Source organism: Clostridium sp. MCC353 (assembly GCF_018785315.1).
Lineage (GTDB): Bacteria > Bacillota > Clostridia > Lachnospirales > Lachnospiraceae > CHH4-2.
On sequence record NZ_WQPN01000022.1, the window covers coordinates 1 to 57,671 of the forward strand.

At 45.7% G+C, this 57,671-nt stretch carries 49 protein-coding genes and 1 riboswitch (1 of these 50 running past the window's edge); of the genes, 44 read left to right on the plus strand and 5 right to left on the minus strand.

The window, feature by feature from the left end; translation table 11 throughout:
• Window positions 1–162: 162 nt before the first annotated feature.
• Window positions 163–1,023, minus strand: a complete 861-nt coding sequence (locus GPL15_RS05390) for an AraC family transcriptional regulator (protein WP_215696741.1) — start codon at window positions 1,021–1,023, stop codon at window positions 163–165.
• A gap of 222 nt (window positions 1,024–1,245) precedes the next feature.
• Here GPL15_RS05390 and GPL15_RS05395 point away from each other — a divergent pair, with 222 nt between their 5' ends.
• The 16 genes from GPL15_RS05395 (at window position 1,246) to GPL15_RS05475 (ending at window position 20,723) form a co-directional block, all read left to right on the plus strand.
• A complete protein-coding gene (locus tag GPL15_RS05395; RefSeq protein WP_215696742.1) occupies window positions 1,246–2,535 on the plus strand; it encodes a sugar ABC transporter substrate-binding protein in 1,290 nt (429 codons plus the stop codon).
• 65 nt (window positions 2,536–2,600) lie between these two features.
• Complete coding sequence (locus GPL15_RS05400; RefSeq protein WP_215696744.1) at window positions 2,601–3,482, plus strand: sugar ABC transporter permease; 882 nt, start codon at window positions 2,601–2,603, stop codon at window positions 3,480–3,482.
• A 15-nt stretch (window positions 3,483–3,497) separates the two neighbouring features.
• Window positions 3,498–4,331: a carbohydrate ABC transporter permease gene (locus tag GPL15_RS05405; protein WP_215696746.1), complete on the plus strand. Its 834-nt coding sequence runs from the start codon at window positions 3,498–3,500 to the stop codon at window positions 4,329–4,331.
• An 80-nt stretch (window positions 4,332–4,411) separates the two neighbouring features.
• Window positions 4,412–6,604 carry an alpha-galactosidase gene (locus GPL15_RS05410; protein WP_215696748.1) on the plus strand — a complete coding sequence of 731 codons (2,193 nt, stop codon included), beginning with the start codon at window positions 4,412–4,414 and terminating at the stop codon, window positions 6,602–6,604.
• A 401-nt stretch (window positions 6,605–7,005) separates the two neighbouring features.
• A complete protein-coding gene (locus GPL15_RS05415) occupies window positions 7,006–7,899 on the plus strand; it encodes a 3-isopropylmalate dehydrogenase (protein ID WP_215696750.1) in 894 nt (297 codons plus the stop codon).
• Between the two features lie 19 nt (window positions 7,900–7,918).
• Window positions 7,919–8,806 (plus strand): DMT family transporter, encoded by an 888-nt coding sequence (locus tag GPL15_RS05420; RefSeq protein WP_215696752.1) that lies wholly within the window; start codon window positions 7,919–7,921, stop codon window positions 8,804–8,806.
• A gap of 90 nt (window positions 8,807–8,896) precedes the next feature.
• On the plus strand, window positions 8,897–10,348 hold the full coding sequence (gltX, locus tag GPL15_RS05425) for a glutamate--tRNA ligase (protein WP_215696755.1): 1,452 nt from the start codon (window positions 8,897–8,899) through the stop codon (window positions 10,346–10,348).
• Between the two features lie 91 nt (window positions 10,349–10,439).
• Complete coding sequence (locus GPL15_RS05430) at window positions 10,440–12,254, plus strand: ATP-dependent helicase (protein ID WP_215696757.1); 1,815 nt, start codon at window positions 10,440–10,442, stop codon at window positions 12,252–12,254.
• A 3-nt stretch (window positions 12,255–12,257) separates the two neighbouring features.
• Complete coding sequence (locus tag GPL15_RS05435) at window positions 12,258–12,782, plus strand: cob(I)yrinic acid a,c-diamide adenosyltransferase (RefSeq protein WP_215696760.1); 525 nt, start codon at window positions 12,258–12,260, stop codon at window positions 12,780–12,782.
• Window positions 12,783–12,876: 94 nt separating this feature from the next.
• Window positions 12,877–13,200, plus strand: a complete 324-nt coding sequence (locus GPL15_RS05440; RefSeq protein WP_215696766.1) for a DUF1292 domain-containing protein — start codon at window positions 12,877–12,879, stop codon at window positions 13,198–13,200.
• Between the two features lie 161 nt (window positions 13,201–13,361).
• On the plus strand, window positions 13,362–14,111 hold the full coding sequence (locus GPL15_RS05445; RefSeq protein ID WP_215696768.1) for an AAA family ATPase: 750 nt from the start codon (window positions 13,362–13,364) through the stop codon (window positions 14,109–14,111).
• Between the two features lie 129 nt (window positions 14,112–14,240).
• Window positions 14,241–15,419, plus strand: coding sequence for an ROK family transcriptional regulator (locus GPL15_RS05450; RefSeq protein ID WP_252198113.1), 1,179 nt, complete (start codon window positions 14,241–14,243; stop codon window positions 15,417–15,419).
• Between the two features lie 210 nt (window positions 15,420–15,629).
• On the plus strand, window positions 15,630–17,264 hold the full coding sequence (locus GPL15_RS27905; RefSeq protein ID WP_346344899.1) for a PTS system mannose/fructose/sorbose family transporter subunit IID: 1,635 nt from the start codon (window positions 15,630–15,632) through the stop codon (window positions 17,262–17,264).
• Between the two features lie 286 nt (window positions 17,265–17,550).
• On the plus strand, window positions 17,551–18,654 hold the full coding sequence (locus GPL15_RS05465; RefSeq protein ID WP_215696770.1) for a phosphoribosyltransferase domain-containing protein: 1,104 nt from the start codon (window positions 17,551–17,553) through the stop codon (window positions 18,652–18,654).
• Window position 18,655: 1 nt separating this feature from the next.
• The gene (locus GPL15_RS05470; RefSeq protein ID WP_215696772.1) at window positions 18,656–19,705 is read left to right on the plus strand and encodes a cysteine protease StiP family protein; all 1,050 of its coding nucleotides are present in this window, start codon (window positions 18,656–18,658) and stop codon (window positions 19,703–19,705) included.
• Window positions 19,706–19,718: 13 nt separating this feature from the next.
• Complete coding sequence (locus tag GPL15_RS05475) at window positions 19,719–20,723, plus strand: ATP-grasp domain-containing protein (protein ID WP_215696773.1); 1,005 nt, start codon at window positions 19,719–19,721, stop codon at window positions 20,721–20,723.
• A gap of 129 nt (window positions 20,724–20,852) precedes the next feature.
• Here GPL15_RS05475 and GPL15_RS05480 read toward each other — a convergent pair whose 3' ends face one another.
• Window positions 20,853–21,815 carry an HpcH/HpaI aldolase/citrate lyase family protein gene (locus GPL15_RS05480; RefSeq protein ID WP_215696775.1) on the minus strand — a complete coding sequence of 321 codons (963 nt, stop codon included), beginning with the start codon at window positions 21,813–21,815 and terminating at the stop codon, window positions 20,853–20,855.
• Window positions 21,816–21,961: 146 nt separating this feature from the next.
• On the opposite strand from GPL15_RS05480, the gene GPL15_RS05485 reads away from it, so the two are divergent.
• The 12 genes from GPL15_RS05485 (at window position 21,962) to GPL15_RS05540 (ending at window position 34,542) form a co-directional block, all read left to right on the plus strand.
• The gene (locus tag GPL15_RS05485; RefSeq protein ID WP_215696777.1) at window positions 21,962–23,401 is read left to right on the plus strand and encodes a trypsin-like peptidase domain-containing protein; all 1,440 of its coding nucleotides are present in this window, start codon (window positions 21,962–21,964) and stop codon (window positions 23,399–23,401) included.
• Window positions 23,402–23,436: 35 nt separating this feature from the next.
• A complete protein-coding gene (locus tag GPL15_RS05490) occupies window positions 23,437–24,027 on the plus strand; it encodes a rhomboid family intramembrane serine protease (RefSeq protein ID WP_215696786.1) in 591 nt (196 codons plus the stop codon).
• Between the two features lie 15 nt (window positions 24,028–24,042).
• Window positions 24,043–26,319 (plus strand): YceG family protein, encoded by a 2,277-nt coding sequence (locus GPL15_RS05495; RefSeq protein WP_346344900.1) that lies wholly within the window; start codon window positions 24,043–24,045, stop codon window positions 26,317–26,319.
• A 2-nt stretch (window positions 26,320–26,321) separates the two neighbouring features.
• Window positions 26,322–27,461: a toxic anion resistance protein gene (locus GPL15_RS05500; protein WP_215696788.1), complete on the plus strand. Its 1,140-nt coding sequence runs from the start codon at window positions 26,322–26,324 to the stop codon at window positions 27,459–27,461.
• 20 nt (window positions 27,462–27,481) lie between these two features.
• Window positions 27,482–28,063 carry a TerD family protein gene (locus GPL15_RS05505; protein WP_215696789.1) on the plus strand — a complete coding sequence of 194 codons (582 nt, stop codon included), beginning with the start codon at window positions 27,482–27,484 and terminating at the stop codon, window positions 28,061–28,063.
• Between the two features lie 9 nt (window positions 28,064–28,072).
• A complete protein-coding gene (locus GPL15_RS05510; RefSeq protein WP_215696792.1) occupies window positions 28,073–28,654 on the plus strand; it encodes a TerD family protein in 582 nt (193 codons plus the stop codon).
• A gap of 9 nt (window positions 28,655–28,663) precedes the next feature.
• A complete protein-coding gene (locus GPL15_RS05515; protein WP_215696794.1) occupies window positions 28,664–29,269 on the plus strand; it encodes a TerD family protein in 606 nt (201 codons plus the stop codon).
• A 12-nt stretch (window positions 29,270–29,281) separates the two neighbouring features.
• Window positions 29,282–29,872 carry a TerD family protein gene (locus tag GPL15_RS05520; protein WP_215696796.1) on the plus strand — a complete coding sequence of 197 codons (591 nt, stop codon included), beginning with the start codon at window positions 29,282–29,284 and terminating at the stop codon, window positions 29,870–29,872.
• An 82-nt stretch (window positions 29,873–29,954) separates the two neighbouring features.
• The gene (locus GPL15_RS05525) at window positions 29,955–32,612 is read left to right on the plus strand and encodes a calcium-translocating P-type ATPase, PMCA-type (protein ID WP_215696798.1); all 2,658 of its coding nucleotides are present in this window, start codon (window positions 29,955–29,957) and stop codon (window positions 32,610–32,612) included.
• A 69-nt stretch (window positions 32,613–32,681) separates the two neighbouring features.
• On the plus strand, window positions 32,682–33,437 hold the full coding sequence (locus GPL15_RS05530) for an HAD hydrolase family protein (RefSeq protein WP_252198114.1): 756 nt from the start codon (window positions 32,682–32,684) through the stop codon (window positions 33,435–33,437).
• Window positions 33,438–33,749: 312 nt separating this feature from the next.
• Window positions 33,750–34,064, plus strand: coding sequence for a hypothetical protein (locus GPL15_RS05535; protein WP_215696802.1), 315 nt, complete (start codon window positions 33,750–33,752; stop codon window positions 34,062–34,064).
• A gap of 211 nt (window positions 34,065–34,275) precedes the next feature.
• The gene (locus GPL15_RS05540) at window positions 34,276–34,542 is read left to right on the plus strand and encodes a hypothetical protein (protein WP_215696804.1); all 267 of its coding nucleotides are present in this window, start codon (window positions 34,276–34,278) and stop codon (window positions 34,540–34,542) included.
• 233 nt (window positions 34,543–34,775) lie between these two features.
• On the opposite strand, the gene GPL15_RS05545 is transcribed toward GPL15_RS05540, so the two are convergent.
• Window positions 34,776–35,657 carry an aldose 1-epimerase family protein gene (locus GPL15_RS05545; protein ID WP_215696806.1) on the minus strand — a complete coding sequence of 294 codons (882 nt, stop codon included), beginning with the start codon at window positions 35,655–35,657 and terminating at the stop codon, window positions 34,776–34,778.
• A gap of 17 nt (window positions 35,658–35,674) precedes the next feature.
• Window positions 35,675–36,703 carry a LacI family DNA-binding transcriptional regulator gene (locus GPL15_RS05550; RefSeq protein ID WP_215696808.1) on the minus strand — a complete coding sequence of 343 codons (1,029 nt, stop codon included), beginning with the start codon at window positions 36,701–36,703 and terminating at the stop codon, window positions 35,675–35,677.
• 277 nt (window positions 36,704–36,980) lie between these two features.
• Here GPL15_RS05550 and GPL15_RS05555 point away from each other — a divergent pair, with 277 nt between their 5' ends.
• The 16 genes from GPL15_RS05555 to GPL15_RS05630 all read left to right on the plus strand — a co-directional run bounded on the left by GPL15_RS05555 (window position 36,981) and on the right by GPL15_RS05630 (window position 56,365).
• The gene (locus tag GPL15_RS05555; RefSeq protein WP_215696810.1) at window positions 36,981–38,069 is read left to right on the plus strand and encodes a class I mannose-6-phosphate isomerase; all 1,089 of its coding nucleotides are present in this window, start codon (window positions 36,981–36,983) and stop codon (window positions 38,067–38,069) included.
• A gap of 101 nt (window positions 38,070–38,170) precedes the next feature.
• Entirely contained in the window at window positions 38,171–39,349 is a 1,179-nt protein-coding gene (locus GPL15_RS05560) for a diphosphate--fructose-6-phosphate 1-phosphotransferase (protein WP_215696812.1), read from the plus strand.
• A gap of 31 nt (window positions 39,350–39,380) precedes the next feature.
• Window positions 39,381–40,214 (plus strand): triose-phosphate isomerase family protein, encoded by an 834-nt coding sequence (locus GPL15_RS05565; protein WP_215696814.1) that lies wholly within the window; start codon window positions 39,381–39,383, stop codon window positions 40,212–40,214.
• A gap of 134 nt (window positions 40,215–40,348) precedes the next feature.
• Window positions 40,349–41,848 (plus strand): lactate racemase domain-containing protein, encoded by a 1,500-nt coding sequence (locus GPL15_RS05570; RefSeq protein WP_215696816.1) that lies wholly within the window; start codon window positions 40,349–40,351, stop codon window positions 41,846–41,848.
• A gap of 13 nt (window positions 41,849–41,861) precedes the next feature.
• Window positions 41,862–42,683 (plus strand): glucosamine-6-phosphate isomerase, encoded by an 822-nt coding sequence (locus GPL15_RS05575; RefSeq protein ID WP_215696818.1) that lies wholly within the window; start codon window positions 41,862–41,864, stop codon window positions 42,681–42,683.
• Between the two features lie 16 nt (window positions 42,684–42,699).
• Window positions 42,700–43,857 (plus strand): class II fructose-bisphosphate aldolase, encoded by a 1,158-nt coding sequence (locus GPL15_RS05580; RefSeq protein ID WP_215696820.1) that lies wholly within the window; start codon window positions 42,700–42,702, stop codon window positions 43,855–43,857.
• A gap of 269 nt (window positions 43,858–44,126) precedes the next feature.
• A complete protein-coding gene (locus tag GPL15_RS05585; protein WP_215696822.1) occupies window positions 44,127–45,275 on the plus strand; it encodes a DUF262 domain-containing protein in 1,149 nt (382 codons plus the stop codon).
• Between the two features lies 1 nt (window position 45,276).
• The gene (locus GPL15_RS05590; protein WP_215696824.1) at window positions 45,277–46,371 is read left to right on the plus strand and encodes an AAA family ATPase; all 1,095 of its coding nucleotides are present in this window, start codon (window positions 45,277–45,279) and stop codon (window positions 46,369–46,371) included.
• Window positions 46,352–47,227, plus strand: coding sequence for a type II toxin-antitoxin system RelE/ParE family toxin (locus tag GPL15_RS05595; protein WP_215696826.1), 876 nt, complete (start codon window positions 46,352–46,354; stop codon window positions 47,225–47,227). Before GPL15_RS05590 ends, GPL15_RS05595 begins: the two co-directional genes overlap by 20 nt.
• A gap of 195 nt (window positions 47,228–47,422) precedes the next feature.
• Window positions 47,423–49,321: a hypothetical protein gene (locus GPL15_RS05600; protein WP_215696828.1), complete on the plus strand. Its 1,899-nt coding sequence runs from the start codon at window positions 47,423–47,425 to the stop codon at window positions 49,319–49,321.
• A 401-nt stretch (window positions 49,322–49,722) separates the two neighbouring features.
• Window positions 49,723–50,793 (plus strand): GntR family transcriptional regulator, encoded by a 1,071-nt coding sequence (locus tag GPL15_RS05605; RefSeq protein WP_215696830.1) that lies wholly within the window; start codon window positions 49,723–49,725, stop codon window positions 50,791–50,793.
• A gap of 52 nt (window positions 50,794–50,845) precedes the next feature.
• Complete coding sequence (locus GPL15_RS05610; RefSeq protein ID WP_215696832.1) at window positions 50,846–51,712, plus strand: N-acetylneuraminate lyase; 867 nt, start codon at window positions 50,846–50,848, stop codon at window positions 51,710–51,712.
• 18 nt (window positions 51,713–51,730) lie between these two features.
• Window positions 51,731–52,795 carry a sialidase family protein gene (locus GPL15_RS05615; protein ID WP_215696834.1) on the plus strand — a complete coding sequence of 355 codons (1,065 nt, stop codon included), beginning with the start codon at window positions 51,731–51,733 and terminating at the stop codon, window positions 52,793–52,795.
• Between the two features lie 30 nt (window positions 52,796–52,825).
• The gene (locus GPL15_RS05620; RefSeq protein WP_215696836.1) at window positions 52,826–54,484 is read left to right on the plus strand and encodes an extracellular solute-binding protein; all 1,659 of its coding nucleotides are present in this window, start codon (window positions 52,826–52,828) and stop codon (window positions 54,482–54,484) included.
• Window positions 54,485–54,507: 23 nt separating this feature from the next.
• Window positions 54,508–55,467, plus strand: a complete 960-nt coding sequence (locus tag GPL15_RS05625; protein ID WP_215696838.1) for an ABC transporter permease subunit — start codon at window positions 54,508–54,510, stop codon at window positions 55,465–55,467.
• Window position 55,468: 1 nt separating this feature from the next.
• Window positions 55,469–56,365 (plus strand): carbohydrate ABC transporter permease, encoded by an 897-nt coding sequence (locus tag GPL15_RS05630; protein WP_215696840.1) that lies wholly within the window; start codon window positions 55,469–55,471, stop codon window positions 56,363–56,365.
• Window positions 56,366–56,415: 50 nt separating this feature from the next.
• Here GPL15_RS05630 and GPL15_RS05635 read toward each other — a convergent pair whose 3' ends face one another.
• On the minus strand, window positions 56,416–57,588 hold the full coding sequence (locus tag GPL15_RS05635) for a cation:proton antiporter (RefSeq protein ID WP_215696842.1): 1,173 nt from the start codon (window positions 57,586–57,588) through the stop codon (window positions 56,416–56,418).
• 60 nt (window positions 57,589–57,648) lie between these two features.
• Window positions 57,649–57,671, minus strand: a riboswitch (Fluoride riboswitch); it runs 52 nt beyond the window's last position.

The following is a 57,671-nucleotide window of genomic DNA, read 5'->3' on the forward strand; positions in this document are numbered from 1 at the left end:
GTCTTTTTTGATGCCTGCGGGCTTTAGTTCCACTTACGGTTGGAAGCCGATTTCCCACACCGTCAGAGCACGGCCCGCCCCGCAGGTTTCAAGCCCCGGCCCGGCCACCGTCCCCTCGTCCCGCTTTTCTGCGTAACTTCCTCAACTAAATCCCAATTCCCCTCATTTCTTTTCCGCGATTTTATTCTCATCCCGCCACTGTCTGGGAGAAACCCCATACGTTTTTTTGAACGCCCTGGAAAAATGCAATTGGCTGGGGTAGCCCACCGCATTGCCGATGTCTCCGATGGAAAGGCCTGTGAGTTTTAAGAGTTCAGCTGCTTTTGTCATACGGTAGCTGATTAAGAATTCCTGAGGGCTTTTCCCTACGGCGTCACGGAAGATTTTCCCAAAGTAGCTGCGGTTTAAGTTGCAGAACGCCGCGATATCCTCGATGGTGATGTCATTTTGAAAATGCTGTTCAATAAAGGACACGGCTTCTCTGATATAAAAGTCCCGGATTTTGCCGCCCTGCAGCATTTTGCGGGAGGAAGAGGAACGGGTTAAATAGTCTAAAAATAAGTACAGGTGTCCGATCAGATGAAATGGAGACTGGCCGGAGTGCTGGGCAATGTAGAGCATTTCATTTTTTAATTCCAGGCTCAAATCTTTGGCATTAGAGCGGTAGATGGGCGAATCCATGGTGAGGCCGGCCAGTTCCAGGGCCTCTTTCACCCGAAGACCGTCGAATTCCACCCATGTATATTCCCAAGGGCGTTCTTTATCTGCAAAATAGGTGTTGATCTGTTTGGGAAATATCATGAATCCCTGGCCGCTTTTGATCTGAAAGGTTCTGGTATTTCCAGAGGAATCGTTGGAAAGAAGGGTTCCTGTGCCGGAGATGACATAGTGAAAGAGATAATGGTTTCTGGCATAGGGCCCGTAGGAGTGGAGAGGGTCACACTGTTCCCAGCCATATTGGTACAGGCCCAGATCTACGAAGTTTTCATTGGGGAAAATGGAAAATAACAGGTTCTCACTCATAAAAATCCTCCTTCGTGATTATTTTTCACACGAAATACCTCTTTAAAATGTATTATATACCCAAATGCTGGGTGACTTCAACAGAAAAGAAGAAAAATAGCATTTGGGTATATATCTGCCAATATCCATGCATTTACTATGTGAAATAGTAATGTTATGATTATTTCAACAACAGGGAAATTAAAAAAACAGGGATAAAAAGAGAAGATCGGGAGGGATAATATGCAAAAACTTATCAAAAAGATTGCTGCCGCTGGTTTGGGGATCATGATGATGGCTGCGTCTCTGACCGGCTGCGGCTCGCCGGAAGGGAAGGACGGAAAAACAAAGCTTACATTTCAAATCTGGGATACGGCGCAGAGGGAGGGAATGCAGGCGGTTATAGACGCTTATGCGGCAGATAATCCAAATGTGAACATCCAGCTTCAGGTAACGAGCTGGGACGAATATTGGACGAAATTAGAGGCGGCAGCGGAATCCGGCCAGCTTCCGGATATTTTCTGGATGCATACCAATGAAATTTTAAAATATGCGGATTATGGGATGCTGGAGGATTTAACTGAGCTGTATGCCGATGAAAATCCAAACTATTATACGGATCATTTTTCAGATATCGCTCTGAATAATTCAAGAGGAAGCGACGGAAGGATTTACGGAGTTCCCAAGGATAAAGATACCGTATGTCTGGTATATAACAAGGAGATGTTTGATGCGGCCGGCGTGCCTTATCCGGATGACAGCTGGACATGGGATGATCTGGTGTCCGCCTCGGAAAATATCTATGAAAAGACCGGAAAATACGGATACATGGCTTATTCAGATGAGCAGCTTGGATATTGGAATTTCGTGTATCAGGCCGGCGGGCAGATTCTGACAGAGGATAAGACAAAGGGGGATTTCCTGAATCCGGCAACAAAAAAGGGAATGGAATTTTACATAGGGTTACAGGATTACGATTGGTGTCCGGATCAGAATTATTTTGCGGAAACCAATCCGGGAACCGCATTTTTCTCAGAACAGGGAGCCATGTATCTGGAAGGAAACTGGAATCTGATGTCGTCCTTAGAAAATAACAAGGACATGACCGGAAAATGGGATGTTGCTGTGCTTCCTAAATGTCCTGATCCGCTGGAAGGGGACGGAAGAGCCACAATTTCCAATAACCTCTGTTATGCGACGGGAGCCCGGGGAAAGAATTTAGAAGAAGCCAAAAAGTTTCTCAAATTCCTTGGATCGGAAAAGGGACAGAGGGTTCAGGGAGAATCCGGCGCGGCGATACCGGCTTATGAGGGATTAGAATATACCTGGATCAACGTGTTTGATGGAAAACTAAGTGTCCAGAATTGTGTGGATATGTTTGAATATGGAGTGCAGAGTGTGAATAACGCCTCCAGGCCCAATTGGAAATCCAGGGTGAACGATTTGATTCTCAAAATTTATTCAAAAGAAGTGACCTTGGAACAAGGGCTGGAAGCGATGCAGAAAGCTGTGGACGAGGCCAGCGCTCCGTAAATGGAATGGCAGATGTGGCAATGTTAGAGGCCGCCGGCAGCGGCAGTATGAGAGGAAGAGTGAAGATGGGAAAAAAGAAAGGTTTTACAGAAGATATGAAATGGGGCTATTTACTGATTGCGCCTACAATTATCGGGTTGATTATACTGAATGTGTATCCGTTTATTAAGACTTTGATCCTCAGTTTTTCGACGACTCATCCATTTGGCATCTATGAACTGAGCGGAGTGGGAAATTATGTGAAAATGTTTCAGAGCGGGGAATTTTGGAAAGCTACATGGAACTCCATCTATTTCTGTATCTTAACCGTTCCCCTTGGGGTGTTCACCGCCCTGATAACAGCGGTGCTTCTCAATGCTAAGATAAAGGGGAAAACCATGTTCAGGGCCATTTATTTCCTGCCCATGGTAGTGGCGCCGGCAGCAATCGCGATGGTGTGGAAATGGATTTTCAACTCCGAATATGGAATCATTAACCAGATCCTGGGAGTTCATGTGAATTGGACCACCAATCCCAATATTGTATTGATTTCCTGCGCAGTTGTGGCAATCTGGAGCGCGGTAGGATATGACGCGGTTCTCCTGCTTTCCGGTATCCAGAATATATCAAAAAGTTATTATGAAGCGGCCGGACTGGACGGAGCTTCCAAAGTACAGCAGTTCATGCACATCACCCTGCCAATGATTTCACCCACTTTATTTGTAGTTCTCATCATGAGGCTGATGGCATCTTTAAAGGTATATGATCTGATCTACATGATGGTGGATCAATCCAATCCCGCGCTGACAAGCGCCCAGTCACTGATGTACCTGTTCTACCGGGAATCATTTGTGGCCGGCAACAGAGGTTATGCATCCGCAATTGTTGTGTGGACCGTATTGTTAATCGGTATCGTAACGGCCCTTCAGTTCTGGGGACAGAAGAAATGGGTTAATTACGAGGTATAGAAGGGAGAAAATCGGATGGGTTCTTTGAATACAAATAAAAAAGTTACGACCACATTGGTCTATGCAGCGCTGGCCGCAGGCGCGGTGCTGATGATATTTCCTTTCATATGGATGTTCCTCACCAGCTTTAAGACCACAGGGGAGAGCATGAGGATTCCTCCCACTATTTTACCGGAAAAATGGCTGTCTGAAAATTACACCAGAGCCCTTACCAGCCTTCCATTCATAAAACTGTACATCAATACGGCGCTGCTGATCCTGTTCCGCGTACTCTGCGCCCTGGCATTTTCCTCTGCGGCTGGATATGCATTTGCCAAACTGAGTTTTCCGGGTAAAAATGCGCTGTTCACCCTCGTGATCGTACAGATGATGCTTCCGTCCCAGATTTTCATCATTCCGCAGTACCAGATGCTGGCAAAGCTGGGGCTTACAAACTCCATGTTCGCGTTGGTATTCCCCGGATTAGTCAGCGCGTTCGGAACATTTTTCCTCAGGCAGGCCTACATGGGCATTCCGGATGAACTGGGGGAGGCCGCCTATCTGGACGGATGCAATCGCTGGAAGACCTTTACAAAGGTCATGATGCCTCTCACAAAGTCCTCCATGGCCGCGTTAACGATTTTTACCGCAGTGTTTGCTTATGCGGATCTGATGTGGCCTCTGATCGCCAATACGGATTTGGGGAAAATGACTTTATCAGCAGGGTTATCAACCCTTAGAGGCCAGTTTACAACCAATTATCCCGTACTGATGGCGGGTTCGATGCTGGCCATGATCCCCATGGTGATCCTGTATCTCGTCTTCCAGAAACAGTTTATTGAAGGCATAGCCATGACTGGCGGAAAATAAAGCGTTTTTACAGCCTGCCGGAGGTGAAGTCCCCTGACAGGCTGTGAGCGGTTATTAATAGAAAGAACGGAGATTAAAATATGGCTGTTATTTTTGACAATGAAAAAAAGATATTCACCCTTCAGACCGATCATACCACATATCAGGCACAGGTGGACCCTTATGGTTTTCTTCTTCACCTGTATTACGGGAGCCGAACAAAAGGTTCGATGGAATACCTGTTAACCCACTATGACCGGGGATTTTCCGGAAATCCCTATGATGCGGGGGATGACCGTTCCTATTCTATGGACACCCTTCCCCAGGAGTACCCCTGCCAGGGCAATGGGGATTTCAGGAGCCCCTGCCTGGTCATAAAGAATGGGGATCAGACCTATAGCTGTGACCTGAGATATCAGGGACATGAGATAAAAGACGGTAAATATGGAATTACCGGACTTCCAGCCGTTTATGCGAAAAAAAATGAAGCCCAGACACTGGAGATCTTTTTGGAAGACCCGGTCAGCAAAGTCAAAGTTATCCTGATATACGGCGTACTCCCTGAGTACGATGTGATCACCAGGAGCGTTAAAGTCATAAATGGAGGAAACGCCCCCATAATTTTGGAAAAAATACAGACCGCATGTCTGGATTTTGTTTCAGGAGATTATGATCTGATCCAGTTTTATGGAAGGCATGCCATGGAACGCAATATGCAGAGGACGCCCATTGTTCATGGCGCCCAGGTGATCGGCAGCAGAAGGGGCACATCCAGCCACCAGCATAATCCGTTTATGATAATCGCCGGAAAGGGGACGGATGAAGATCACGGAAGCTGTTATGGCATGTCTTTTGTATACAGCGGAAACTTTAAAGGGGAGGCGGAAAGGGATCAGTTTAACCAGACCCGTGTCAGCATGGGGCTTCAGGATGAATTGTTCGAGTATGCTCTTTTGCCGGGTGAGGTATTTGACGCGCCGGAAGTGGTGCTGTCTTATTCCAGGGAAGGATTGTCCGCCCTGTCCCATAATTACCACCGGGTTTACCGCAGGCATTTATGCCGTGGAAAGTATAAAATGACTCCGAGGCCGGTGCTTCTGAACAACTGGGAGGCGACTTATTTTGATTTTACAGGAGATAAAATCTATGAAATCGCGAAACAGGCGTCGGAGCTGGGGGTGGAGATGCTTGTTTTGGACGACGGATGGTTTGGAAAAAGGGATTCGGATTTCAGCGGCCTGGGCGACTGGTTTGTGAATGAAGCCAAGCTGGGAGGAACCCTTAACAGCCTGGTAACCCGGATTAACGGCCTGGGGATGAAGTTTGGTATCTGGGTGGAGCCGGAAATGGTGTCGGAAGACAGCCAATTGTACCGGGCCCATCCTGACTGGGCATTTATAATCCCCGGCAGAAAACCGGTGAGAAGCAGATCCCAGCTGGTGCTGGATTTTTCCAGGCCCCAGGTGGTGGATTATGTGTTTGACCAGATCAGCCGGGTATTAGACAGCGCCAATATTGAATATGTGAAATGGGATATGAACCGGAGCATTACGGATGTATACTCCGCCCTGGCCCGGAATAACGGCCAGGGAGAAGTGCTTCACCGCTATATTCTGGGACTGTATGATTTCCTGGAGCGGCTCTGCAAAAGGTATCCGGATCTTTTGATAGAAGGCTGCAGCGGCGGAGGCGGCCGGTTCGACGCAGGGATGCTCTATTACACGCCGCAGATCTGGTGCAGCGATAATACGGATGCCATAGACCGGATCAGAATCCAATACGGAACTTCTTTCGGCTATCCTGTTTCAGCAGTTGGCTCTCATGTGTCCGCGGTGCCCAATCATCAGACCGGCAGAACCACTCCCATGAAAACCAGAGGGATTGTGGCCATGGCAGGCAGTTTTGGTTATGAATTGGATTTAAATAAGATAACCGATGAGGATAAGGAATGTGTGAAAGCCCAGATACAGCAATATCACAATGACTGGGATCTGATCCATAACGGAAACTATTACCGTTTAACCAATCCATTTGAAAATTCAGAGACAGCGGCCTGGGAGTTTGTCAGCGATGACCGGAGCGAAGCTCTCTTAAATGTTGTCACGCTGGACAGCCACGGAAATAACCCGGTATCCTATATCAGATTAAAAGGTCTGGACGAAGCTGGTTTCTATTACTGTGAATCCGATGGAAACATTTACTGCGGAATGGCCCTGATGGAAGCCGGAATACCGGTTCCGGCCATGGAGGGAGAGTACCAGTCGTGGCAGATGCATTTGAAAATATGGAATTGACAGACAGGTCGTTTGGCCTATAGATCATATGACATAGACGTGTCCGGCACAGCGGACTGGCCGGACACGTCAGCCGTGCCGCTTTGCGGGACTCCGTTTTCCGCCATTTGAACTCATAGTTTCGGCCAGGGCAACTCTAAGACCGGAAGGGGATAAAAATAAAGGGACCGATGACATTCATCGAGAACCATTTCTTCTTGAAATAAAATAACACTTGAGAAATATATTCATAGGTGATATACTAATTAAACAAATTATCTTTTTTCTAATTATGCGGTGCCAAACCGCAGTCTTTTGGCCGTTTCAGCCAAAAAATCCATGTGACAGATCATATTTTAAGGATGTAATTTCACGATTGAAGTCATCTCTGTTTTTGATTATAATAGAGGGGAGAATACTATATGGCAGAAAAACCGTTACAATGGCATGCGGCCTTTCAGGCGGCCATGCAGATTGAACTGATGGAAGACCGGGAGTTTTTGCAGTTCCTGAAGGAGTATAATTTAAGTGAGAAGCCGCTTCAAATTGATACTCTGATCATTAAATTAGAACCCGGAAGGAAGATTAAAAAGAGCCTGGGGCAGATATTCAGACAGTACAATGTAGTGGAGTATAAAAGTCCCGGGGATTATTTGAGCGTCAATGATTTTTATAAAGTGATGGGATATGCCTGTTTCTATCAGTCGGATACGGAGAAAGTGATGGAGATACGGCCAGAGGATATGACGGTTACGCTGATAAGCAACCACTATCCTGACAAGTTGATCCGTTATCTGACCAGAAAGTATGGTATAACGATAACCAGGGCATTTCCGGGCATCTATTATGCAGAAGGTCTTCTGTTTCCGATTCAGATTGTCGTTACTAAGAGGTTATCAAAGGAAGAACATATCTGGTTAAGCCGTTTGAGAAATGATTTAAATATGGAAGAAGATGTTGAGCCATTGGCAAAAGCATATGAAGGAAAACAAAAGAATCCCTTGTATGCTGCGGTGATGGACATGATCATCCGGGCTAATAGAAAGCTGTATGAGGAGGGAAAAACTATGTGTGAAGCGTTGAGGGAATTATTTGCAGATGAATTGGAAGAAGGGATAAAGCGGGGGAAAGAAGAAGGAATAGCAGAAGGGATAGAGAAAGGAATAGAGAAAGGGATAGAACGGGGCATACAGGCAATGATTCTAGACAACTTGGAAGAAGGAGCGGCGCCGGAACGCATCTGCGAAAAACTACAGAGAAGGTTTGAGTTAACACCCCAAAAGGCCGAAGAATATATAAGAAAATACAACGTATAGACTGGGAGATACCTGCAACATGAAAGCTAAACTAAAAAACATAACTGCGATGCTGATTTTTGGAAGTATCGGTTTATTTGTAAAATCCATCCATCTGTCCTCCAGCGAGATTGCGCTGGCCCGTGGGGTGATTGGAACGGCAGTCCTTCTGACGGCCGGTTTTTTGCTGAAATACAAAATTTCCGTTCAGGCGCTGAAGCGGAATTTTTGGCTTTTAACCGCATCGGGCGCGGCCATCGGGTTTAACTGGATCTGCCTGTTTGAGGCATATAAGTATACCACCATTTCCACGGCTACCTTATGCTATTATCTGGCCCCCGTTTTTGTAGCGGCCCTTTCCCCTTTCCTTCTGAAGGAAAAATTAACCTTATCCAAAGGGCTGTGCATAGCGCTGTCTTTGATCGGCATGGCGTTGGTGGCGGATGTGTCCGGAGGTTACGAACAAAGCCCTGACAATATGGTGGGAATCCTATTTGGCATATCGGCGGCAGTTCTCTATGCAGGCGTTGTATTAATCAATAAGTTTTTTAAAGGAATTACGGCTATGGAGTCCACTACCGCCCAGCTTGGAGTGGCGTCCGCCGTCCTGCTTCCTTATGTGCTTCTGACTGAAAATCTGTCAGCCGTTACAGTGGAACCGGGATCAGCGGCCATGCTGGCTGTGGTGGGCGTTGTACATACCGGATTTGCTTATCTGATTTATTTTTCCTCCGTCAGCGAATTAAAAGGCCAGACGGTTGCCCTTTTCAGCTATATAGATCCCATAACCGCTATTTTGCTGTCTGCTTTGGTTTTAGGGGAGAAGATGAATCTGCTCCAGGCAGCCGGGGCGGTGCTGATACTGGGCTCCACGCTGTTTGGTGAAGTGGCTGGAAACAGGAGACGGACGATACGGATGGAGCTGTGAAAAAACAAGTGGATCGGTTGTCTTTTTTTCTATTCCGGTATATACTTATCAATGAATGAAATTATCACAAATTACAGGAGTGTAATAATCATGAATAAAGTAAGAACGAGATACGCGCCAAGCCCTACCGGGAGAATGCATGTAGGGAATTTGAGAACTGCATTATATGCTTATTTGATTGCGAAACATGAAGGAGGGGATTTCCTTCTCCGTATTGAAGATACCGACCAGGAACGCTATGTGGAAGGCGCCACGGAAATCATTTACAGGACCCTGGAAAAGACGGGCCTGATTCATGACGAGGGGCCTGATAAAGACGGGGGCGTGGGCCCTTACGTCCAGAGCGAGCGCCAGGCGGCGGGAATATATCTGGAATATGCCAAAAAACTGATTGAAAAGGGGGAGGCTTACTATTGTTTCTGTACTCAGGAGCGCCTTGACACCCTGAAACAGACTGTGGAAGGACAGGAGATCATGACCTATGATAAACACTGCCTGCACTTGTCAAAAGAAGAGATTGAAGCAAACCTGGCTGCGGGAATGCCTTATGTAATCCGGCAGAACAATCCTACAGAAGGAACTACCACGTTCCATGACGAAATATATGGTGACATCACGGTCGACAATTCAGAACTGGATGATATGGTTCTGATTAAATCCGACGGATATCCCACATATAATTTCGCCAATGTTGTGGACGACCATCTGATGGGAATCACACATGTGGTGCGGGGAAATGAGTACCTTTCCTCATCACCGAAATACAACCGGCTGTATGATGCATTTGGATGGGAAGTGCCCGTTTATGTCCACTGTCCTCTCATCACCAATGAAGAGCATAAGAAACTGAGCAAGAGAAGCGGCCATTCTTCCTACGAAGACCTGATCGACCAGGGCTTTATCTCAGAGGCGGTAGTGAACTATGTTGCGCTTTTAGGATGGTCACCGGAGGATAACCGGGAGATCTTCTCCTTGGAAGAACTGATAAAGGCATTTAATTACAGGAATATGAGCAAATCACCTGCTGTATTCGATGTTACAAAGTTAAAATGGATGAACGGCGAGTACATGAAGTCCATGGAGTTTGACCGGTTCTTTGAGATGGCAGAACCTTATTTGAAAAAAGTGATCACAAAGGATCTGGATTTGAAGAAGATCGCGGCCATGGTGAAGACGAGAATCGAAGTGTTCCCCGATATCGAGGGGCATGTAGACTTCTTTGAAGCTCTCCCCGAGTATGATTGTTCCATGTATACCCATAAAAAGATGAAGACCAGCAAAGAGAGTTCATTGGAAGTCCTGACAGAGGTACTTCCTCTTCTGGAAGCCCAGGAGGACTACAGCAATGACGCCTTGTATGCCGTATTATCCAAGTATGTGGAGGAGAAGGGCTGCAAGACAGGATTTGTAATGTGGCCGGTCCGCACTGCAGTTTCGGGTAAACAGATGACTCCGGCGGGAGCTACGGAGATTATGGAAGTGCTGGGGAAAGAAGAGTCACTGGCCAGAATTAGAAAAGGAATTGAATTATTAAGTGCTTAATCAGGAAATGATACAGAATTCAGATATAAATAATCAAAAAAAAGACACTCAAAAAGCAAATAATCAAAAATCGACCCTGGATGCGCGCCAGATGCAGGCGGTAAGGCATTTCCAGGGTCCTTGCCTTATTATCGCCTCCCCGGGTTCGGGTAAAACAACGGTGATCACCCACAGGACCAGATATCTGATTGAAGAGTGCGGTGTGAACCCGTCCAACATCCTGGTGATCACATTTACGAAGGCGGCGGCCGGGGAGATGAAGGAACGGTTTAATCATCTGACACAGAATCAGGGGTATCCGGTGGGGTTCGGCACCTTTCATGCCATATTTTTCCGCATTTTAAAATATTCCTACCGCTACGATGCGTCCAGCATTGTCCGTGAGGAACAGAGAATCCGGTATATTAAAGAACTGATTGATAATGAGGACTTAGAGATCGAAGATGAGAATGAATTCATTTCAGCCATTCTTTCGGAGATCAGCGCTGTGAAAGGCGAGATGATAAAACTGGACTATTACTATTCAAAAAACTGTCCGGAGGAGGTTTTTAAACGGCTGTACGACGGATATGAGGCAAAGATGCGCCGCGCAAACCTGATCGATTTCGACGATATGATGGTGATGTGCTATGAGCTGTTTACGCAGAGAAAAGACATTTTACAGGCATGGCAGAAGAAATATCAGTACATACTAATCGATGAGTTCCAGGATATCAATAAGGTACAATATGAGATCGTTAAGATGCTGGCGGCGCCGGAGAACAACCTGTTCATTGTCGGTGATGACGACCAGTCCATTTACCGTTTCCGGGGAGCCCGGCCGGAGATCATGCTGGGATTTGAAAAGGACTATCCTGGCGCGAAAAAGATCATACTGAACATGAATTACAGATGCTGCAGGCCCATTGTAGAGGCCGCCGACCGCCTGATCCGGTGCAATAAAGTCCGTTTTCCAAAGGATATTGACATGATAAAGCAGACCGGAAAGCCTGTTGTGACCAAACGGTGGGAAACTCCTAAGGAGGAAACCCTTGGAATTGTGAAAGAGATCCAGGATTATCTGGCGGGGGGATACCGGATGACCGATATAGCGGTGCTGTTCCGCACCAGTTTGGAGCCCAGGCTTTTGATTGAAAAATGCATGGAATACAATATTCCCTTTAAAATGAAGGATTCTCTGCCCAATCTGTATAACCATTGGATTTCCCAGAACATATTAAATTATATAAAAATTGCCTCCGGCAGTCTGGAACGGGGCCGGGTGCTGCAGATTATCAACCGTCCCAACCGTTATATCAGCCGGGATTCCATGGAAACTCCGGTTGTATCGTGGGAAGAGATGAAGTCTTTCTATCAGGACAAAGGATGGATGGTGGAGCGGATCGAGCAGTTGGAGTACGACCTTAAAATGATAGGTAAGATGGCTCCCGCCGCGGCGGTCAACTACATCAGAAAAGCGGTGGGCTATGATGAGTATCTGAGGGATTATGCGCAGTTCAGACGGATGAAACCGGAAGAGCTTTTTGAAGTGGCGGATCAGCTCCAGGAAAGCGCTGGGGGATTTAAAACATTTGAACAGTGGGCGGAGCATATAAAAGAATATGGAGAACAGCTGGTTTTACAGGCACAGCAGAGAGAAGCTTCTGTGGACGGCATTACTCTTATGACAATGCACGCTTCTAAGGGGCTGGAATTTAAAGTTGTGTACATTCTGGATGCCAATGAGGGGATTACGCCGCACCAGAAGGCGGTTTTGGATGCGGACATAGAGGAAGAGCGGAGAATGTTCTATGTGGCAATGACCAGGGCAAAAGAGCGGCTCCATATTTACTATGTGAAGGAACGGTATGGCAAAAAGCAGGACGGCTCCAGATTTATTGAGGAATATACAAAACGGGAGGGATAGAAGATGGCAGGCTGCGTCCAGGTATATTGTGGAGATGGGAAAGGTAAGACAACCGCTTCCATTGGCCTCTGCGTCAGAGCGGCGGGGAGGGGAAAACAGGTGGTTATCGCCCGTTTTTTGAAAACGGACGATTCCGGGGAAGTTGGTATTTTGAAGCAGATTCCGGGAATCCGGGTTCTGCCCTGCGAAAAAACATTTGGCTTTTATTTTCAGATGACAGAGGAGGACAAAAGAGAGGCGGCTGACTACTACGGTGATCTGCTGGAAAAGGCATTTTCACTGGCTTACAACATGAAAGACGGGCTGTTGGTTTTAGACGAGATTATGGCGGCCTGCAATTATAAGCTGGTTTCCGAAGAACGGCTTCTTACCCTGTTAAAGGGGCGTCCGGAGGACCTGGAAGTGGTTCTGACCGGCCGGAATCCGTCGGAAGCGGTTATGGAAGCGGCTGATTATATATCTGAGATCCATAAGATAAAACATCCATTTGATGCTGGAGTGGCGGCGAGAGAAGGGATCGAATATTAGTATGAGATATTTTGCTTGCATTTTGTCTTATTGTCTGGTAGAGTGAACTTGAAAAAAGTGATATTACACTATAAAGAAAAGTGAGGTATTGAACATGGGAAGCAAGGAAATCATCCCGGAAGAACCACAGGAGGAGATGACCGTTACATTGACATTGGATGACGGCTCAGAAGTAGAATGTATTGTACTGACAATTTTTGAAGCCGGCAATAAAGATTATATCGCTCTTCTTCCTACCGAAGGCGCTGAATCAGAAGAAGGAGAGGTTTATCTCTACCGCTATTCTGAGAATGAAGAAGGCGAACCTGAATTAGAGAATATCGAGGATGACGACGAGTATGAGATCGTTGCGGACGCCTTTGATGAACTGCTGGACGAGCAGGAATATGATGAATTGGTGGAAGGCGAAGAAGAATAAATTCTGATTCGGCCATACACAGACGGGAACCATCCCGGATAGCGGTGCGGATGAAAGATGAGCAGACAAAGGTCTGCCTGCCTTTCGCCTGCGCCGTTTTTCAATAGTTCCCGGCGTGTCCCTGCCAAGGAAATAAGATTTCCGGCATTCCTTTCATGTAAATGAGGTTAAGTATGGATGATAAATTTATCAGAGAAATCCGAATAAGAAAAGATGAAATAGCAGAAGATTCTTATCTTCAGGAGATTCCGGCTGTTCGGTCCATGGATGTCCTGCGTTTTCAGAAACCGGTAACTTTTTTTGTGGGAGAGAATGGCAGCGGCAAATCAACCCTGTTGGAAGGAATTGCAGTTGCATATGGGTTTAATCCGGAAGGAGGAACCAGAAATTTCAATTTCAGCACAAACGATACCCACTCCGAACTGGGCAGGTCCCTATTTGTGCTGAAAGGGATTAAGAGACCGTGGGATGAGTTCTTTTTGAGGGCTGAAAGTTTTTATAATGTTGCCACGCAGATTGATGAATATGAAAGAGAGCGGAGCGGTTATTTAAAATATTACGGAGGAAAGTCCCTGCATCAGCAGTCCCACGGGGAAAGTTTTCTTTCGCTGGTTCAGAACCGGTTCTCTGCAAACGGGCTGTATATTTTGGACGAGCCGGAAGCCGCCCTGTCCCCTCAGCGCCAGCTCACCCTGCTGCTCCTGATTCATGAACTGGTGAAAAAAGGCTCCCAGTTTATTATTGCCACTCATTCGCCTATTTTGTTAGGAATACCGGATGCGCAGATATTTTCCCTGGACAATGACATGTTTCGTGAAATTCAGTATGAAGAAGCGGAATGTTATCAGGTCATGAAGATATTTATCAATGAAAAAGAAGGTTTTTTAAAACAGCTTTTACAAGAAGAATGACAAAGGCATTGCTGCTAGTTGGGGCAAAACACTGCCTGACGAACAACTTCTTGAAAATTATACGGGATTATGATATGGTAGATTCATATTAAATTCATTATGAAAATAAAAAGGGGATCATAGTTAAAGATGGAGATGCTGAAAATCCAGAAAAAGGGGAAGGCACAGATAAAATCACAGAACCGGGTGCGGGTATTCAGGGAGATTTTAAAAAGGAATGGGATTTCCAGAAGCCAGTTGGAAAAACTTCTGTCTCTGTCGGCGCCTTCGGTTACCAGAGTGGTGGAGGATCTGATAAAAGCGGGGCTGATCTGTGAGGAGGGAACGGAACAGACATTTGTGGGCCGCCGCCCTATCCTTTTAAATGTGAATAAGAATGCCTATTACAGCATTGGGATCAATATGAGCAGAACTAAGCTCTACATCTGCATCACCAATTTGGGGGATGAGACGATCTATGCGGATAAGACGGAGATCAGCGGGCTGAAAAACGGCGCCGAACTTCTGGCGGTTATGGACGAATGTGTGGATAAGGCGATGAAAACGGCAGGGATTGGAGAAAGTCAGGTTCTGGCCGTGGGTGTGGCCTCCCGTGGAACGGTGGACAGGGAACAGGGGTCTTTAATGCGGTATGTCCAGGACCAGGAGGAGATCCGGGTTAAAGAACACTTAAAACAGAGGTTTGACTGCCACATTCTGGTGGAGAACAACGTCGCTGTGGACCTGAAACATGAATATATGGAACGGATGGAGCTGAATCACGACCTGGTTTACATCTATGTGGACGAAGGCGTGGGCGGCAGCATCATCTGCAATGGTGAAGTGGCCAGCGGAGAACACAATATGGCCAGTAAATTCGCCCACATGCTGGTGGTTCCGGGAGGAGCTCTGTGCAACTGCGGAAAGCGGGGGCATCTGGAAGGATATGTTTCCAAGCTGGCAATTGAAGCGGAATACAAACTGGTAAAGGAATTGGATCATACGGTTTCACTGGAGGAAATCTGCAAAAAGGCCAATGAAGGAGAAGAGGATGCAAGGCAGATCCTTGACCAGGCGCTGGATAAGCTGGCGATTGCAGTGACCCAGCTTTTGTTGATCCTGAATCCGGGAACGATTGTGGTCTATGGGGATATTTTCGAATTTTATGACGGCGTGATTGAAAAGCTGAAAGATAAGGTGGGACGTCTTGTATTTTCCCGCCAGATTGCCGATATCAACTGGGTAATCCGGGATAAATCCAAAGTCAGGATTGAAAACAGCGTGGCCCGCCTGGCGGTGGAAAGCGCGCTGGCCACAAGCGCGGTGTAGCCGGTGCGGAAAATATTTTGGATCAATAGGGTGGATTGTATGTATCTATAATTTCAATATGAAAATAAAAAGCGGCTGATCCAATCTCAAACGATTGGGTGAATCGCATTTGACAGCGGTACTTTTTTCTACTACATTGATAGTGAGGGAGTGCCGCTTTCCTATGCAGGGAGCAGGGGCCCTGCATTAACGGATGATGGAGGTCATTGTGTGGAGATTACTTTAATTCAGTGTATTTTAATCGGCATTTGGTCAGGAGTGTGTTTTACAGGCATGTTGTTTGGAACATTCACAAACAGATGCCTGGTTTTGTCAGCCGGGGTGGGAGTGATTCTGGGGGATCTGCCCACCGCTCTGGCAATGGGAGCGGTGGGGGAACTGGCGTTTCTGGGATTTGGCGTATCCCAGGGAGGTTCGGTTCCGCCAAACCCATTAGGACCCGGCATCATAGGGACAATTATCGCTGTGACGATGAAAGGCCAGGGGATTGACCCGGGTTCCGCTCTGGCGCTGTCCTTTCCTTTTGCAGTGGCAATCCAATTTCTGATAACGGCCATTTATACGGTTTCAACAACTTTGACGGCAGGAATTGGGAAGGCGTTAAAGAACGGGAATTTCGTAAAATTCCGGCTGTTGGCAAATGTGACCCTGATCATTTTCCTGATTTCCGGATTCTGCATCGGTTTTGCAGGGGCCTACAGCGCCAAAGGGCTTCAAAACCTGATCGGTCTGATACCCGGATGGCTCAGCACCGGTCTGGGAGTGGCAGGAAACATGCTTCCGGCCATAGGATTTGCCATGATACTGAGCGTGATGGTTAAAAAGAAATATATCCCCTATGTTTTGATCGGTTATCTGGCGGCGGCATACCTGAAACTGACTGTTATCGGCATAGCTATATTGGGTACTGCGATTGCGCTGCTGGAATATTTCAGAAGAGAAGCGGCGGATGGGGAAAGGCGCCAAGAAAGAGACGAAACTTTACAAGGCGGCCGGGCCGATGTGGAAAATGAAGGGATCAGGGGCGCACATGCCCGCAGCCTGTCAAAAATACTCACGGTAAGGGATTACCGTAAAACCGCCCTGCGCGCATACTTTCTGCAAAGCGCTTTTAACTATGGAAACTATGAGGGAACCGGCTATGCCTATATCATGTATCCGGCTCTGCGCAAACTCTATCAAGAGGATGAACAATTGAAGGAAGCCTTACAGGACAATATGGAGTTCTTTTGTACCAATCCGAATTTCACGCCGATTATCACCAGCCTTCATTTGGTGATGCTGGAAAATGGGACTCCCCCGGAGGAGATCAAGAGCATTAAACGGGCCCTCATGGGGCCGTTAGCCGGAATCGGGGATTCCCTGGTTCAATTCTGTTTGGCTCCGCTGTTTTCCACCATAGGAGCGTCTTTGGCCCGGGATGGGATGATATTGGGGCCGGTTTTCTTTTTGCTGGCACAGAACTGCTGCCTTGTCAGCCTGAAGCTGCTTAGCGGATCCTGGGGGTACAGGCTGGGAACCAGCATCGTGGAAAGCCTTCACAGCAAAATGGAGCAGGTATCGGATGTGGCCGGAATGATCGGCGTTACGGTAATTGCGGGCCTTACGGTTAATTTTGTGAAAATCACCACACCGCTGGCCTATACAGCATCCCTTTCCGGCGGAGAGGTGAGCAGCGTATATATCCAGAACATGCTGGACGCGGTGGCACCCAATCTGCTGCCGGTGCTCTATACGGGATTGATTTTTTACCTGATTAAGGTGAGAAAATGGAATGTATACAGGCTGGTGGGCCTTACGGTTGCGGCTGGAATTGCATTGTCCGCATTGGGGATTATCGGATAGAGCTGGTTATGGTTTTTGTAGAAAAACAGCCGGATTAATGATAATATAGAAAAGAATCTGAGTAACAGTTCAGGACGGCGGGAAAATTGGCGGAGAAAGGCGCGTCAAGCTCGCTTGTAAGCACCTTTCTCCGCCAATTTTCACATCGGATGAACATCCGATGCTTCTTGACCGGCTTTTTCGGTCAAGAAGATGAGCCGTTCTGAACAGTTACAAATCTGAAAACATCGGATCATAGAAATATGAAAAGATCATAGAAACATGAAAATACTTGTGAGGTACTTATATGTATACGGAAAAAGAACTGGCGGCAGTGGCTAAAAGGGAAAACAATAATAAAAGGAAATATTTGGTTGTCAACAGATATCAAGCCAAACACATACCTGTCAGCCCGTCGAAATCCCTGGAGATGTTTGGCGCTTTGGCAGATCAGTTAAAGGGGAAATATGACGGTGAGAACCTGTTATTGGTGGGATTCGCAGAAACGGCAACCGCTATTGGCGCGGCTCTGGCGGTCGAACTCAACACCTGCTATATGCAGACTACCAGGGAAAATATAGACGGAGTTGAATACCTCTATTTCCTGGAAGAACACAGCCATTCCACAGACCAGAAAATAGTGAAGACGGATCTGGACAGGATTATAGATGAAATTGACAGGATCATATTTGTTGAGGATGAGGTCACCACCGGCAATACAATTTTGAATATCATTAAAATTATAGAAAAGACATATTCAAAGAAACTGCGGTTTTCCATAGCGTCCCTGTTAAACGGTATGGATCAGGACGCCGCGAAGTTATATGAAGACAGAGATATCCCCATGCATTATCTCGTGAAGACGTCCCATGACGGATATACCCGGATTGCAGACGGATTTAAGGGAGACGGAACCTATTGGGGGCCTGACGGACAGGACAGAGGGCTGAAGGTGGAAGAAACCGCCGTATCCGGCTGTGTCAACGCGAGACGCCTGACAGACGGAACCGTTTACCTAAGCGCATGTGAACATTTATACAGGGAACTGGAAACCAGGCTGAACATTGGAACCGATCAGGACATTTTGGTTTTGGGAACAGAGGAATTCATGTATCCGGCAATCTTTACAGCGAAAAAGCTGGAAGAAAAGGGAAACAGGGTAAAAACCCATTCCACAACAAGGAGCCCCATCGCGGTGAGCTCGGAAGAGGAGTATCCTCTCCATACAAGATATGAGCTGGCAAGCCTTTATGACAGCCAAAGGAGGACGTTCCTGTATGATATAGGGACGTATGACCATGTAATCATTCTTACCGATTCTGTAAATGAGGGATCTCAGGGAATTAATACGCTGGTGAATGCCATTTATTCATGCGGCAGTCATAAGATCAGTTTAGTCAGGTGGTGTTGAAATGAGAACTTCTTATCATAAAGACGATGTGATTTTCCTGCTGAAGGACATAACCGGGGTGGTGGAACCCCAATCCACGGAAGAACGGGAAAAGCAGATTCAGGCGGGAAGGCATTATTGTGAGATGCTGCCCATTGAATATGTGCCCAGTGAAAAATACATGGAGGCTTATCAGGAAGCCCTGAAAAACTATGCAGGTTCCACTGCTGAAGCGGTTGGGGTTCTGGCAGATAAGATCATTGGGAAAAAGGGAAGGAACGTTGTTTTAGTTTCCCTGGCCCGGGCTGGAACGCCCATAGGCATATTATTGAAACACTATATCCGAATGAAATATGAGATCGATGTGCCCCATTATTCCATATCCATCATCCGGGGCCGGGGCATTGACGACAATGCGGTGAAATTTCTTATCCGGCATCACAATCCGGCGGATATCCTGTTTGTGGACGGATGGATCGGAAAAGGCGCCATACTAAATGAGCTGGAGAAAGACATCGCGGCCTATGACGGGATTTCCCCGGAGCTGGCTGTGGTAGCGGACCCCGCTAACGTGACGGAACTGTGCGGAACCCATGATGATATCCTGATTCCCAGCTCCTGTCTCAACAGCACGGTTTCCGGGCTGGTCAGCAGGACATTTTTAAGAGACGATGTGATTGGAAAAGATGATTTTCATGGAGCTGTTTATTATGGTGAATTAAAGGATTCCGATTTATCATACGGTTTCATTGAATCCATCGAAAAGGAGTTTCGGATGAACTCCTCAAAGAAAGAGATAAAAAAAGAAGGCCTCGGCATTGACGAAGTCAGAAAGCTGGCGGAAACTTATGACATCCGGGACATAAACCTGATAAAACCGGGAATCGGTGAAACGACCAGGGTGCTGCTGCGCAGAGTTCCGTGGAAAGTTCTCATTAACAGTGAGTGCAGAGATGATATTTCCTTAACTCATATTATAAGGCTTGCAGAAGAAAAAGGCGTCAGTATTGAATACTGTCCGCTGGTTCATTATAAGGCCTGCGGATTGATAAAAAAATTGACGGACGTTTAAGGGTGGAGAAGAGATGATACGTGTCTGGTTTAACCATTGGTTCAGCACCTCCTATCGGTTGATTGAACTGATGAAAGAAGATGAAAAAGAAGAGGTGTATGTGATTGGCAGCAACCGGAAGGTGAACGCCGTCATCCAAAAAGTGTGCGACGAGTGGTATGAAGAGCCCTGTTTAGATGGGGAAGACTATATAAACTACTGCGTGGACTTCTGCCGGGAACATCAGGTACAGGTATTTGTACCGAGAAGAAAGATGGTGGATATAAGCCGGCACATGGACCGTTTTTTGCGGATGGGGGTCAGGGTCCTGGTTGATGATTACGAAAAAATCGCTCTTCTCAACGACAAAGCGGCGGCTTATCAAATGTTTAAAGAATGCAAAGGCATCCATGTCCCTGACTACGCCCTGGTGCGTGATGTGGATTCTTTAGAGACAGCTTATGCCTCTTTAAAAGAGAGGCACAACGATCTTTGCATTAAATTTGTGGAAGATGAAGGCGGAATGAGTTTTAGGAGATTGAAAGATCATGTGGACGAATACCAGTCTTTATGCACCTATCCGGGAAACGGAATCGCCTATGAGGATCTGATCCGCATCCTAAAACCCCGCGGCACTTTCAAAGACATGATGATAATGCCCTATCTGCCGGGGGATGAAATCAGTGTGGACTGCCTCAATACCAAGAGCGGATTGATTGCAGTACCCCGCGTAAAGGGGGCCTCGAGGGACGAAAGGGTGGTATTTGATGAAGAAATCCATAACATGTGTGAAATCATCCTGAAAAAAGTCCCTCTGCAGTACCCCTGCAACATTCAGTTCAAATTAAAAGGCCAAATCCCCTATTTGCTGGAGATCAACACCCGCATGTCAGGCGGCCTCCAGATGAGCTGCCTCTCAGCCGGAGTCAATATACCGAATATTGCGCTGAACAAAGTGTTAGGGAGGGAGATTTCATGGGATGTGTGCCGTGAGGAACATATTGTTTCTTATATAGAAATGCCAGTGATTATTAAATAAAAGTTAATCCTGTTTACATCAACCCTGAAGGGATTTTCGAAAATGGCCTCACCCTTTACATTAAAGGGTGAGGCCATTTTCGAAAATCCCTTCAGGCTTTAATGCAAACAGGGTTGATATAAGAAAAGTTTATTCCGCCACCCCATAAGCCTCGGCCAGCATGAGAATCTTCAGCGCCCAGTTGGAATGGGTCTTATATTCGTTCATCCTCTCTTTTGCAACGCTCCCGGAAACCAGGGAGTGGGAATTGGCACTCCAGTCGAGGATGGATCTGGCGTCGTCCAGGTCTTTTTGGGAAACTTTATAAGCGTTGTTCACAAGTTCAATCTGATTGGGATGAATCACCGTTTTTCCCACAAATCCGCATAATTTATCTTCTTCCAGTTCATTTTTCAAACCTGTATCCCAATTACTTCCGGCATAATATTCCCAAACAGGGCCTGATATGACATAATCCATTCCAAATACGGTCACAATGTCGGACAGGATATTGGAAATGGCCCTTATGCTGTGGATAGACTGACTGCTTGACCGCCTGAAGCCGAATGCGTGGCTTAAATCATTTCCGCCCACCCGGATATTTAAGACCAGTTCTTCGACGGCATCCAGTTTATCTTTCAGCGAGCAGAGAATATCCGCCCGGCTTTTCAGGCTGATGATCGTCGGGCTTTCGAAAATGGGCATCATATAAAAAATTCTGTCAGAATTATGGTTGATGGATACCATAACCTTAATATAATCGTCAGCATTTTCCAATGAAAACTTTGGTATAATAAAACCTGTAATCAATTTCTTTGCTGCATCAAACCGATCCAGCAAATTGGTGATCTGTTCCGGCTCCCGGACCCTTATAAAGATTTTGGGCATAAAAAAAGAACTGCTCATTTGGGATTCATAGAGTGTTTGAATGGTTTGGACTAATTTGTCTTCCGCTTCTTCTACACAGTCATCTTTTATGGTATCTTCCAGACATAAGGAAAGGGAGAAATGTTTTCCGAATTTTTCATTTGTTAAGGAATTAATTATGGTGTCGCTATTTGCAGGACAATATAAGAGAGCTCCCACGCTGTAATAGAGAATTGAATTTTTCATATGCTGAACTCCTTTTTGACATATTTCCCTTTATTGTAGCATTATAAGACACAAATAGATAGTGGTTTTTATGAAGATATGGTAAGATATACTTGTGACTGGATTTTTAAGTTCAGCCAATAATTCCGCTTACAGGGTGAAGGCTTATGAATGAAGAAAATTATAAAGTAAGGCATAATGTGATGAACATTACATCTTTAAGTGCATTTACAAACATCATCGGGGGATTAAACGGGAACTGTAAAGATGTATATTTTGTCAGGGCGCTGGGGGTTAACGGCGCTTATCTGAAAGAGATAGAGAATATGGACAGGCTGTTGTCGGAACGGATGTTTTCCGGTTTCAGCAGATATAACAGGATTGAAGCCCTGCCGCCATTGGATTCACAGACAGATATTGAATATTATTCCAACTGCTATGCAGAGTGGAACAGAAACGGCAGGAAAACCATGGCCGTTAAGTCCACGATGGACAATGAAATGTTAAAAGAGATTGCAGGCAGTGCCTGTGACACCCTCTGCCGCTTGTTCAGAAGCAGATTCCCCAATGTGACCGATACCATTGAGAAGAATTTGGTGGTTAAACTATTATTCTGGTATGACCGGGTCTGCGGTGATCTGATCCGCGGATGGAACCCGCGGATGTCCGTCAAACTGGCAGTCAAAGATATTGTGAAAAAGCAGGAATATTTATTTTGCTATTTCCTCACGCTGACCGGAATTGATGTCCTTTTGCTGCAGGGCAGCGGGGATATAAACAGCCAGTTGGAAGAATTGTGCCTGTCCGGGAAATTTATTCTGGGATCCTATGAACATGTGGCAACAGAGCCGTTTCATGCGGAAAAATACAAAAAAACCGAAAGAGAACCCTATAAAAAAGAACCCTATAAAAAGGCAAAACCCGAAGACCAGGAAAAGACAAAACCGGAAGTCCTGGAGATTCCGCCTAAACAGCGCGGCAAAATCGATTTGAGCCGTGTGGAAAGGCCCTCCCAGCCCGGCAGGAATGTGAGGAGAGAGAAGGAATTTGAAGAACTGGCTCTTCTGGCATCCTCGGTGGTGATGATAGCCATTCATGACAACAAGGGAGGAATCATAGGAACCGGTTCCGGCATTATGGTGGGCAGGCAGGGATACATACTGACCAATAACCATGTGGCCAGCGGCGGCAGATTTTACTCTGTGAGAATTGAAGACGATGAGCAGATCTATAAAACGGACGAGGTCATTAAATATAATTCGGTGCTGGATTTGGCCGTCATACGGATTGACCGCCAATTAAAGCCCATACCTGTATATAAGGGAAGGGAAAAACTGGTCAGAGGCCAGAAGGTGGTTGCCATCGGCAGTCCCCTGGGTCTGTTTAATTCCGTTTCCAATGGAATCATTTCAGGATTCAGAACCATTGACAATGTGGACATGATCCAGTTTACGGCCCCCATTTCCCACGGAAGTTCGGGAGGCGCGGTGCTCAATATGTATGGAGATGTGATCGGAATCAGTACAGCCGGCATAGACAGCGGCCAGAATATCAATTTGGCAGTGGGATATGAAAGCATTCATAATTTTATACGGGGATTTGAATAGGGAAAGGGATATTCCCATCAGGAAGGAAGGTGCTCATGTCAAAGGGCAGTTCTAGTATTAAAATTTCATTTAATTCACCGGTTATTCTGGGATTTACAGCGGTCTGTTTTGCCGCCCTGATTCTCAACTGGTTCACGGGAGGGATTGCCAACCGGATGTTTTTCAGCGTTTACCATTCGTCGATGCTGAGCCCGTTTACCTATATCAGGTTTATCGGCCATGTGTTCGGCCATGCGGGATGGGAGCATTTGATCGGCAATGCCATGTTGATTCTGGTGGTAGGGCCTTTGCTGGAAGAAAAATATGGTTCGTCCAACATCCTGTTCGTCATACTGGCCACCGCATTGGTGACGGGGATTACAAATTTTGTCTTTTTCCCTCATGTGCAGCTTTTGGGGGCCAGCGGAGTTGTTTTCGCGTTCATACTGCTGTCTTCATTTACCGGCATCAAAGAGGGAACCATACCTCTTACCCTGGTACTGGTTGCGGTTCTTTATATAGGCCAGCAGGTGCTGGATGGAATATTGATCCGGGATAATGTTTCAAATCTGACGCATATTCTGGGCGGCCTTGTGGGTGCGGTGCTTGGATATGTGATGAACAAGAACAAAATGAATCGATATTGAAGGTGAAGATGATAAATGATGTTTGAACACAGAAAAATTCAAAAACTGGATGATTATTTTACCGATTTGAATGCGCGGAGAGAACAGGGCGTCTATTTTTACCGCATAAACGCTTATAATGACGCCATTAAAACATTTATTCAAAATTACTACGAGGCCGCCAGGCTGTCCGGAGTTGTAATAGAAGGAAAAATCCCCAATCCGGATGAGAAAAATCTTTCGTATTATTCGGAGATTATGGGAATGGATTTCCAGATGAGCGTCGGTTTCATAGGCGCAAGCCTGAAGAAATGGCTGCCCCGGCTGAATGAGTACCAGAGAACGACCGTGGCCGCATCCATTTATGATACCCTGGAAACCATGCGCAGGGAAGGGAAAAATGATAATATGCTCAAAAACGCGTATATCAAATTCATGTGCTGGATGTATTACAAATTTGAGCGTATTTTAAGCCGTCTGGGCCAGGACAAGATTCCAAAGATCCTGTATGAGGGCGACATCAGTAATTATGAACTGAAGCTCATAACGATTTTATCGGGGGCAGGCTGTGATGTGCTGCTTTTGCAGTATCATGGCGACGGCTCCTATTTGAAGCTGGACCCTGAATCTAAACTTTCCGATTCATTAGTTCTGCCGGATATGACGTCCTTCCCAAAAGAATTCAACATTGGCTGGCTCCGCCAGGAAATGGAAAAGAGGATCAAAACAGAGCGGCTTTACGGAACAAAGCCCCAGGTTTTAAACTGCACCAATGCCTGGATCACAGGAAAAGGGTTTCAGGATATAACGGCGGTCATTCTCACCAGAGGACAGGATTCCCGTTTTTTCTACAACTGCTACTGCAGGATCAACGGTGTTGAAGATAAACTGACCTATCTGAACGAACTGTATCAGATGCGGCTGGAAATTAAAAACAGCAAACGGAATGTGGTAGTTGTGGAAAATGAAATTCCTCAGCCTACTATGGATGAAATTGCATCAATTGTACGAAAAACTTATAAGAATATCGAACAAATGTTGATCGATTTATCAAATAATATTAAATATTACAAAAATATAGAGCTGGAACGGTTGCTTAAAAAAGCGTTTATTGATATAATACTAGAGAAGTCTGAGGCTGAAAATATGATGCTGAATAAGCTGGTGAACAAGGCGGTTTACCTGCTTTGCTGGCTCAGACGGTACCAGTCGGAACTCTTTCCGGACTGGAAGATGCCGGATATCAGCTGCTTTATCTATTTAGGCGGATGCAGGGATGATAACGAAGCCATGTTCCTGAAACTCTTGTCAAAACTTCCAACAGATGTTTTGATCCTGAATCCCAATCTCAACACGAAGTGCTGCCTGAATGACGAGAAGCTGTACGAAATTAATTATTCCGATTCACTGGCAGTGGACAGGTTTCCGATGGAGAATTCAGACATCCGCATGGGTACGGCGGCCTATTACGCGGAAAGGGAACTGGATACGCTGATGTACGGGGATTCGGGAATGTACCGCAATCAGCAGTATACCCGTGCCATGTCTGTGACCTTACAGACTATGTATGAAGAAATCGCAATTTTATGGAAACAGGAATTAAAATACCGGCCTAATTTCAGTGTGGTTGACGGAATTGTCAGTCTTCCGGTCATTTTTTCAAAAATTTCCGGCGTGAAAGACGGGAATTTAGCCCAGTATTGGGCGGGGATAAAAGCTTTAAAAACAGAGGACGTTTTTGTCGTCAAAAAGGTCCCCTTTATCAGTCCCACAGATCCCAATCCGGTCAAGCCTTATGTGACGGAGTTTTATAAAAACGGAAGGCTGCAAAAGAACAGGATAAAGTCCCACAAAAGTTACCAGTACGGTTATCTCCGCGAGAATATCCAAGATTATATCCTGGATAAACTGCAGCTTTTGATCGACCAGAAAGTGATTAAAGGCACTTTTGAAAACGGAACGGAGTATACGGTTATTTCCACCGTGCTCAATCTGAACAAAGACATTTTGCGGCTGATACAGAAATTTGATTTTACCAAGAAGAATCCTAAGCTCATCTATATTAATTGTACGGAGCGGGTGATATCCTTGGAGGACAGCATCATGGTTATGTTTCTGAATTTAATAGGATTTGACCTGGTTTTTTATGTTCCCACGGGATACCAGAGCGTTGAAAATTTCTTTAATAAGAGGGTTATGGAAGAGCATCAGATTGGGGACTATGTTTATGATTTACAGGTGCCGGACTTAGATGCGGTTCCAACGAATACGCACCTTTCATGGCGTGAAAAAATATTTAAGAGAGGTAATTGAATATGGGATTAGATTTTAGCAAGTCATCGACACAGCAGCCTCCAGTGGTGGAGCAGAAGAATGAAATTGAAGTGGTGGAGCAGTATGATATCAGCGCGGACAGGCAGCAGATGAACGCGGCTCTGGTCAATTCACCGGAAGTGGATGCGTTAGTCAGCACCATTGAGATCGATAATCTGGAGACGATCGTATCCTTTGGCGCGGAGGCGGCAGAGGAGATATCCAAGGCTTCCGACGTGGTGCTCAACAGCATGAACATGTCTCAGCTTGACAATTCCAGCCAGATGCTGAATACCTTGGCAAAGATCATGTCCAAGTTTGATATTGAAGAGATCAAAGACAATCCGGGACTGTTTGGAAAGCTGTTCGGAAACCTCAGAAAACAGCTGGACAAGATTCTCGACAAATACCATACCATGGGCGAGGAAGTGGATAAAATTTACGTCCAGTTAAAGCAGTATGAAGCGGAAATCAAACAGTCCAACAGGAAATTAAACCAGATTTTTGAAGCAAATGTTAACTACTACCACGAGCTGGTGAAATACATATTGGCCGGTGAGCAGGGATGCCGGGAGATTGAAGCCTATATCGCCCAGCGGCAGAGTGATATGGAGGCCACCGGCGATAACTCCATCCAGTTTGAGATCCAGAGCCTGCAGCAGTGCCTCATGATGCTGGAGCAGAGAACCCAGGATTTGAGAACGGCGGAAAACGTAGCCATGCAGTCCATACCGATGATCAAGACCATGGAATTCAGCAATATGAATTTAGTCAGAAAGATCAATTCTGCGTTCATCATAACCCTGCCTGTATTTAAACAGGCCCTTGCCCAGGCTATTATGCTCAAGAGGCAGAAAATCCAGGCGGAAGCCATGTCCGCACTGGATGAGAAAACCAATGAGATGCTGATCAAGAATGCGAGAAATACCGCGGAACAGTCGAAACTGACTGCCAGACTGGCGTCGGGAAGTTCCATTAAGATTGAGACATTGGAAACAACTTGGAGAACAATTGTGAATGGTATTGACGAGACGAAGCAGATCCAGGAGAACGCCAGAAGGCAGCGTTTGGAAGATCAGGCCAGACTGGAAAATATCAAGACAGAGTTTAACAAGATGTATCACATGCCAAATAAAAAATAATATACCAGGAGGAAAAAGTTATGCCAATTAATTTGTCAAAAGGTCAAAAAGTAGATTTAACAAAAGGAAATCCAGGTTTGAAAAATCTTATGGTAGGCTTAGGCTGGGATGTCAATGCGTTTGATTCCGGATTCGACTTTGACTTGGATGCAGCGGCATTTTTGCTGGGTGAAAACGGCAAATGCCCAACTGAGAAAGAGTTTGTCTTTTATGGAAATCTTGCCCATCCAAGCGGTTCCGTGAAACATATGGGCGATAACTTAACCGGAGAAGGCGATGGAGACGATGAGCAGATTCAGGTGGATTTGAGCAAAATACCTGCCAATATCTCCAAAGTAGCATTTACCGTAACCATTTATGATCCTGAAGCCAGAAGACAGAATTTCGGACAGGTTTCCAATGCGTTTATCAGAATTGTGGATGAATCAAACGGCCAGGAATTGATCCGTTACGATTTGGGAGAGGACTTCTCCATAGAAACAGCGGTAGTTGTAGGCGAGCTGTACAGAAATAACGGCGAGTGGAAGTTCAATGCCATCGGCAGCGGCTTCCAGGGCGGACTGGCTGCATTGTGCGGCCATTATGGAATTGATGTTGCATAGGAGGATGACATGCCGATTAATTTACAAAAAGGACAGAAAGTAAGTTTGACAAAAGGAAATCCGGGCCTGACCAAAGTTGTGGTGGGCTTAGGATGGGATATCAACCAGTTCGACACCGGCGGGGATTTTGATCTCGATACGGCTGCATTTTTACTGGCTGACAGCGGAAAGGTGACAAGGCCGGAAGATTTCGTATTTTACGGCAATTTGCAGCATCCGTCAGGCGGTGTTTTACATATGGGCGATAACTTAACCGGCGCGGGAGACGGGGATGACGAGCAGATCAAGATTAATCTTTCCTTGGTTCCGGCCAATGTTTCCAAAATCGCGTTTACGGTAACCATCTATGACGCGGAACAAAGACGCCAGAATTTCGGCCAGGTGAATAATGCGTTCATCAGGATCTATAACGAAGAAACCGGGGAAGAACTTTTGAGATATGATTTAGGCGAAGATTTTTCCATAGAGACAGCCGCGGTATTTGGGGAATTGTATAAAAACGGAAGCGAATGGAAATTTAATGCCATTGGAAGCGGTTATCAGGGCGGCTTGGCGGCTCTTTGCGCTAATTACGGTGTTGATACAGAATAGGAGATAATTATGGCGATCAGCTTACAAAAGGGGCAGAAAGTGAATCTGCAGAAACGGTCTTCTGCAGGCTTAGGCGAAATACTTGTTAATTTGAACTGGAATTCCAAACCGGTGAAAAAGGGGTTATTTTCGGGGTTATTGGGAGGCGGCCAGGGGATCGACCTGGATCTGGGCTGTTTGTTTGAATTAAAAGACGGAAGAAAAGGGACGGTCCAGGCGCTGGGCAATGCGTTCGGTTCCTTAAACCAGCCGCCTTACATCGCGCTGGATGGTGATGACAGGACCGGAGCGGCAGCGGCAGGAGAAAATCTCCGGATTAACGGAAATCAGATTTCCAATATCAAGAGGGTCCTGGTTTATACGTTTATCTATGAAGGCGTGGCCAATTGGCAGCAGGCTGACGCGGCGGTTACAATTAAGTATCCGGGAGCGGAAGATATTTTTGTGAAGATGGACGATTATAACTCTTCACATAAGATGTGCGGCCTGGCGCTCTTTGAGAATGTGAATGACGAGACATTCAGCGTGGAGAAAATCGTTCAGTTCTATCCTGGACATGAGGCCCTTGATCAGGCGTTTCACTGGGGGCTCAGATGGAAAGCCGGACGTAAATAGGAGGAAAATAAAATGTCAATTAGTTTACAAAAAGGACAAAAAGTCAGTTTGTCAAAAGATAATGCGGGACTTTCCAAGGTGATCATCGGGTTAGGCTGGGATGAGGTACAGCAGTCCAGAGGAGGGCTTTTCGCGCCAAAACCGCAGCCCATTGACTGTGACGCGTCCGCCATCCTGTTAAAAAATGGCAAGTTTACGGATAAAGCGGATGTGGTTTATTTTGGTAATTTAAGGCATAAATCGGGAACCGTCCAGCATATGGGAGATAATCTTACAGGTGCGGGCGATGGGGATGACGAGCAGATCATTGTTGATTTAGCCAGCGTTCCGGGAGAATATGACAGAATCGTAATCGTCGTAAATATCTATCAGGCGGTTAAGAGAAAACAGCATTTTGGATTGATCCAGAATGCGTTTATCCGGTTAGTGGATGCCAGAACCAATTCGGAGATGTGCAAATATAATTTAACGGATAATTATTCAGGTATGACAGCCATGATTTTTGGTGAAGTGTACAGACACGGCAATGAATGGAAGTTTAACGCCATCGGACAGGGCACCAATGATCCTGGAATCGGCGAGCTTGCCAGCAGATATCTTTAAATAATACTAGTTAGAGCAAAAGGAGAAACTGCCTTTATGACAAGTTTCTTCTTTTGTTCCATATGCGTTCAGGAGGAACAACATGAAGTTTAATGGGCTTACCGATAAAGAAGTCGAATTATCGCGCCAAAAATACGGGTCAAATGCAATACCGGATTCAGAACCAACCACATTTTGGGAGGAATTTAAAGAGACATTCAGCGATCCCATGATCAAAATACTTTTAGCCATCGCGGCGCTCATGATCGGGATGTTTTTTTTCGGCTATGCGGAGATTTATGAGCCGGTAGGAACGATCGTAGCCGTACTGATTGTAGCGTTTGTTTCAGCTAAAACAGGCGTCGCAAGTGATACGAAATACAGGGAACTGAAAGACAATACAAAAAAAGACCAGTGCAAAGTCCATAGGAACGGCATGATAACCGTTATCAATGTGGACGATGTGGTGGTAGGAGATAAAATCCTTCTGCAGTCGGGAGATAAAATTCCGGCCGACGGCGTATTGCTGGCGGGCAGTCTGAATGTGAATAACTCCGCCCTCAACGGAGAAGCGGAGGAATGCAAAAAGACGGCGGCAACGGAAGATTTTGTGCTGGCCGACGAGATTACAGGGGACACGTTTGTAGACAAACATTCCCTGTTCCGCGGGGCCGTTGTATTCGACGGAGAGGGCGTTTTAGATGTCAGAAAAACCGGATTGAATACAATGATGGGGAAGATGGCTGAGGAGATGCAGGAAGACGACCTGGATTCACCGTTAAAGGTGAAGTTAGGCAAACTGGCCCAGCAGATTTCCACATTTGGATATATCGGAGCTATCGTTATTGCAGTCTTATATTTTGGCTATTTCATCACGTCGGCCGGAGGCTTTTCCAGCTATTTTTCCATGGGAATCGAAGAAATCATAAAAGATATAGTGGAAGCGGTGTCCCTGGCTGTTGTAATCATTGTGTGCGCTGTGCCTGAAGGGCTTCCGCTGATGATTTCACTGGTGCTCATGCAGAATACGAGCAAGATGCTGGATCATAACGTTTTGGTGAGAAAAGCGGAAGGTATCGAAACCGCCGGTTCCCTAAACATTTTATTCAGCGATAAGACAGGCACCATAACAAAAGGCATGCTGGAAGTAGTAGACTTTTTTACGGCTGATGGAAATTCCATTGAGCTGAAAGATTTGAGTAAGCACAGCAAAATAAAAGGGCTTGTGGATCTGGCGATTGGTAAGAATTCCCAGTCCATGTTTGATGCGGAACACCGGGTTATCGGCGGCAATGCGACGGATCAGGCTTTAATGAAATTCATTGGAGAAACTACATTCAGGATATTGGACGAAGACCGGGAATGCATCGTAACCTGCTGTCAGGGATTCAATTCCAGCAATAAATTCAGCCAGGCCAGACTTGACCACCTTGGGAAAACCTTCTATAAGGGAGCTCCGGAGCGTTTGCTGGCAGTGGCGAAGAAGTATTTGGACAGCGAAGGTGAAATCAGGGAGATCGATCAGAACGTGCTGAACAGGAAGATTGATGAACTGGCATCCAAGGCCATGCGTGTGCTGGCATTTGGCTATTCTGAGAAAAAACTGGTGGAGAATACCATCAATGATGATATTGTCATTATCGGACTTGTGGGAATCCGCGATGATGTGAGGCCGGAGGCCAAAGAAGCCATTGAGGAAGTGCAGAGCGCCGGCATCCAGGTTGTCATGATAACAGGAGACCGTCTGGAAACCGCAATTGCCATCGCGAAAGATTCAGGCCTGCTGAAAAACAGTACGGACAAGGCGTTGTCTTCAGCACAGTTGAACGAAATGTCGGATGAAGAGGTTAAAAAGATTATACCGAATATCAGGGTGATTGCCAGAGCGCTGCCCACGGACAAATCCAGAATGGTCAGATTGTGCCAGGAGATGAATTTAGTCGTAGGTATGACGGGCGACGGTGTAAACGATTCACCGGCGCTGAAGAGAGCGGATGTGGGCTTCGCCATGGGAAGCGGTACGGAAGCGGCCAAAGAGGCTGGAAAGATTGTTGTTCTGGACGATAACTTTAAGTCCATAAAAGACGCCATCTGGTATGGAAGGACGATCTATCACAATATTTTAAAATTCTGTAAATTCCAGCTGGTGATCAATGTTGCTGCCGTAGTGGTAAGCGCCATTGCCCCATTCTTTGGGATTGAAGAACCTCTTAAAGTTACCCATCTGCTGTTTGTTAACCTGGTAATGGACGGCTTGGGTGCGATCATGCTGGGGAATGAACCTGCGCTTGAAAAATATATGAAAGAAAAGCCCAGAAGAAGGGATGAGAATATCGTAAGCAGAAAGATGATGGCTCAGATTCTCACCATGGGCGCGTGGCTGACGGTGATCAGTTTTGTATTTTTGAAACACCCCTTCTTTTCCTCATTTTATGCGAATGAAGCGGAACATTTAACAGGATATTTCGTGTTGTTCATCGTGAGCGCGCTGTTTAACGGATTTAATGTGAGAGATGACGGGTTCGGTATTTTTAAGGGACTGAATGAGAATACAGGCTTTTTAAAAGTATTCTTTGCGATTATCCTGGTTCAGGCGCTCATAGTCAATTCAGGCTTGGTGCCTCTGCCGGTGTTTGAATGGATCGGCAATATGTTCAGCTGCGTTCCATTTGGCATCAGGGGATGGGGAATTGCGTTTGTACTTGCATTTACCATGATCCCGGTGGACATGATCAGAAAAACCATTGTTAATAAGTTATAATTACTGCGGATGTGTGATACAATTGTGTCACACATCTTTTTTGGGAAAATTAATGTGGGAAGGATTGGCATGATGATATTTAATTCAGATTTGGATAATACATTGATCTATTCATATAAACATAATATCGGGGAAGATAAAGTCTGTGTTGAGATCTATCAGGGCAGGGACATCTCATTTATGACCGGGAAATCTTATGAACTGCTAAAAATGGTGCGGGAAAAGACAATATTTGTTCCGACCACAACCAGAACCATTGAACAATATAACAGAATTGATTTGGGAACCGGCGCCCCTCCTTTTGCTCTGGTCTGCAATGGGGGAGTTTTGCTGGCTGACGGGGTTGAGGACGAAAGCTGGTATCAGGAATCCCTTGACTTGACAGCGGATTCCGGGAATGAATTAGAAAAAGCGGCCAGGCTGCTGAAGCAGGACCCGGACAGGTCATTTGAGGTCAGAAATGTAAGGAATCTGTTTTTGTTCACTAAGAGCGAAAAGCCGGAAATGTCCATTAAACGGCTGTCGGCCGTTCTTGATATGGATTTAGTGGATGTTTTTAATAATGGCCTAAAAGTCTACGTGGTGCCCAAACGGCTGGATAAAGGGACGGCGGTAAAAAGGCTGAAAAAAATGCTTCATGAAGGTAGGGTAATCGCAGCAGGAGACAGTGAATTCGATGTGCCGATGCTGAAAGCAGCGGATTACGCAATTGCGCCGGAGAAGCTGGCTGAACGGTTTGCTCTAGGGGATGAGGTTATACGTTTGAGGGAGGGAATTGTGTTTTCGGATGGGGTGCTGGAGTTTATATTGAGACAATTGCTTTAGATGTATACGTTACGCTGAAAGTGGTCAATTAAATGCAATTTATGGTAGTCAGGTGTTTTTTTTACATTAACCCTGAAGGCATTTTCGAAAATGCCTTCAGGGTTAATGTCATTTTTTATCCCCCCTTCCCTCAAATCTTTATCTATTACAGCTATGAATCAATTAAATAAAGATTGATCTCCACAACCCCTTGAAGCCTGGGAAAAAATTTGATATACTGGATTAACATTCATGGAATCTCCATTCGGAGATATCTGGCGGTTCTGCCATATTTTCCAATGAAAAGAATTTAATAGCAGAAGGAGGAAGTTTATGGCAGAAAAGGATCTGTACATAAAGAAACTTTTAGAGGATAAAGTTCGTTTCGCCGATTTTAATAATGAAGTTATATTTGGTGGGATACCGGTTTTAGATGCAGACGATTTGGAGCTGATTCCAAATGAGAACGGGATTATTACAGTGGATGAAGGCGGAAAAAAGCTGGTGGTGCAGCGCAGAAGAGATATGGTAATGCAGGCAAGTGACAAACTAGGTATAGGTTTTGCAATATTAGGATGTGAGGGCCAGGCTAACATACATTATGGGATGACAGTTAGAAAAGTGGGACGGGCCTTTATGTCTGCATGAAATGCTGGGATTGGACGGCTGTGATGAGCACCTGGACGGCCTTAGGAAATTCATACCGGATTATCGAATAAACCTGGTGGATGTAAGGGATTATGAGACAATGGGCCGGTTTCAGTCGTGTTTACAACATATATTCAGTATGTTAAAATATAATATAGATAAGAAAAAACTATATGAATATGCCCGGCTTCACCGGGAAGCCATTCGTGAGATGGATTACGATTCGGCGATGGCAATGCTGGTATTGCTGGGAGAACAGAAACGGATGGCGAAAATTTTAGATAATTCAGAGGGAGAGGAGGAGTTTGATATGTGTCAGGCTATTGATGAATTGATTGCGGATGGTGAAGCAAGAGGAGAGCTGCGTTATAGTCAATTAATATTGAAACTGGCGGAAGAGGGTAAAAGCGAAAAAATTATTAAGGCGGCTTCCGATCCTGATTTTTTAAAACAACTTTATCATGAATACGGTATCTGAAGTTTTGATAAAATAAAGTTATAATGGGAGGCTGCAAAAACAAAAGTTACTATGTAGCTGTCTTTGTATCATGGAAGTGAATTTATATCGTCCTGGTAAGACATAAGCTGTCTGTGGAGGGAGAAAAAATGTGGCATCAAATACGGAATTGACGTATTGTGCTTTATTATGGTCAATCCCGTATTGTGGTCAATCCTGTATTGTTGCCGCTCTCTCCCTTCTGCCCATATGATTTACAGAATCCTCACACCCAAATGATAAGATCTGCTTTCTCCCAATTCCAACTTCTGAACATGGTGTTTATGTGTGAATTCATCATCCTCATCGCTGCAGATTGCCGATCCATTCCAGGGTTCGATGCAGAGGAACGGGGCATTTATGTGGTCGGGGGTCCAGAAAGCGATGGTTTCAAAATCCGGATAATCCACTTCCACACCCCTGTTTGTCTTAGGGTTAACCAGAGCAACTTTTCTGGATTTGATGGATTCGAAAAATACGGCGTTGTTATCAAATAAATGATAGTCTAAAGGCAGACGGCGGCTGTGATCGATCAGAAGTATGTGGCGGCTGTGGTCATATTCCTGTTTTTCCATATTATGAACCGTACAGGAAGCGGTTTCTTCCTGCTCAAATTCCAACACATAATCTTCAAATTTTTCTCCGTCTTCCATAGGGCATATGAAGCCGGGATGAGCGCCGATACAGTAGTAGATCGGGCGGCTGTCCGTATTGTCCACTTTATAATCCATGGACAGGACGCCATCATTCAGGCTGTAAGTGAGGGTGAGGCGGAACTCATAGGGATACATGGTTTTGGTGATCTCTGTATCAGTGATTTCAAAGGAGGCGGAATCGGAAGACTGAGCCGTCACTTTAAAATCAGTTTCTTTACAAAAGCCGTGTTTGGGGAGTTCATACCAGACGCCTTCAAACATGGTTTTATCATTTCTTGAATTTCCCACGGCAGGAAATAACAGAGGGGAACAGCGGGACCATACGGAGGGATCGCGCTGCCAAATGTACTCTTTGCCGCTGCTGTCCTTCAGCGAGATTAACTGTGCGCCGAAACTGTCAATTACAGCGGTTGTTTTGGAATCCTGGATTGTTATTAACATAGTTATTTTACCTCTTTTCATTTTTTAGATGTATAAACCGCGCAGCTTTCCCTGTTGGCAATGTAAAAGGGAAGGTTCATTTTAATTGGAAGACGGTGTCCCCCCTCGATCCGGTCAATCAGTATTTTGGCTGTCATCTGCCCCATTTCTTCCACAGGAATATGTACTGTGGTCAGCATGGGAGTCAGATACTGGGCCGTATCGATATCGTCAATACTGATGATGGAAATGTCCCCGGGTATGTTGAAACCGGCTTCCTGTACTGCATGCATTGCCCCGATTGCGGTGATGTCATTGCTGCAGAAGAAAGCGGAAACGTCCGTTTTCTTTTCCAGCAGGCGTTTGGCGCCCTGGTATCCTCCTTCGGAAGAGAGAGGGACGTTTACCACATACTCTTTCTTGAGCGGCAGTTTGCGGGAGGCCAGTGCGGAGCAGTATCCGGTATAGCGGTCCTCTGCCTCGGTTTCGCCTATATAGGCGATTCGCGTATGGCCAAGCTCCATCAGATGTTCCATGGCGGCCAGGCTGGCCTGGTGTCCGTCGCAGATAATCTGGTCGTACTTTGCCTCCAGGTTGTTGAGCCCTGTGTAGGCAACATAGTTAAAATATTTCTTCAATGTCCCCAGAAGCTGCTTGTCACACCGTCCCAGAATTACCACCCCATCCACGTGGTTATCCGTAATCAGGCGGAAGGTGCTGGGATGATTGATGTCAAAGGAAGAAAATGAGTATTTTAATACATAATTGTGCTTAAACGCTTCCTGTTCAATACTGCGTGCCAAAGAGGAGAAAAAAGAATCAGTCATGGAATCCGGGGTCCGCGCAAATAAACATGCGATGGAACGTGACAGCGGCTCTGGTGTTTCAACATGTCCTTTTTTCAGATCGCGGGCAGTCGGATTAGGCGTATACCCAGTGCGGCGCACGATTTCCCATATTCTGTCCTGGACTTCTTTGCTGGCGGCATTTGTGCTGTTTTTATTCACTACGCGGGATACCGTAGAGATGGATACCCCGGCCTCTTTAGCTATTTCTTTTAATGTCATGGCAATAAACCAACCTCCCCGCGGCGAAATGAATATCTGTCTTTCTATAACAGCTTTGACGGCGGATCTTCTTGGCCGAAAAGGCCGTCTGGGCGGTTACATCTTTATTGTATAGAATAGATGAAAAAAATGCTATGGCAATATACCCAAACGTTTGCGTAAAAGAATGTGAAAAATAACAGGATATTTTGTATAATGAAAGCATAAAAAGATCGTGAAAATTCAGGCCGTGACAACCGGAAACAGTTGAGAAAGGCCGGATGGAGAGGAGAACGGATTGGAAGCAAAACTATTTGAAAAGCCGTGGCGTTTGAAGACAAACAAAATACAATACCTGATAAAGGGAGGGGAGCTGCTGAAACGCTTTTTTGGGTATGAAGACGAGGGAAATTTGTGTTCCCAGGTCTGGATTGCATCGACGGTAACGTCGTCTGTTAATGGAAATGAAGGTCTGTCACAGTTGGAAATGGGGGACGAAGACCGGTATTTAAAAGATATAATCGATGAATATCCCGTTCAGATTATGGGAGAGGAGCATGTAAAAAGATGGGGGACATCCACAGGCGTTCTGATCAAGATGCTGAATTCCTGCGACCGCCTTTTAGTACAGGCCCACCCCGATCAGGAGAAGGCGAAGAAGTATTTTCATTCTGATTTTGGAAAGACGGAAAGCTGGTATGTGCTGGATTTGGACACAAAGACAGAATCCCCTTGTATCTACGCGGGATTCAAACCGGGAGTAAACCGGGAAATGTTCCGCCGCCTGATTGAAATCCAGGATACAAAAAAGATTCTGGACTGTTTGTACCGTTTCGAAATTCAAAAAGGGCAGGTGATTTTTATCCCGGCGGGACTGCCGCATACGCTGGGGGAAGGAAGCCTGATGATCGAGATTCAGGAACCGGTGGACATTACGCTGAGAGCTGAACGGATCAGGCCTGACGGGAGCGTGCTGCCGGAAGAATCCCTTCACAGCGGCATCGGCCTGGAAGCTCTGCTGGACTGTTTTGATTTTACGGTCAGAAGCGAAGAAGAGACAAGAGATAAGATTTTTCAGCCCTCCCGGATGTTAAAGAAAGAAGCGCATGTGAGTGAAGAAGTGCTGATCGGACCGGAAACGACAACCCGCTTCGGCATGAACCGGATACGGATGGATGGGACGGAAGGAAGAAAGACCTATTCAAAAGAGAATGGAGCATTTACAATCGTCTTAGTGACGGAAGGAAGCGGCAGGATCGTGACGGAGGCGGGAGAAGAACCGCTTAATAAGGGAACGGAATTATGGCTTCCCAATGGGGTGAAAACATACCGGTATGAGACCGGTGAGAAGCTGGAAATTGTGGAATGTTATCCCCCGCAAACCTAAGACAAACGTTTGAGTAAAAAGTTATTCAAATGTGGCCTTTTTGTGTTAAGATAGGAGTATATGAGAGAATAAAAAGTAGAAGAGGAAAGGCGGTAAGCACGATGGAGAATGTTTTGGTTGTCCACGGCGGGGGACCAACAGCAGTCATTAACTCTTCCCTGTATGGAATTATAGAGGAAGCGAAAGAAAGCGGCAGGATCGATAAGGTATACGGGGCGATTGGAGGAAGTGAAGCTATTTTCCAGGAACGTTTTCTGGATCTGATGCAGTTTCCGGAGGAGAAGCTGAAGCTTTTGCTGGAAACACCGGCAACAGCCATCGGTTCTTCCAGATATGCCCTGGAAAAAGAAGATTATGAAGCCATGGTTGGCATTTTTAAAAAGCACGATATTAAGTATGTGCTGTTAAACGGCGGAAACGGGACCATGGACACATGTGGAAAGATTTATGAAGTGTGTAAGAATGAAGGGATCTGCGTGGTCGGAGTTCCGAAAACAGTGGATAATGACATTGCCATTACGGATCATACGCCTGGATTTGGAAGCGCCGCAAGATACATAGCCGCCACAACGGAAGAGGTGGGAGCGGATATTAAATCACTGCCCATCCATGTATGCGTGATCGAGGCCATGGGCAGGAATGCGGGATGGATTACCGCAGCGTCCGTATTAGCCAGGAAGAAACCTGGAGACGCTCCCCATTTGGTCTATCTGCCGGAACGGGCATTTAATGAAGAAGAGTTTTTGGAGGATGTGAAACGGCTTTACGACCAGCTGGGCGGAGTGGTGGTCGTTGCCAGCGAAGGCCTGAGGGGAGCGGACGGTGAGCCGATCGTGCCTCCGATCTTTAAATCAGGACGGGCAACTTACTACGGAGACGTGAGCGCTTATCTGGCCAATTTGGTTATTCAGAAGCTGGGAATTAAGGCGAGAAGTGAAAAACCCGGAATCTGCGGCCGTTCTTCCATCGCATGGCAGTCGCCAGTGGACCGTGACGAAGCGGTTCTGGCCGGCAGAAAGGCACTGCAGGCGGCATTAAACGGTGAAAGCGGCGTAATGGCCGGCTTTATCCGGGATGAAACCGAAGATGGGTCGTATAAGATTCATGTCCGGATGATTCCGATTTCAGAAGTGATGCTTTATGAAAAAGTGCTGCCGGAAGAATACATCAATGAACGGGGCAATGACGTGACAGAAGAGTTTGCAAAATGGTGCCGTCCGTTAATCGGGCCGGAACTGAGAGATTTTATTGATTTCCAGGAATACATGGATAAAAAATGATGCGGCAGGAAGAGGAGGGACTTAGATCGATATGAAACACATTTTTCTGAATTTAAAAAGGTTTGACATTCCAAAAGACAAGGGAGGGGTAAACAGCATTGCCCCCATTCAGGAGTGGGGAAAGTATATTGTATCCAATACACAGGAGCAGTTAAAGGCGTATGCAGGTGAAGATGTGGAATTCGTTATGTATTTTCCGGAGGCGCATTTAATATCTGCGGCAAATGCATTGGAAGAAAACAGCATGGTTCAGGTTGGATGCCAGAGCGTATACCGCGAGGATACGGCTGTGGGCGGCAATTTTGGAGCATTTACCACCAACCGGACTGCCAATGCCGTGAAAGCTATGGGATGTACATCCACAATTATCGGACATTGTGAAGAGAGAAAAGACAAAGCGGGAATTCTTTCAGAGGCCGGGGTGACTGATACGGCGGCAGTGAACCGCCTGCTGAATAAGGAGATTAAAGCGGCTATCAAGGCGGGGCTTTCCGTATTATACTGTATCGGTGAATCTTCAGAGGAACAGCCCAGGTGGCAGGAAGTTTTGAAGGAACAGCTCAGTACTGGGCTGGATGGAGTGGATACGTCTAAAGTGACCATCGCTTATGAGCCGATTTGGGCCATTGGGCCAGGCAAGATTCCGCCGGATCAGGAATATATCACCATGATCGGAAGTTTCATTAAAGAAGTGACAGGCGGCCTGGATGTGGTATACGGCGGCGGATTAAAGGTGGATAATGCCAAGATGCTGGCCTCCATTCCAGTGATGGACGGCGGGCTGATCGCCTTAACCAGATTCCAGGGCGAGATCGGGTATTATCCGGATGAATATCTGGAGATTATCAGAACATACTTTTCCTAATTTAAAGTAAAGCGTGAAGGCATTTTTGAAAATGCCTTCACGCCTGATGTAAATGATGCAAAACACACCTGATATAAAAAAATAATCACGCCTCTTATCAAAGGCGCCCCAAATCAAAAAAGGAGAGTACACATATGAAATTATCATTCGAATACGGCCAGGGCCTCATGACAGCAGATTTACCGGACAGCACCGACGTCTTTATTCCAGGAGAAACCGTTTTAGATCCGCCTTATATCCCGGAAGACCAGCTGATCGAAAAAACACTGGAATCCATCAGAAATCCTATGGGCATGGACCCATTGTCCAAACTGGCCCATAAGGGATCAAAAGTTACCATTATTTTCCCGGACCGCGTAAAGGGCGGAGAACAGCCCACCTCCCACAGAAAGATTTCCATCAAACTGATCTTACAGGAATTATATGACGCAGGCGTGGAGAAGAAGGATATTCTTCTGATCTGCTCCAACGGTCTGCATAGAAAGAACACGGAAGCCGAGATCCGCGGCGTTCTGGGAGACGAACTTTTCAATGAATTCTGGTATACTCATCAGATCATTAACCACGACAGCGAGGACTATGACCATTTGGTAGACCTTGGAACTACAGACCGCGGTGACCCTGTCATCATGAACAAATACGTTTATGACAGCGATGTGGCGATCCTCATCGGCCATACCCAGGGCAACCCTTACGGCGGATATTCAGGCGGTTATAAGCACTGCGCAACAGGTATTACCCATTGGCGTTCCATCGACTCCCACCATGTTCCGGAAGTTATGCACAGAAAAGACTTCACTCCGGTCAGCGGAAAGTCCCTGATGAGAACTAAATTCGATGAAATCGGTCAGCACATGGAAAAATGCATGGGCAAGAAATTCTTCTGCTGTGATGCGGTTCTGGATACCAAATCAAGACAGATCGAAATCAACAGCGGATATGCGGCAGTTATGCAGCCAAAATCATGGATTATGGCGGACAAACGTACCTATGTTCCGTGGGCTGAGAAAAAATATGATGTTATGATCTTCGGTATGCCTCAGTTCTTCCATTACGGAGAAGGCATGGGCACCAACCCGATCATGCTGATGCAGGCCTTATCCGCCCAGGTGATCCGCCATAAGAGGATCATGAGCGATAACTGTGTTATCATCTGCTCTTCCATCTGCAATGGTTATTTCCATGATGAATTATGGCCATATACAAGAGAAATGTATGAGATGTTCCAGAAAGACTATATGAACACTCTGCCTGATATGAACCGTTACGGAGAGTATTTTGCGACAAATGAAGAGTACATCCGCAAATACCGTTACTGCAACGCGTTCCATCCGTTCCATGGATTCTCCATGATAAGCTGCGGTCACATTGCGGAAATGAACACTTCCGCCATCTATCTCTGCGGCGCCCAGGAACCTGGATTTGCCAGAGGAATGGGACTGAAGACGAGAGCGACCATTGAGGAAGCGTTAGAAGACGCTAAGAAGAAATATGTGGGACCGAATCCGAATATCCTGGCCCTGCCTCAGACATTTAAGCTGGGAGCCGTTCATCTTATGATGAAGGATCAGGTTTATGAAGGAAAAGGCGCGGAAGACTGCGGCTGTGCAGCGCATATGATGCATCACAAATAGGGGGCATTGGAAAATGAGACACGAATATTATGATTATGATAAACAAAAGCTTCTGGCAGACCCAAAGATCAAGATGATCTGCATGGAAGACAACAGCCAGGTATTTAAAACCATGGCGGATCAGATGGCGGAGGAAATTGAGGCCCACAATGCAAAGGGCGAAAAGACGGTCTTTATCTGTCCGGTTGGCCCTGTGGGACAGTATCCGTATTTTGTGGATCTGGTGAATACTAAGAATATCAGCCTGAAAAATGTCTGGTTTATCAATATGGATGAATATTTAGACGATGAGAAGCAGTGGGTGCCCATGGACCACCCGCTCAGCTTCCGAGGCTTTATGGAGCGCACTGTTTACTCTAAGATCAAACCAGAGCTGGTTATGCCTGAGGAACAGCGCATTTTCCCGGACCCTCAGAATGTGGGCTATATTCCGGAGTTGATTGAGAAGCTGGGCGGCGTGGATATCGCTTTCGGCGGAATCGGCATCAACGGCCATGTGGCGTTTAATGAAGCGGACCCGTCCCTGAGCAATGAGGAATTTTTAAGCCAGAAGACCAGAGTGCTGAGCATTTCCCCGGAGACCAGGGCGGCCAATGCCATCGGCGATTTTAACGGAGCTTTGGAGGATATGCCTCATTATTGTGTTACCATCGGTATTTATGAAATCGCCCATGCCAGAAAGATCCGTTTAGGATGTTTTAGGAACTGGCACAGGGCTGTGGTGAGAAGAGCAGGATATGGAGAGCCGACTTCTGAATTTCCGGTCAGCCTTTTACAGCGGCATCCTGACCTGACCCTGACATTTACCGATTTTGTTGCAAATCTGGAAGATTAAAAGGAGATAAATAATTATGCCAATGATACCTTTAAGACCTCTCATGGAGGCATCCATCAAATATGGTTTCGGCCAGGGGGGATTCAACGTCAATGCGGTTGCCCAGGCCAAAGCTGTGATTGAAGTTCACGAGATGTTCCGTTCTCCGGCTATTTTGCAGGGGGCGGATCTGGCCAATGGATTTATGGGCGGACGGACTGATTTTATGAACGCCACATTGGAAGATAAGAAAATTGGGGCTAAGAATATTGCTGATGCGGTTAAAAAATACGGTTCTGATTCCGAGATTCCGATTGTGCTTCATCTGGATCACGGCAGGGACTTTGATTCCTGTGTGGCGGCCATTGAGGGCGGATACACTTCCGTCATGATCGACGGTTCCTCTCTTCCGTTTAAGGAGAACATCGAACTGACAAGGGAAGTGGTGAAATATGCTCATGCCAGAGGAGTCAGCGTGGAAGGCGAACTGGGCGTGTTAGCCGGAGTGGAAGATCATGTATTTTCCGCCAGCTCTACCTATACGAATCCGCTGGATGCGGTTGAATTCTTTAAACAGACAGGCGTGGACGCCCTGGCTATTTCTTACGGCACCATGCATGGAGCTTCCAAAGGCAAGGATGTGAAGCTGAGAAAAGAGATTGCGGTGGCGATCAGGGAATGCATGAATCATTTAGGCATTTTTGGAGCTCTCGTTTCCCACGGTTCCTCTACGGTACCGAAATACATCGTGGATGAAATTAATGCGCTGGGCGGGGAACTGACCAATACATACGGAATTTCCATCGAGGAATTAAAGGCTGCTATCCCTTGCGGAATCAGCAAGATCAACGTGGATACGGATATCCGCCTGGCGGTTACCAGAAACATGAAAGAGCTGTTTGCAAAATACCCGGAGAAGAGAACCAGCGCGTCTATCGGAGGCATTTATGAGCTGCTGGAAGCGAAGAAAAACCAGTTTGATCCAAGGGTATTCCTTCCGCCGATCATGGATACGGTTATGTACGGAAATATTCCGGATGACGATGTTGCTGCCATTGTGGACTGCGTGGAGCGGGGCGTGAAAGAAGTGGTAGGCACCCTGATCGTGCAGTTTGGATCATTCGGCAAAGCTCCTCTTGTTGAGTGCGTGAGCCTGGATGAGATGGCTGAGAGGTATAAGAAGGCCGGGATTTAAAGAGATCGTATTTTATTAATCTGGAAGTAAAACTTTAATTAAGCTATGTTGGAATAAAATATTAGATAATTATTAAAGGCTGTTAATAGTTCTATGTGCGGCAGATGGTTGTAAAATCATCTGCCGCATTCTTAAATTTTATAATATTGTAACAGTTCAGACGGCGGGAAAACTGTTACATAATATTTTATAATAGCTTTGGCCTAAATTGCCAAACAATATAAAACATGGTATGATAAAGTAATGGTTAAGTATAGGAGGGGGCCTTAATGGATATATTGTTAGATAATCAGATAACAGAAGAAATTGAGGATGAAACCGTAGAGCACGGATATGAACTGGAGGCTGATGGACGGGAGGAAGAGCAGGTTTATCCGATGAATAAAGTTAAGGTTGATAAGGGATTCTATACGGTATTCGAACTGAAAAGACGTTTCGATGCAAAACCAAAGCGGATTATATTAGATAGCGATTTTCAGCGAGAGAATGTCTGGTATAAAGATAGAAAGTCAGAATTGATAGAAAGTGTGTTAATGGGCCTGCCATTACCTATTTTTTATTTTAATCAAGATAAATATGGGAATTTAATAGTAGTTGACGGACGGCAGCGTTTGGGCGCCTTATTTTCGTTTATAGATGATGAATTTAAACTCAGTAATCTTAAAATATTGCCGGAGGAAAATAATAGAAAATATTCGGATTTATCCCCTGTTTTACGCGGACGAATAGAAGATTTTCAAATTCAGGCGCATGTGATTTTGCCGCCAACGCCGGATAGAATCAAATTTGATATTTTTGATAGGGTGAATCGGGGCGGCGTAACTTTGAATAAGCAGGAGATGCGAAATGCTTTATATCAGGGTGAGGCAACAAGGCTGTTAAAAAGACTGATTGAGAGCGAGGCATTTAAAAATGCAACAGGGGGAGCGTTTCTGAAAGAAAAAAGGATGAAAGACAGGTATCTTTTGACCAGATTTATTACTTTTTTGCTGTATAAGGAACAAAAAATAAAGGATGAAAAAGGAGAACGGTATCTTTATAAAAATGATATAGATGAACTTTTGGGAAACGGTATGGACACTCTAAACCATATGAGCCAACAGGAGATTCAACAAATAGAACAGCTTGTGGTAGAAACACTGGAAAAATCGTATTATTATTTGGGAAAAGATGCATTCCGTTTGACAAAAGGCGTAAAGAGAACACCGATTAATATGAATGTATTTGAGACCGTGATGTATGCCATTCAATATATTCCGGCAGGGCAAAAAATGCTGCTGCCCAAGGTAGAACAGGAGATTTCTCAGCTTTTAAACAGTGCGGAGTTTCGTGACAATATTGGAAATCACCGGGATAGTGCGGAAAAATTGAATTGGCGTTTGAAAGCTGCTGAGAAGATAGGGAGGTCTTTATCCTGACATGATAGAAACTTTAAAGATTAGGAATTTTAAAAGTATAAAAGAAATGCAGATTAATTGTGGCAGCGTTACTCTTTTGGTTGGCACAAATTCATCGGGAAAATCGTCGGTAATTCAGGGATTGCTGTTCGTTGCCCAGAATATGGAAAAACCATGCGGTTTGAATGGCGATTTGATGTCCTTGGGAAGTTTTGAGGAGAACAGGTGTGTATATGCTGATGAAAAGGAGATTACATTTACCATCTGGGATGGAGAACATAAGGTTGATATTGCTTTGCTTCGAAAACTGGGGGAAGAGCCGAGTTTGCGCATAGAAGGCCTTAATCAAAAAGAATGGCCTGATAGATATTCTGGCCTGAATTATAAAAAAAGAGCGTTCCAATACCTGTCATGTCACCGAGTCGGACCTCTGAATGTATATCAGAAAAATATGTCGATGGAAGACGTGATAGGTACAGATGGTCAATATGCAATTGCATTTTTGAATAAACACAGTATTGATGTATTGGAGTCCGGTTTATGTAAAGGAAATGTGGATTATACGTTACTGGGACAAGTGAATTGGTGGTTATCGTATATTACAGATACGGAAATCAGCACCGAAGAAATAAGAGGAACGGATTTGGTTAAGGCATCTTATACGATGCATGATGCAAGACAAATCAGGCCGGCTAATATTGGATCTGGGATCAGCTATCTGGTCAGCATACTGATTATATGTTTATCTTCCCCCCAGGGAGCGGTAATTGCTTTGGAAAATCCTGAAATTCATCTTCATCCGTCTGCTCAGGCGAAGCTGTGTGAATTTTTTTATTTTATATCGGCAACCGGACGTCAGTTGTTTATAGAAACCCATAGCGATCATATTTTTAATGGTTTTAGGGCTGGAATTGCCGCTGAAGAGATGGAAAAGGATAAAATAAAAATACAGTTTATCAGCCTGAACAGGGAACATGTGTCTCAGGCAATGGAAGTACAGATTGGACGGATGGGCAGAATAGAAAACCAGACAAAAGATTTGTTTGATCAGTTTGATTTGGATTTGAATAAGATGATTGGGTTACGGGGGAAAAAGAATGGAGCTAATCCTAAATGAACTGTCTTTTGATGGACAATTTCAGTCTCAAGACGAATTTGCCGATTACGTTTTGGATACTCTAATACCGGTATTGGATGTTGTCATGGAGAACAGAGTTCCATTATTGAAGAAGTCTGATATTTACAATCGCAAAATCACTCGCGAATTGACCATGCAGGATTTACTTATGAGAGCGAATGATCCCTCCATGTCTCTGCTAAAAAGCTGTATTGTAAATCTGGGGTATTGTGAACCATATTGGGATTCTTCTGTGTTAACGGATATGGAGGTGAAGTATGAATATCCGGTATCTGCGGAGGAGCCCAATTGTTTTACAGAGGTGATTGAAAGGGGTGGAAAACTGCTGTCATTACAGCATCGGCTTTATGATGCAGATAAATTTCTTTGCAGAAGAGACGAGGAAGAATTAGAAATTGGCAATATCGTCGAGGTGAAAAAGTTATTAAAAGAAATTTTGCAGGAAGATAAAGGGAAAATACGCTACATAATAGAGAGATACCCATATGAACGTTTGGTGGAGTGTGCGGTGGTAAGCGGCAAATGCTTTGCTGAAGAGGCATTACTTGAAAATAATCTGGAAGTTTGTGATTTGCTGCATGTTATTGAAGTTATCCCACAGTTGATAGAAGATCTTGAACAAGGAAGAAAAAGTAAGTTATGGGATAAGCTGGAGGAAGATGTTTTTGAACTTCGGCTGAATGTAAGTGCAAATCGTATTTTCAGATTATTGTTTGTTCAATACGGCGGGATTCAATTTCTAAATGGTTTTATAAAAAAGACTCAAAAAACACCTGTCGCTGAGATTAAGAGAGCGGTAGAGATAAAAAAACAGATGAAATTAGGGGATATTTAGAGAATCTGTGCGCAGGAGAATAAACTCTCCTGCGTATTTTTTGTTTACCAATGCTTTTTTCCACTGGTACGAAATGACAGGCAGCGGCTGATTTTTTTGACAATAAACCTGACTTTTTTTACAATTCCTCCTTTATAAGGAAAATATTTGGTATATTTGCTGTATACAAGAATGGAGTTAGGAGGATATTACTATATGCAAAAGTTAGATGGTAAATGGAAAAAAATAAAAAAATTTGGTCCGAAAGCGGCTGCTTGTGCCGTAGCAATTTGTCTGGCAGCAGGAAGTGTTCCGTTTACGGCGGACGCGGAAGAGATTGGCAGCCAGATAGAAAATTCAAATGAGATTATTTTAGAAAATAATAGTGCAGAAACAGGCGGAAATAAAACCGAAGTGGGAACGGAAGAAGGAACTGTGGAAGAAACGGAAACAGAGGCCGGAGCTGAGACAGAAGAAGGAACTGAGGCAGAAACGGAAGAAGGAACCGTGGAAGAAACGGAAACAGAGGCCGGAGCGGAAACAGAAGACGGTACTGAGGCGGAAACAGAAGAAGGAACCGTAGAAGAAACGGAAACAGAGACCGGGGCGGAAACAGAAGAGGAAACAGAAACAGGAACGGAAGAGGAAACAGAAACAGGAACGGAAGAAGAAACTGAGGCAGAAACAGAAAAAGAGACTGAGACAGAGATAGAAGAAGAGACAACGGAAGAGACAGAAGAGGGAACCGAGGCAGAAACAGAAGAGGAAAGCAAGGCAGAAACAGAAGAGGAAACGGAAAAAGAAACTGAAACAGGATTAGAAGAGGACACTGAGGCAGAAACAGAAGGTAAAATCGAAGAAGAAATAAAAGAAGGTGATGAGAAACCTTTATTAGAAAATGATCTGCCTAAGGAGTTGAATCAGGCTGCCGCAATAAATGCCACGCCGCTGCAGGTGAATAGCGCTTTACTCAGGGCTGTCGAACAGGATACGGTGATAGAACCACTTGTAGCGTCCGATGATGATGGAAGTATGAAATTTCAATTAAATGGATTTGGATATGATATCAGGGGTTACAGCGGGAATGATGAACTTCGAAGCGCCTTGGGTGGTTATGGTGTATATCTGTCAATAAATGACCGTATAACAGACCTTATGTTTAATGATAATATGAATGCAACAAAAGATAACTTATCCATAACCATGAGGGCGGGTATTGTAAAGATCGATGACATATCTTATGTCAGACTCGTATATTATGTGGAGAATAAAACAGAGGATGAAGAGATAACATTTTCGCTGGGCAGTACTGCGGATACTTGTGTAGGATTTGATGATAAAGCTATTGTGTCAAAGACCGATAATGGTGTTTTAATGCTCGGACGCGAAGATACATGGCTAAAAGACCCAAGCGCGTATATATATGCATTTGTTGTTACAGATGATGATGAAAGCGATGCTTGTGTTGACCGTTGGTGGTATGGCCTGTATTATGACAGGGGAGAAAATCTGTTTGAGGGTGATCTGCCAACAGAGGATTTGAAAGATACTGACAGTGGAATCGCTTATTCATGGCTGGACAAGACTTTAGAAGGAGGTCAGACTGGTACGTATTCTGTCCTCTTTGGAATCGGAAATACGGAAGATTATGCGGAGGTTAAGCCGGAGCCAGAACCAGTTCCAGAACCAGTTCCAGAGCCAGAACCAGAACCGAATCAGCCTGTTGATAAGACAGAATACGAAAGTGAAGACAGCGAAGACTATGATGACACGGAGTACTGGGCCATGGAGAATGGTAAATGGACCTTCACCAATGGAGTATCCTACCGGAACCAGTGGGGATATTTATACTATAACGGAACCTATGGCTGGTATTTCTTCAATCAGGATGGCTATATGGAAACCGGATGGCACACGGAGCCGGATGGAAGAAAGTTCTACCTCAACCCGTCTGAAGACGGAAAACAGGGGCAGATGTTTACCGGATGGAATTTGATTGACGGTAAATGGTATTATTTCAGCCAGGAACATGGTTCGGGCAAAGGACAGCTTCTGGTTTCAACCACTACACCGGACGGATATACGGTAAATGAAAACGGGGAATGGGTACAATAACGGCAAAAGCTGTTATATAGGAAAAGACGTGGAGAGGATATCTTTACGTCTTTTTTTTGAGTATTTTAATCTACAATAAATGAGCAAATTCACATAACATGTACTTGTAAGGTATGAAGTACTTCCTGGCCGTCACCGGTATAGGTGACATGGGATGAAAGTCTTTTATATTGGATATGGCTCCTGCGCTTATTTTAACACCCAAAATCAGCCTGAAAACAACTTGATTATGCAAAAAGTAGCCTGAAATAATCATTTCTTGCCCGTAAATTAGCAGAAATATTGACGAAAACCAAAAATCAGACTATATTCATTATATGATATATCATATTAATGCTTAAAAATACAGAAAAATATATACAAAATAACCAATAAAACCGTTCTCGACAGGAGGCTGCTCCATGGCATTGCGCTATTTAGAGGTGAAAAATGAAATACTCCGTTTGATAGAAGGAATGAAACCACACAGCAGGGTTCCATCCCGGCAGTGGCTGTGCAAAAAATGCGGCGTAGCCCGCAGCACGGTGGATAAGGCCATTGCGGAACTGATTGCGGAAAACCATCTCTATACCATGAAAGGAAGCGGCACTTATATCCAGGAGAGGGAGGGCTTAGCCACAATCATCAATTTCGGCGTCATCCTTCCATTTATCATGGAAGCCGGATATCCCAAACTGCTGAACGGCATTGAACGGTACGCGTCCAAACGGAATATCAATGTCATTGTATGCAGCAGCGAGAACACCCCGCAGAAGCAGCATAATTATGTGCTCCGAATGATTGAGAGCAAGATTGACGGATGCATTATCATTCCAAGCATCAATTCGGAAATGAACCATCATTCCTTTTCGCTGCTGGAGGAGAGGGGAATCCCCTTTGTGTTCTGCAACCGGTTTGTGGATGGGTTCAATGTTCCGTTTTTGGGCAACAACAATTACTATGGGGAGTATGCGGCCACAAAACACATCATCGATGTGGGCTGCAAAAATATTGCCTATATGTCGCCCAGAAAATACAGCACCAGCATTGAACGGTATTACGGCTTTATGACGGCGATGCTTGATAATGGGATGTCCATTAATATGGACAACTATCTTCATGATAATGTTCCTGTGGAAAAACTCAAATATCAGGCGGCCGAGATCTTTTCAAAGCCGGATTATCCTGACGGAGTGGTCTGCTTCAACGATACCATGGCGGCGTACCTGTATCCGATCCTGGCAGACAAGGGGCTGGCGGTGGGGCGCGATGTGAAGATCATTGGTTATGACGATGGACCGATTTGCGAGAATATGCGGGTTCCCTTGTCTTCCGTGTCATCGAAAGCGGAAGAGGTGGGATACGAAGCCGCGAAAATGCTGATGGGCATGGTAACCAGAAGGTTTGAAGAAAAGGCTGGCCTAATCCGGCTTTTCACACCGGAGCTGAGGATCAGGAAAAGCAGCGGCCAGGGAAATAAGGGGATGAATTGAAATCCCTGGAATCGAAAATACAGCGCTTAATAAGGCGGAAGTGAGGTTATATATGAATATTTCAGGAATTATGCCGGCATTGGTAACTCCATATAAAAAAGATGGGGAAGTGAATCTGCCGGAGTTGAAAAAACTGGTGCGGACACTGCTTGAGGACGGCGCAGAAGGATTTTACGTCTGCGGCAGTACGGGAGAATGTTTCATGCTTCGGGATGATGAGAGAAAATCCATTATTGAAACAGTTACCCAGGAAGTAAACGGCCAAGTGCCTGTGATCGCCCATGTGGGAACGATCTGGGCAGATCAGGCCGCAGACCTGGCGAAACATGCAGAATCCTGCGGTGTGACGGCTGTCTCCAGCGTACCGCCCTTCTACTATAAGTTTTCATTTCAGGAAATTGTGGACTATTATAAAATTTTATCGGATTCCACCGGTCTTCCGGTTGTGATCTATAACTTCCCCGCATTTTCTGGGGTATCCATTAACTCACAGAATATTGGAGAAATCATCGCCCAGTGCCGTGTGGGAGGTTTGAAATATACGGACCACAACCTGTTTGAACTGGAAAAGATCAGAAGGAAATTCCCGGATCTGACAATCATGTACGGACACGATGAAGTGTTGTTGAATGCGCTGCCCATCGGGATCAGCGGAGCCATTGGAAGCACATTTAACGCGATGACGCCAAAATATAAAAGGATTATGGAAGCGTATTACGCAGGTAATCTGGAAGAGGCGTCTAAAGTACAGCATGAGGCCAGTTCCATCGTTGAAATGCTGGTAAAAGTCGGAGTATTCCGCGGGGTTAAATATCTCCTTACTAAAAAGGGAATTGAATGCAATGGCTGCAGGAAGCCGTTCCGTGAACTCACAGAGGAAGAAAAACAATTTTTGGATCAGATCGCGGATTTAAACTAGAACGGAAGAGGGTTATAAATGGGCGGTTTTACAGAGGAAACAAAGGCGGACAGCGTACATATTATTGAAACATTTGGTCTGGGACCGTATTTGGAATACCGGATCCCGGGGATTGTGACAACCGAAAAAGGAACTCTGGTCTGCTGTTACGAAGGGCGGATGGAGAACCGCAATGACTGGGCTCAGATTGATATTGTGATTCTGAGAAGCGCTGACCGGGGAAAGACTATGAGCCGGACGGTTATAGCCGGTTTGGATGGGAAGGAAGAGGGGCAGGTGGTTACCTGGAACAATCCGGTGCTGATTGCGGATGGTGAACTGGTTCATCTGATCTTCCACAAGAACTATGAAAAGGCTTATTACTGTGTGAGCCGCGATGACGGAATCACATTTACCGATCCTGTGGAGATAACCGGGGCGTTCCGGGAATTCGGTTATGAATGGAATGTGTGTGCATCAGGGCCGGGACATGGGATTGTGACCCGGGATGGAATCCTGATGGTGCCTGTATGGATTGCCAATGGAGAAACCCTGGATGAGAGCGGGAGAAAAAAGGCGCATAATCCTTCTACCTCGGGTTTGATTTACAGCAGGGACCGGGGGAAGACCTGGCATGCAGGCGCTATGGTTTCAGGGGTTGCAAATGCCAATGAAACTTCCATCGCAGAACTTCCGGACGGGCGGATTTTATTCAACATACGCAATGCGGAACCAGAGAAATGCAGGGTTCTGGCGGTATCTTGCGATGGGGTCAGCGGAATCGACGCATGGTGGAAAGAGGATGAGCTGGAAGATCCTAAGTGTTTCGGAAGTATGGTGAAGATGGGGGATGGTTCGATTGCATTTGTCAACTGTGCCAACCGGAATCTGGAACATCCGGAAGGCAAGAGGCTGTTTTTGACCGTACATGAGAGCAGGAAGGACGGACAGAATTGGAAACCGCTTGTGAATGTGGATGTCCATGGAGGATATGCGGACCTGGCGGCGGACAAAGATCATCTTTATGTATTTTATGAGCAGTGTGTTTGGACGGAAGACTTGAAGCGGGTGAATCATTTGATCCTGAAAGAGTATGGATTATAAAGCTGTTTATCAGCGGAATTGGAGGGTTATATGAAAAAACGGATCACAGCGTTAACTATGGTATGTGTTATGTGCGCGTCATTATTAGCCGGATGCGGAGGGAAAGGGGAACAGCCTTCTTCTGCGGCGCCTGCTGGAAGCACACAGAGCGCGCAGAGCGCACAGGGAGAGACAACTGCGAAGACAACAGAGACAGCGGCTCCGGAAGAAGCCCCGGTCATTGTGATCTATAATAACTCAGGCGCATTTAATATAGCCGGAGCAGAGGCGGGCAGCGAATCAGCGGCTTATGAAAAGATGCAGAATTACATTCTGGAGCAGACGGGCGTAAAAGTGGAAATCATCATGCCCCCTTCTGATTCAGGAGCAGCCAAGGAAAAATTAAACCTGCTGCTGGCAGGCGGCGACCAGATCGACGCCTGGTGGGGAAACTGGCATGATTATGCGCCCAGCGGCATGATCCTTCCTTTGAATACGTACATTGAAAATGACGACTACAAGGCCATCAAGGACGCCTGGGAACCGTGGGGATCCTGGGTTGGAGCTACCGATACGGACGGAACCATCTGGGTTGTGCCGAGAAATACTTCCACTACCCCGTATCCGATCTTTGTGAGACAGGACTGGCTGGATCTGGTAGGTATGGAACAGCCTTCCACACTGGATGAACTCAATACGTACTTATATAAGATCAAAGAGCTGGATCCATACGGAAACGGAGAGACCGTTCCTTTAGGAACCCAGAAGGGCGGCGAAGTTATGGCTTATCTGGAGTATTCGCTGGTAGGCGGATTTGTGGATACCGGAAACGGAAGCTGGCTGGATGAGGATGGTAAGGTAAAACCGGTTTGGATTGCAGACGGATATAAGGATTTCCTGGCCCAGTTAAATACCTGGTATAAAGATGGAATCCTTCATAAAGAGTGCTTCAGTATGGATAAGGATACATTTATACAGAGCATTACAAAAGGAGCGGTAGGCGCTACGGCGGCCTGGTATTCCAGAGTCACATTGAACGACGGAACCTTAACCAAGAACCTGCCGGATCTGGATTTGGAAAAATACGATTACGCGTTCGGCATCAACGAAAAAGGTATTACAGGGCCCAACGGCAAATTCGTTCAGACCCGTACCAATGTTTCACCGGAAGGTTTGATGATCAGCAGCAAATGTAAGAACCCGGACGCAGTCATGAAGTTTGTAGAGTGGTCATACCACTGGGAAAACTATCAGACCGCAGCTATGGGAATCAAAGACGAATATTGGAAATATGATCCCAATGACCCGGATGCCGAGAAGAACCGTTCCGTAGTGGCGATTGAGGGCGGACCGAAATACTGCAGGGATTTCCTGGTATCTTTAGGAACTCCTATGGAAATCCAGTCCACGGAATATGACGAGTGGGGAAGACAGACCATGCATAATCTCTGGCTTCAGGAACATTTGAATGATTTTGACGTAACCCACGAGCCGGGCTGCGAGTATGGAATCACCTGGCAGAATGACAAATTAACGGAAAATATCCCTGGTTATACGGATATCCGTACATACCGGGATGAGGAACTGGTTAAATTTGTAAATGGAAACCGTTCTCTGGACACATGGGATGATTTTGTCCAGGAATTATATGGAATGGGCTTGGAAGACTGGATCACAGAATATACGAGACAGTACAATGAGAGCAAGTAAAGGAATCAGAGAGGAGCGATGGTATGTCCAGGCAGCATGGAAAACAGAAAGCAGGGCAATACAGCCAGAATAGGCCGTTAAGATATTATTTAAAAAGGGACCGGTTTATCTATCTGCTGTTATTGCCGGGACTGCTCTATTATTTGATATTCAAGTACATACCGATGTTCGGGATTATCATAGCATTTGAAGATTATAAGCCGTTTTTTGGAATTGAAGGCATCTTCACTTCAAAATGGGTGGGACTGAAGCATTTCATGAAATTTTTCCAGTCGGCTTACTGCCTGAGACTGATTAAAAATACGCTGCTGCTCAGCTTATATACTCTGGTTTGGGGATTTCCGCTGTCCATTGTGCTGGCGCTGTTTATCAATGAAATCAGGTTTAACCGGTTTAAAAAGGTCGTGCAGACCATATCCTATCTGCCCCATTTTTTATCAGCCGTTATCGTCTGCGGCATCATCCGTACCATGACCGGTACGGATGGGGGCCTGCTCAATGCGCTTATCGTGCATTTTGGCGGAGAACCCATCTATTTCCTGGGAGAAACCCAGTGGTTCAGAACGATTTATACCGTATCGGATGTGTGGCAGACCATCGGCTGGAACAGCATTGTATTCATCGCGGCCATGGCTGGAATCGACAAGGCGTTGTATGAAGCGGCAAAAGTGGATGGAGCCGGTGTTTTAAAGAGGATGTGGTACATAACCCTTCCGGGAATCATGCCGGTTGTAACCATTATGCTGATTATGAGGGTGGGAAATATCCTGAATGTGGGATATGAAAAAGTTTTGCTTTTATATTCGCCGCAGATTTATTCTGTTTCGGATATCATCAGCACCTATGTATACCGGGAAGGTTTGATCAACCAGAATTATTCTTTTGCAACGGCTGTGAACATGTTCACATCTGTGGTTTCCCTGGTCATGGTGCTGGGTACCAATTATATCACGAAGAAAATGGGACAAGAGGGGGTTTGGTAATATGAAGCGCGCAAAGAAAGTGTTCAGCGGCGAGAACCTGTTTCAATTGATTAACATACTCCTGATGATACTCTTCATGATCATCATCATGGTTCCCATTCTGACTGTAATTATGACATCTTTTGTCAGCGAGGCGGAGATCGCGAGAAGGGGTTCCTTCATCATCATTCCGGAAGACTTTGATTTTACCGCCTATAAACTGTTATGGGAGAGTTCCAGCAATATTATCCGCGCTTATGGCAATACCATATTCCGTGTGGTTGTGGGAACTGGTTTAAATCTGTTTTTTACGATTACTCTGGCATATGCGTTGTCCAAACGGGACTTAAAGGGAAGAATGGTCCTGACCGGCCTCATTTTCTTCACCATGCTGTTTTCCGGCGGAATGATCCCCACTTTCATGCTTGTGAAAGCTGTGGGACTGATGGACAGCCGCTGGGCTATGGTGCTGCCGTGTCTGGTCAATACCTGGAATCTGTTCGTTATGAGGAATTTCTTCTATGGAATTCCCGACAGCCTGGAAGAGGCGGCGGTGCTGGACGGGGCTAACCAGATCCAGATACTTACCAAAGTGGTGCTGCCCCTGTCAAAAGCGTCAATTGCAACCATTGGTTTGTTCTATGCGGTTCATCACTGGAATGCCTGGTTTGACGCAATGCTTTATATCAATAAAACATCGCTTCTTCCCATGCAGAACATTTTAAGAAATATCATCACATCGGCATCATCACTCAGCGATTTGAGCTCAGAAGCTTACAATGCTTTGGATGTGCTGCCGCCGACCCAGTCGCTGAGGGCGGCAGCCATTATTGTAACCACGCTGCCCATCGTTATGGTCTATCCGTTTATACAGAAATATTTTGTGAAAGGCGTTATGGTTGGATCGGTAAAAGGTTAGAGAGTATCTTAAATATGATTTATTTCCAGAAACTGTGTGCTTAGGCGGGGTCACGAAAGCAATTTTTTATAGCTGTGATCCACACATAATGCGCCAAATGGGGCAGTCAGAAGTATGGAAATTACAGCTACAGTCAAAACTAAATGGCCGCAGGACAGGCCCATCGACAGGGGAATCCCTCCGATGGCGGCCTGGACTGTGGCTTTTGGCGTGTAGGCCATCATGCAGAAGAGCCGTTCTTTTGGAGTGAGTTTTGTCTTCAGCAGGCAGACGAACACGCCTGCCATGCGCATGATTAAGGCGCCTGCAACCAAAAGAACCGACAGGATTCCGGCCTTTGCGATGTAGGAGGTGTCTACCGTAGCGCCCACCAGTACAAACAGAAGAACTTCAGCGGCTACCCACAGTTTATTGTACTTGGAGGACAAGCGGACAGCCAGGGTTTCATATCTCTGTTTGATCATAATTCCCATGCTCATTATGGCCAGAAGGCCGGAAAATGGCAGAATGCCTTCCAGCCGTGTTTCGCATTCCAGCAGCAGGAAGGAGAGGCTGATGATGATCAGAATTTTGATGGAATCCCTCATATGGAATTTTTTGAAAAAGAGGATCAGCAAAAAGCCTATGAGAAATCCGGTAAAAATTCCGGTCAGTATGGAAAATGGAATCTGGATGAAACTCAGGGCATTTACCTGGCTCCCCTGGGCGAGGGCGGTAAATGCGGTGAACAACACGATGACGAACACGTCGTCAACGGAAGCTCCGGCCAGAATCAACTGGGGAATACTGTGATTCTGCCCGTATCCCTCTTCCATAATGCGGATCATCCGGGGAACGACCACGGCCGGGGAAACGGCGGCTATGACAGAACCGATGATGGCAGCTTCCAAAACCGTGATGCCGAAGATTCCGGGCGCCAGTAAAATTACCCCGGCAATTTCAAAACAGGCCGGAAGGAAACACATGAGAACCGCCGGACGGCCTACCTGCTTTAGGTCGCGCAGGTCTAAAGATAAGCCGGCCCGTGTTAAAATGATCACCAAAGCGGCTTTCCTAAGGTCCGGTGAGATGGATAGCACGGTTGGCGACAGGGCATTCAGTACATAGGGCCCTAATAGAATTCCTGTGATCACCATTCCCAAAAGGCTGGGCAGCTTAAAACGGGCAAAAATGGTGCCGAGGGCCAGACCCAGCAGAAAAATGAGTGCGAAGCTAGTTAACATAAGTAATCCTCCTATAATATTTAATTGCTGTGAAACAAAAAAAGCCGACAATTTCTGCGTGGATTCGCAGAAGTCATCAGCTA

Coding starts and splice junctions, on each gene's coding strand:
- GPL15_RS05465 (WP_215696770.1), top strand. CDS start 17,551: ATGTATACGGAAAAAGAACTGGCGGCAGTGGCTAAAAGGGAAAACAAT.
- GPL15_RS05430 (WP_215696757.1), top strand. CDS start 10,440: ATGCAGGCGGTAAGGCATTTCCAGGGTCCTTGCCTTATTATCGCCTCC.
- GPL15_RS05475 (WP_215696773.1), top strand. CDS start 19,719: ATGATACGTGTCTGGTTTAACCATTGGTTCAGCACCTCCTATCGGTTG.
- GPL15_RS05625 (WP_215696838.1), top strand. CDS start 54,508: ATGTCCAGGCAGCATGGAAAACAGAAAGCAGGGCAATACAGCCAGAAT.
- GPL15_RS05540 (WP_215696804.1), top strand. CDS start 34,276: ATGGATTACGATTCGGCGATGGCAATGCTGGTATTGCTGGGAGAACAG.
- GPL15_RS05420 (WP_215696752.1), top strand. CDS start 7,919: ATGAAAGCTAAACTAAAAAACATAACTGCGATGCTGATTTTTGGAAGT.
- GPL15_RS05445 (WP_215696768.1), top strand. CDS start 13,362: ATGAGGTTAAGTATGGATGATAAATTTATCAGAGAAATCCGAATAAGA.
- GPL15_RS05480 (WP_215696775.1), bottom strand. CDS start 21,815: ATGAAAAATTCAATTCTCTATTACAGCGTGGGAGCTCTCTTATATTGT.
- GPL15_RS05565 (WP_215696814.1), top strand. CDS start 39,381: ATGAAACACATTTTTCTGAATTTAAAAAGGTTTGACATTCCAAAAGAC.
- GPL15_RS05630 (WP_215696840.1), top strand. CDS start 55,469: ATGAAGCGCGCAAAGAAAGTGTTCAGCGGCGAGAACCTGTTTCAATTG.
- GPL15_RS05435 (WP_215696760.1), top strand. CDS start 12,258: ATGGCAGGCTGCGTCCAGGTATATTGTGGAGATGGGAAAGGTAAGACA.
- GPL15_RS05400 (WP_215696744.1), top strand. CDS start 2,601: ATGGGAAAAAAGAAAGGTTTTACAGAAGATATGAAATGGGGCTATTTA.
- GPL15_RS05500 (WP_215696788.1), top strand. CDS start 26,322: ATGGGATTAGATTTTAGCAAGTCATCGACACAGCAGCCTCCAGTGGTG.
- GPL15_RS05525 (WP_215696798.1), top strand. CDS start 29,955: ATGAAGTTTAATGGGCTTACCGATAAAGAAGTCGAATTATCGCGCCAA.
- GPL15_RS05575 (WP_215696818.1), top strand. CDS start 41,862: ATGAGACACGAATATTATGATTATGATAAACAAAAGCTTCTGGCAGAC.
- GPL15_RS05580 (WP_215696820.1), top strand. CDS start 42,700: ATGCCAATGATACCTTTAAGACCTCTCATGGAGGCATCCATCAAATAT.
- GPL15_RS05595 (WP_215696826.1), top strand. CDS start 46,352: ATGGAGCTAATCCTAAATGAACTGTCTTTTGATGGACAATTTCAGTCT.
- GPL15_RS05590 (WP_215696824.1), top strand. CDS start 45,277: ATGATAGAAACTTTAAAGATTAGGAATTTTAAAAGTATAAAAGAAATG.
- GPL15_RS05635 (WP_215696842.1), bottom strand. CDS start 57,588: ATGTTAACTAGCTTCGCACTCATTTTTCTGCTGGGTCTGGCCCTCGGC.
- gltX (WP_215696755.1), top strand. CDS start 8,897: ATGAATAAAGTAAGAACGAGATACGCGCCAAGCCCTACCGGGAGAATG.
- GPL15_RS05620 (WP_215696836.1), top strand. CDS start 52,826: ATGAAAAAACGGATCACAGCGTTAACTATGGTATGTGTTATGTGCGCG.
- GPL15_RS05510 (WP_215696792.1), top strand. CDS start 28,073: ATGCCGATTAATTTACAAAAAGGACAGAAAGTAAGTTTGACAAAAGGA.
- GPL15_RS05505 (WP_215696789.1), top strand. CDS start 27,482: ATGCCAATTAATTTGTCAAAAGGTCAAAAAGTAGATTTAACAAAAGGA.
- GPL15_RS05520 (WP_215696796.1), top strand. CDS start 29,282: ATGTCAATTAGTTTACAAAAAGGACAAAAAGTCAGTTTGTCAAAAGAT.
- GPL15_RS05585 (WP_215696822.1), top strand. CDS start 44,127: ATGGATATATTGTTAGATAATCAGATAACAGAAGAAATTGAGGATGAA.
- GPL15_RS05415 (WP_215696750.1), top strand. CDS start 7,006: ATGGCAGAAAAACCGTTACAATGGCATGCGGCCTTTCAGGCGGCCATG.
- GPL15_RS05535 (WP_215696802.1), top strand. CDS start 33,750: ATGGCAGAAAAGGATCTGTACATAAAGAAACTTTTAGAGGATAAAGTT.
- GPL15_RS05600 (WP_215696828.1), top strand. CDS start 47,423: ATGCAAAAGTTAGATGGTAAATGGAAAAAAATAAAAAAATTTGGTCCG.
- GPL15_RS05390 (WP_215696741.1), bottom strand. CDS start 1,023: ATGAGTGAGAACCTGTTATTTTCCATTTTCCCCAATGAAAACTTCGTA.
- GPL15_RS05545 (WP_215696806.1), bottom strand. CDS start 35,657: ATGTTAATAACAATCCAGGATTCCAAAACAACCGCTGTAATTGACAGT.
- GPL15_RS05395 (WP_215696742.1), top strand. CDS start 1,246: ATGCAAAAACTTATCAAAAAGATTGCTGCCGCTGGTTTGGGGATCATG.
- GPL15_RS05560 (WP_215696812.1), top strand. CDS start 38,171: ATGGAGAATGTTTTGGTTGTCCACGGCGGGGGACCAACAGCAGTCATT.
- GPL15_RS05405 (WP_215696746.1), top strand. CDS start 3,498: ATGGGTTCTTTGAATACAAATAAAAAAGTTACGACCACATTGGTCTAT.
- GPL15_RS05610 (WP_215696832.1), top strand. CDS start 50,846: ATGAATATTTCAGGAATTATGCCGGCATTGGTAACTCCATATAAAAAA.
- GPL15_RS05515 (WP_215696794.1), top strand. CDS start 28,664: ATGGCGATCAGCTTACAAAAGGGGCAGAAAGTGAATCTGCAGAAACGG.
- GPL15_RS05570 (WP_215696816.1), top strand. CDS start 40,349: ATGAAATTATCATTCGAATACGGCCAGGGCCTCATGACAGCAGATTTA.
- GPL15_RS05450 (WP_252198113.1), top strand. CDS start 14,241: ATGGAGATGCTGAAAATCCAGAAAAAGGGGAAGGCACAGATAAAATCA.
- GPL15_RS05495 (WP_346344900.1), top strand. CDS start 24,043: ATGATGTTTGAACACAGAAAAATTCAAAAACTGGATGATTATTTTACC.
- GPL15_RS05485 (WP_215696777.1), top strand. CDS start 21,962: ATGAATGAAGAAAATTATAAAGTAAGGCATAATGTGATGAACATTACA.
- GPL15_RS05440 (WP_215696766.1), top strand. CDS start 12,877: ATGGGAAGCAAGGAAATCATCCCGGAAGAACCACAGGAGGAGATGACC.
- GPL15_RS05490 (WP_215696786.1), top strand. CDS start 23,437: ATGTCAAAGGGCAGTTCTAGTATTAAAATTTCATTTAATTCACCGGTT.
- GPL15_RS05615 (WP_215696834.1), top strand. CDS start 51,731: ATGGGCGGTTTTACAGAGGAAACAAAGGCGGACAGCGTACATATTATT.
- GPL15_RS05550 (WP_215696808.1), bottom strand. CDS start 36,703: ATGACATTAAAAGAAATAGCTAAAGAGGCCGGGGTATCCATCTCTACG.
- GPL15_RS05470 (WP_215696772.1), top strand. CDS start 18,656: ATGAGAACTTCTTATCATAAAGACGATGTGATTTTCCTGCTGAAGGAC.
- GPL15_RS05410 (WP_215696748.1), top strand. CDS start 4,412: ATGGCTGTTATTTTTGACAATGAAAAAAAGATATTCACCCTTCAGACC.
- GPL15_RS05605 (WP_215696830.1), top strand. CDS start 49,723: ATGGCATTGCGCTATTTAGAGGTGAAAAATGAAATACTCCGTTTGATA.
- GPL15_RS05530 (WP_252198114.1), top strand. CDS start 32,682: ATGATGATATTTAATTCAGATTTGGATAATACATTGATCTATTCATAT.